We start from the raw sequence: 57,671 nt of genomic DNA, 5'->3' as shown, positions 1-57,671 counted from the left end.
CATGTTCTCCACCGATGTAATTGAAGTTCATCGGGGCGATGGTGGCAGGTATAGTCACTCCCTTGTAGTCAGGATATATTTCCGGGCATTTGTTCGTCTTCTCAGGGTTGCTTACCGAATGGCTGCATGCCGTCAGCAGCCATACCGATAATAGGCAAATCAAATAATTCTTCATTTTCTTCTCTTATTTTCTAACTAACAGGTAGTGCCAGAAGGTATCTTTGTACCGGGTTTGCAATAGTTGCCGTCTGTTAGGCTGTGAGGTATAAATCTGCATGAACTCTTGGGCACCCTGTATGACTTGCGGAGACAATTCGTAGGGCATGTCCCGGAAATCCTTGTGCATCTGTCCCCATACGTATGCCAACGCTTCCTGATGGCTGCGTGGGATAGGGTTGCGGCCGGTGTCTGCGTCCTAGGAATAGTACTTCATGAACCCTTGCAAGTCGCGTTGTTGCAAGGTGCATGCCAGCAGATACTCGAAAGCCATCCGGTTCTTTTGGTTTTGCTCATACAGACGTGCCAGCAGGAAGCCGGCATCGTGGCTTTCGGACAGGAAATTCTCTGTGTATCTCATTTGCCGCAACTGCCCCCATTCCGAATGGGCATTGATTTTGTTTTCATCATAGAGGTAAGTCATGGTCTCTTCTGCCCATTCCTTATAGAACAATGTCTTGCTTAACAAGCGCAGGTATTTGGCTGCCACCTCATACTGACCGTTAATCAGATTGGTTTCACTCAGCCGCTTGAAGCAACGTCCGCTTTTGCGGAAATTAGGTATGGCTTCCATGGCTTCAAAGGTAAAGCGTTGCGCGTCGTTGATCATCCCCAAATGGTATAAAACCTCGCTTGTGGGAAGCGGAGTGACAAAGTTGCGCTGGAATTTTGCCATTAGACCTTCTGTTCCATTCTGGTAGAATTCGAACATCCTACCCAGTTCTCCGGTCTTGCCCAAGGCTAAATTCAGACACGTCACACTGAGGGGAGAGACGGGAGATTTGGCTTCCGCCTTTTGTATGATCCGGTGCCATTGTTGGTTTCTCGCCAGTTGGTCGTATTCCATAATCTCTTCCTTGTCAAGATTGCATCCGGAAAGGATATAGGGATAACTTATGACTGCCAATGCTATAGTTTGCAAGCCCATGCAGATGGCTGCATGTTTATGTATTTGGGGCAGTCTTGCCAACAGGTAGGGGAGGAGGATGAAGAGAAGGATGATTGTCATCTCCATAGGGGGGATCACTGCCGGGAAGCGGTAGTACCCCAGAAAACCGCTTAACTGGTAGACCGGATTTTGTATTTGCATGCTTATCAGCAGCGTACAACCTGCCTTCAAGGCCAACATGCCTATCGTGATACCGATTCCCCGAAGGTATTTCTTTTGCTTGATGCAAGTATGCAGTTCGTTGATGATAACCCAGCCCATGAAGACGAGATGCGCCGCTCCTGCCATCCAGAGAAGTATTGGGAAGCCTATCAGGACGTACGCTGCGCGTTTCCATCCGGTGTGTAGGAGAGTATAGAGATGGTTGAAGACCAAGGTCATCAGCAGGGCAACCGTAAACGACAACATAGCATTCTCATCGCACATAAAGTGCCATACGGCTATTACCGGCAAAAAACTCAACGGATAATAGGTTTCCGATGCTTTCAGCCTTTTCGCTAAAGTCCATGTCAGAAGTTGCAGACCGATGAACAGGAGTGCCAAAATCGTGGCTCCCATCCATGTATGGTAATAAAACTGCACCAGAAATTCGCCCATATAGTCGGCCACCCCGCCCGGAATGGCGATTCTCTCCTTAAAGTATTCCATGTCGAACAGGAAAAGCTGGTACTGTTCGTGATAATGGAGATGGGCAGGATAGACCATCTTCCAGAAGAGCCATACGGCTGTACTGAAGAATAAGGATAAGCCTGTTTCCCAAACTTTCAGGGACGATGGCTTCGTATGGATGCGTGTGTGGTTTTTCATAAATCTGTTTTTTTATTCTTGCTTGCCGAGTGTATTCTGATACTCTTTGGGCAGTTTGCCGAATTTGGCTTTGAAGCATTTGGCGAAATAGGAGGGGGCTATGAATCCTACGCGCAACATCACTTCATTGATGCGCATGTTTTGGGCAAGCAGTTCGGCAGCCTGGTTGAGCCTAAAGTTCTTGATATAGACGTTGGGAGCCATTCCGGTCAGTGTTTTCACCTTCCGGTAGAAGTTGGTGCGGCTCATGTTCATGGCGTCCGCCAGATGGTCTACGGAGAAACTTTCTTCATCCAGATTCTTTGTAAGGGTCGCATCGACCTCTTTCATAAAGTTGATATCACATTCAGAGAGGATGTATTCGGAAAGGGGAGGCTGGTGTGCGGTTCCGGCAGACTGGAGCATCAAGTCATGGAATGCCATACGCAACTTCAGCAGATTTTCTATCTGGCTATGCAGTTGCCTGATGCTGAACGGCTTCTCCATATATACCTCTGCTCCGTTCTCCATACCTTCCGTTTTCGATTCCAGATTGGTCTTGGCAGTCAGCAGAATGACGGGGATGTGCGAGTAGGCAAGATTGGTCTTGATGTGGCGGCACATCTCTATGCCATCCATTTCGGGCATCATGACATCACTGACGATGACATCCGTGGTATCGTTCATTTCAAGCTTCTCGAGTGCTTCCTTTCCGTTGTTGGCGGTATACACTTTGTACCATTGTCCCAGTGCTTCGCGTATCTCATTTTGCAGTTCGATATTGTCCTCTACAATCAGCACCGTTTGTCGTTTCTCTTCCGGCAGGTTCATGTCCGCTACACTCTCTTCCTTTTCCATGAATGCCTGTTCGACAGTTTCTGTTGTGCTTTTCTCTAATGGCAACGAAAGAGTGAATGAACATCCGCCCGTCGGCAGGTTCTGTGCGGACAGAGTGCCTTGATGGGTTTTCGCCAGCGATTTGGAGAAAGCGAGTCCGATGCCTGTTCCCGGCATTTGTTTCTTGTGGTCTGGCAGTTGATAGAATATCTGGAATATCTTTTCTTCCTGTCCTTCGGGTATTTCCGGACCATCATTGTCTACATGGATTGTAATCTGTCCGGGCGTTTCCTCTAAGGTCAGTTCGATGGTCGATGTCGCATATTTCAGGGCATTGCTCATCAGGTTGACGATGATCTTGCGGACAATGTCACTGTCAATCATGCCTTCCACATCGTGTGCAGGCAGGTTAACGATAAGTTTGAGGTTCTTGAGTGATGCCGCATCTTTGAATTGTTCGGCAAGGTCGTTTATGATTGTTTTGACATTGTGCCTTTTCAGGTTGAGTTTCATCTGCTTGTTTTCTATTTTCTGGAAATCGAGCAACTGGTTGGTGATTTCAAGCAGATAGTTGACGTTTTTTTCAATCAGAGACAGATGTCTGCCATGGTCTTCTGTCTTTTCATCGCGCAGTTTCTCTAAAGGCAGGCATATCAGGCTGAGTGGTGTACGTATCTCGTGCACCAGATTGATGAAGAAGTTTATTTTCTGTTTATAAATCTCTTTCTCTTGTGTGGTGCGGAACTCTTCCATCATCTGGTTGTATTTGCGCTTGATGTGCAATCGCCAGCGGTAGGTGACATAGCCGATGATGAGCAAGAATAGCAACACATAGGCAATGTAGGCAGGAGTGCTCAGCCAATACGGGGGAGTGATGACGATGCGGAGCGAAGTGGTCTGTTCGTTCCATACGCCATCGTTGTTGGCTCCTTTTACTTGGAATTCATATTCTCCCGGCGGTAGGTGGGTGTAGGATGCCAAATGGTTGGAATTGTTTGTAATCCATTTCTTGTCTACACCTTTCAGTCGGTAACTATATTGATTGTTGGAAGGGTCTTCATAGCTGAGTGCCGCAAATCGTAGGGAGAAGGTGTTATATTCGTAGGGCAACCGTATCTCTTTCTGTGTATAGAGTGCCTTACCGATGTTATCGTTCCGCTCTTGGCTGTTTATATGCGGAAAGTCTATCTCCATGATATATACGGGAGGGATGTGCGGATTGTTCTTTATGTCTTCGGGGGTCAGGATATTGAACCCGTTGATGCCGCCGAAATAGAGCTTATGGTCCGAAGAGAGCAAAGAAGCTTTGGGTAGAAACTGGTTGCTTTGCAGTCCATCGTTTATGGTGAATTGTCTGATTCTCTTTTGGTTATTTGGGGAAACCCTGTAGATGCCGTTATTGCTTGAAATCCATAAGTCTCCATATCGGTCTTGTCGGATGGCACATGCCATGTTTCCGTTCAATGGAGTACTGTTGTCGGGCAAGAGATCAGAAAAGTGCCCGTTTGCTTCGGAAAAGTGGCATATACCCGATTCATTGGTTCCGAACCATATCTGATTATTTTTGTCTTCAAATAAGTTTGTGATGGAATTGCTGATAATGCTGGTAGAGTCCTGGTTGACTTTCTTATAATGCTTCCATATAGTGCCACCCGTTTTCGGGGTAGTCATTCTGAAAACCCCGCTGTTCGAGGTGGCTATCCAAAGATGTTGTTGCGAATCTTCCAGGATGTCTGTCACGGCTGTCATGGCTCCCACCTGTATGATGGGCAGGAAGTTGTCGGTTTCTGCGCGGTAGCGGCACAGACCGATGCTGGTACCTACGTATATGGTACCGTTATGTCCTTGATAGAGACTCAATACATCATTGCTGGGTATGGTATGGGGCATTTGTTGTGAATAGCGGTAGTTTTTCCATTTTCCGGTATGTATATTCAGTCTGTAGATACCCTCTTTGTAAGTGCCTATCCATAGTTCCTCTTTGTTGGGCAATAGGCTACAGATATCCAATCGGTGTTTTGGCATGTTCTCGAAGGGGTATTCGCTGAACTTCTTGGTTGCAGGGTCGAATATCCACAGACCTTCGGAAGTCCCCAGCCATATATTTTTCTGTGGGTCTTCGTAGAAGGCTCTCACTTCTTTCCTGTCGGCTTCCGTGTGTGTGTTTGTGGCAGGGATAGAATAAGCTTCAAAGCGTTTCAGTTGGTTGTTGATGATTTCCACTCCATTGTAGTTGGTCATTATCCAGATGTTGCCTTCGTTGTCGCACATCAAGTCATTGATATGCGGTTGCTTGATATTCAGGAAACCGGTGGGCAGATTGATTTCCTCGAAGGTGCTTTGTGGCAGTTGCAAGGCAAAGATTCCTTTATCCGTACCGACCAGTAGGCTCTTTTCCCTGTATTTGACGAGGCATAGGATGGTGCCTAACCGTTTTTCGCTTGTTCCATATACTTCTGTGTTTCCCAACAACTTCTGGTAGCAGAACAACTTATTGCCTTGATTGAACCAAAGATTTCCGCCGATACATTGCAGGAAGTTTATTCCGCTCCCTTCGGTAAATTCGGTTAAGGAAGGATCGGCGGGTTTTCGGTTTCCCTCTTCATCGTATATCATGAGTCCCTTCTGGCGTGAAAGAACGTAGATGCGGCCATCTTCGTCCTCGCAGATGTCGTTGATGAAAGAGTTCCGCACGCAATCTTGCTTCATGGTTCCTGTTTGGGGGTTATAGATGAAAAGACCTTGGCCGATGGTGGCTATCCACATCAAGCCGTTGCGGGTCTTGACTATCTTCCGTATCTCGCTGCTGATGATGACGCCGAATTGCGTAGGGACGTCGAAGTGTGAGAAGTCATCCGAAGTATGGCGGTAGATATAGATACCGTTTTCAGTTCCTATCCACAACTCTTGGTTTAGCTCTGCCAATGTCTTGATGTGGCTGTTGCCCAAGGAGTATTTGTGATTGCTGTTGCTGCGATATATCCGGTTGTTGTATCCGTCGTAACGGTTCAGTCCGTTCTCGGTTCCGATCCAGATAAAGCCGTAGCTGTCTTGCAGGCAGCAGGTAGCCGTGTTGTAGGAAAGACCGTTTCCCACATTGAGCCTTCTTACCGATAATATTTCGGAGGCGATGGCCGGATAAACGGACATCCCGATAAAGAGGCACAATATGAGACACAGTCTTTTCATCGCGGCGAATGTAGGATTTATTTCAGAGAATTGCAAATATCCAGATTGATTTCCCTGATGCGCTGTTCGTTTACTTTGATCACTTTGCGGTCGTATGTCATCAGGCCGTTCACTTCGATTTCCACATCCGAAGTCTGGGTATATACCGCGCCGGTAAAGCCTTTCAGGACTAACTTTTTCAACTCCTTGGCATATTTCACATACTCGTCAGTGACTTCTTCCGACGTGTTGAACCGGATATATCCCCAGTTGCGGTCGGCTTCCCACACATGATCTTCCACGACATAACCTATACCCCCGTATTCGCCTATCACATTGACGCGCTGGGCGTCGTAGAGAAAGGGCTCAGGTCCCGGGTAGCTATGAATGTCCAGCATGTCACCGCAGGGATAGTGATTGCCGCCACTGGCAGCATTAACCAGTCGGGTGCTGTCGTATTGTTTGGTCCATTGAGCTGTTTCTTCTGTCTTGAACTGGCCCCATCCTTCGTTGAAGGGAACCCACACACCGATACAGGGAGAGGAGTAGAGATAGTCCATAATCTCTTTCCATTCCTTGCGGTAGATGGCTTCCGATTGCGGAGTACGCGTCAGGTCGGCACCGGTAAAGTAGTCACGCTGATTCCATTCGTGCATCTTGTCACCATTCGGCATGTCCTGCCATACGATGATGCCCATACGGTCGCAGTGCGTGTACCAGCGTGCAGGTTCTACTTTCACGTGTTTGCGGATCATGTTGAAGCCGAAGTCTTTGGTTTTCTGTATGTCGTAGATCAGTGCCTCATCCGTGGGGGCGGTATAGAGGCCATCGGGCCACCAGCCTTGGTCCAACGGACCGAACTGGAACAAATTTTTGTTGTTTAGCTGCATCCTTACGGCACCGTCCGCATCACGTTTGTAGGAGAACTTCCGCATGGCAGCATAGCTATTCACTACGTCTGTTTCTACGCCGTTTCGTTTCAGACGCACTTTCAGCGTATATAAGAAAGGTGTATCGGGCGACCATAATTTCATGTTCTCAGGCATGCAGATGTCTATAGCCTCTCCACGGATGGCTGCTCCCGTAGCTACCAGTTTGCCGTCGTCGTATACTTCCGCTTCGATGCGGCATCCTTTCCATTCGTTCTCGCCGGTCCGGGGTTCGATTCGCAACCGTCTGAGGTCGATGTCGGGCGTGATTCTCAAGGAAGCAATGTAAATATCGTTCACCGGTTCGAGCCATACAGTCTGCCAGATACCCGATACGGCTGTGTACCAGATTCCTTTCGGCTGGTTAGCCTGTTTTCCTACGGGCTGTGGTCCCTCGTTGGTTGGGTCCCATACGCGTATGCTCAGTTTGTTGCTCCCTTTTTGCAGGGCATCGGTCACGTCGAAACAGAAAGGGGTATACCCGCCTTCGTGCCTGCCCACACTGATATTGTTGACCCATACATCTGCTCTCCAGTCCACAGCACCGAAATGCAGCAATACCCTTTTGCCTTTCCAGCCGGAAGGTATTTCAAATTGCCGGGTGTACCACAATTCTTGGCTTCCTTCCAGGTGCTTTCCTACTCCTGACAGCGATGATTCTATGGCGAAAGGTACTAATATCTTGCCGTCGTAGGCTTTCGGTTCCGCTTCTCCACAGGAACGGATAGCGTAGTCCCACAGACCATTCAGGTTTTTCCATTCTTTACGTTCCATCATGGGGCGCGGATATTCCGGCAGGACATTGTCCGGATTCAGTTTCTCTCCCCATTCCGTTTTTATTCTGTTGCCTGCCGGTTTCCATTGGGCGAGGGAAGGAACTTGCAGACCCAACGTTAAGGCGCATGCTAACATCAATCTTTTCATTTTCATATCATCTGTTGTTTATAAATTAAAGTTGTTTCCGGTTGTCGTGCGGAATCAGGGCAAAGGTGCTCCAATTTGTCCTTATGAGAGGATAAAAACTGACCAAAAAAGGCGAATCTTGTTGCAAGTGCTTTTTCTTAAGAATAAAATACATTACTTTGCGGACGTTTTGAGAATGTCGGAAAGAAACCGGAATAGAAAAGGATACGGTTATTTGACGGATATTCCGGATTTGTTTATCCCTTAAATAATTGCTGTATAATGAGATTTAATTGTATTTTTCTTTGTTTGCTCGTGTGGTGTTGCTTCTCTTGTTGTTCCGGGAAGCGTGCCGACCATGCTGCCGGAATCGATTCCTTGCAGTATTATGTCAACCCTATATCCGCCACTTCTTTGGGGCATCACGTCCTGTTTCATCGCGGTATGTATTATGGTATTTTTGGAGGACTGTCGAACATCTATTTGCGTGCAGCGGAAGATGTTACGCTGCTGAAGGATAAAGAACTCAAGAATATATGGAATTCCACCGATTCTTCTGTCAGAAACATTGATGATGCCGAATTACACTACATTGATTCAAAGTGGTATGTCTATTTCACGGGGAATGACAATAACCTGGATGACCGCTGTATCTATGTGCTGGAGAATGATTCGCCGGATCCGATGCAGGGCACATTCAAACTGAAAGGGCGTATTGAGACGGACAGGGAGAAGTCTGTGGCCATGTTCTCCACGGTGTTCCAGCAGGACGGCCGTTTGTATCTGGTGTGGTGCGGCTGGCCTTCCCGCAGGGTTTATGAGGAAAACCAGTGCATCTATATTGCCGAGATGGAGAACCCCTGGACCTTGTCTTCGGAGCGTGTGCTGATATCGAAACCGGAATATGAGTGGGAGTGCCAGTGGGTAGGTATCGACGGCAATCGCACCGCCTATCCTATTTATGTGAATGAGTGTCCGCAAGTGTTCAGGTCGCTCCGGCAGGACAAAATCCTGATTTATTATGCTGCCAGTGGCCGCTGGACGCCTTATTATTGCGAAGGCATGTTGCAGGCAGATGCTTCTGCCGACCTGCTCAACTCCGCTTCATGGAAGAAGTGTCCTGTTCCGGTGTTCGACCAGAATACGTCTGATAAACTTTATGGACCCAGTATCGTCTGCTTCATCCCTTCGCCCGACGAGACGGAATATTACTACCTTTATAATGTGCGCAAGGATCTGGAAGACATGTTTATCTCTCTTGACAAATACGAGGTCTGTATGCAGAAAGTGGAGTGGGACAAAGACGGCATTCCGGTATTGGGTTGTCCGTTGAGGCAGGACACCTTGCTGCGTAAACCCTCGGGGACACGGCGGACGACCGATTGAAATAGGGCAAAAGTCTCTCTTCGGATGCGGTAATTCGCTTTTTTCGGTCAGAAATTCTCCTTTTTCTCAGAAGAAATGTTCTTATTTTGCATCTGACAGTTGTGTATATCTCAGCTGTGAGTATGAATCTTTAAAATTTTATGGTATTGATGAAAAACATTTTATTGCTTTGGAGCCTGTTGCTCCTTTGTTCGTGGGCGGAAGCTGTTGCGCAAGATTTTCACCTTCAGCCCACTCCGCAGAGCTATGTGGGTAGTGAGGACTCTGTTTCGGTTCCTGCAAAGTATAGTTTACAGGTAGGAGCCGCTTTGCAGGAAAGTGCGGCGGAACAATTGCTGTGCAGCCTCTTTCCGGATGCAGTGGCATCTTCCGGCTTTTCTGTTTGTATCGGTGTGAAAGGCGACAAGTCCGTAAGGAAATACGCCGCACGCATCCCGAAGAAGCCCGAAGGCTATTATCTGAAGATAGACAAGGAAGGGATTGTGGTTGCCGGTGCCGACCGTAGAGGAGCCTTTTATGGAGTACAGACATTGGCGCAACTGCTTTCATTGCCCAAGTTGCCGTTGGCAGAGGTGACGGACTATCCCGATGTCCCTTATCGGGGTGTGGTAGAGGGGTTCTATGGGATTCCTTGGAGTCGGGAGGCACGTCTGTCCCAGCTCGACTTCTATGGGCGCAACAAGATGAATATCTATATTTACGGTCCTAAGGACGATCCCTATCACAGCTCGCCCAATTGGCGCAAACCCTATCCGGCACAGGAAGCCGAACAGTTGAAAGAACTGGTGGAACGTGCGCGGCAGAACGAAGTGCTTTTCTATTGGGCGATCCATCCGGGAAAGGATATCCGTTGGAATACGGAAGACCGTGAATTGCTGATGGAAAAGTTTGAAAGCATGTATCGTTTGGGAATAAGGGCCTTTGCCGTTTTCTTTGATGATATTTCCGGCGAAGGCACATCTGCCGAAAAGCAGGTGGAACTGTTGAACTACCTCCATCACAACTTTGTCAAGGCAAAGGGCGATGTGGCTCCATTGCTGATGTGTCCTACGGAGTACAATCGCCTGTGGACGAAACTGGAAGGCGGCTATCTCACGACCTTAGGCAACAAACTCCATTCGGACATCGGCATCTTGTGGACGGGCGACAAGGTAGTGGCGTGTATAGACAAGCCGACCATGCAATTCATCAACCCGTTGCTGAAACGCAAGGCATTCATCTGGTGGAACTTCCCTGTGTCCGACTACGTGCGCGACCGCCTTCTGCTGGGTGCTGTCTATGGCAACGGAACAGATATCAAGGACGATATCAGTGCGTTTATCTCCAACCCTATGGAACATGCCGAGGCGTCGAAGATTGCCCTTTTCAGTATAGCCGACTATGTCTGGAACATGAAAGCCTACGATAGCGACGCTTCGTGGCGAAGGGCTATTCGCGACCTGATGCCTCGTCATGCTGCCGCTCTTCAGACTTTTGCTTCACACAATTCCGATCTGGGCAAGAACGAACATGACTTCCGCCGCGAAGAGTCGGAACAGCTCCGTCCGGCCCTGAAGAACTTGCAGGATGCCTATTGCCGTGAAGGGAAGCTGGATGCTGCCGCGGCATCGGCTGTGAACGAAGAGTGCGAACACATGATTGCCGCCGCCAACCAGCTGCTTGCTGCCGATGAAAATCCGGCATTCATCCGGGAGATAACCCCTTGGCTGATGCAGTTCAAGCTACAGGGTGAATATGGCAGGGAAGTGTTGCGCATGCTGGCAGCGCAGTGCAGTGGAGACAAAACGAAATTCAAGAATGCTGCATCCCACGCCAAAGCCCTGCAGGTGTTGATGACGAAAATAGATACGACTTATAACCAAAACGGATACCAGCCGGGAGTGAAGACCGGAAGCTACTGTCTGCAACCGGCTTTCGACCTCTTGTATCAGGAGGCTGTCCGGCGGGATAGTGGGCGATAGCTCTTTCTGACGTCTGATTGCCCTGGGCTTTGTGTCCGATTCCCCTGGGGTTTTCCGGAACGTTGCCCCGCATTTGTCCGGAAAACCCCAGGGGATGTGGCAACAAATGCGGCGGCTTTTTATACATACTCCGGCTCTACGGTGTTGCAAACGGTGTCTCCGCAGGTTTCAGTTCTTTCAGTTATTCGCTAATAATCTGGTTTATAGAGCATTGTCCTGAAACTAAAGAATCTGAAAGAGGATTAAAGTTTCAGCCTTGTTTTGGTTTTTTTAGTTTCAGTCCAATGTTTTATTAATCAAATGATTAGACTAATCTTGAAAGACCTGAAAAGTGAAAAAGTAGTATGCGGGAATAGCAAGTGTTATGTATCCGGAAATTTGGAGTGGTTAAAGTTTACGTTTGTGTCGCTAAACCTTAGCTTTGTCATGCCAGACCTTAGCTTTGTCATGCTAAACCTTAGCTTTAATCAAGTTCTTCTACTACTACAAGATGTTTCACCATAAATATTTGCGTATTATACGATTAACGGATGGGTGAAAGATGTGAGGGATGAAATAGGGTATTTATCTTTTATTGTTATTTTAGTTCGGAGGAATGCATCATACCACATAAAGAAGTTATGAAAGGCTTCATTACATTACTTGTTATCCCTCATTACATTACTTGTTATCCCTCATTACATTACTTGTTATCCCTCATTACATTATTTGTTATCTCTCATTACATTACTTGTTATCTCTCATTACATTACTTGTTATCTCTCATTACATTATTTGTTATCTCTCATTACATTACTTGTTATGAATCGCTTCCCCTTGTAGCTTCGTTAACTTGTATACTGACACCTTATCAAAAATATGAGAGACTTGAGTTTTTGAATATAAACTATCCAAAACGTATAAATGGGCAGTTATTTGCCTTTTTTGAAGAGTATTTATCCTTTTTAGAATATTTTTGCAGGTAAGTTTGCAGCAAATAAATTTATGACGGTGTCGGGGAAAGATCCTCTTGCCTCGCATCTTTTTTAATTAAATTCTTAAATGTATTTGTATTATGAAAAAGCATGAAGCGCTTTTAGTAAGCACAATTCTGAACGGAAGATATCGCAGCAGGCGTTTTCTTCAGATGGTGGGAATAGTAGGACTGTTCTCATTCGGTTCGGTTCAGGGCTTACAGGCAGAAGCTGTAAATCCTCCGGTGAATGGAGTGGAAGTTGTACAACAGAAGAAGAATGTGACCGGATTGGTGAAAGACAAGACCGGCGAACCGGTCATTGGTGCCAATGTCATAGTGAAAGGTACTACGTCGGGGGTGATAACGGATATGGACGGACGGTTTACTATTCCTGCCAGTGCAGGACAGGTGATAGAAGTGTCGTTTATCGGTTTCAAAACCTATGCTTTTCCGGTAGACTCAAAATCGGATTACAACATCGTTTTGCAGGATGATGCCGAGTTGCTGGAAGAAGTGGTGGTTGTGGGATATGGTTCGCAGTTGAAGCGTTCGGTGACCGGTGCCATTTCTTCTGTGAAGTCCGAAGATCTTGAAGCGCCCAATGCGGTGAGTGCCGACAATCTGCTGCAAGGTAAGGTGGCTGGTCTTACCATTACGCAGAACTCTGCACAGCCCGGTTCGGGAATGAGTGTGAACATTCGTGGAAAACTTTCGCCCAATGGCTCCAACTCCCCGCTTTACGTTATCGATGGTGTGGTGATAAGTAGCACCGGTAACAAAGCTTCCAGCGGAGGTCCAAATTTGCCGAGCCTACATGACGGTTCCGACCGAAGCCCACTTGCTACGCTAAACCCTAATGACATTCTTTCCATCGACGTGATGAAAGATGCCAGTGCCGCTGCCATTTACGGTTCGTCTGCCGCTAATGGTGTGATTTTGATTACAACTAAGAAAGGACAAACTGGAAAGCCTCGTATTTCGTACAATGGTTCTTTTTCCGTACAAGGTATCAATAAATATTATGATGTGCTTGATGCTCAGGAATATATGACTAATGTCAATCTTTCCAGAATGGAGAATTTCCTTTATCGGGGCAATTTCTTTCCTTACGGAACAACGCCTGCTCCTACATCGGGATGGGCAGAAGCATTTACCGCTGAGGAGATACGTAATGCAAAGACTTACGATCATGTAGACGAGATTACGCGTACCGGTTTTATTCATAATCATAATGTGGCTATTAATGCCGGTTCGGAGAAGTTCAAGTTTTATGCTTCGTTTAACTATTACGACCAGAATTCTATTCTGAAAATAAGCGATTTACAACGTTTTAGTGGCCGTTTTAATTTTGAAGCCAGTTTTAATAAGTACGTTACTTTGAATGTGGCAAGTATGTATTCGCATTTGTCCTCAAACAATCCGTCATCAGGACATACACGAATGAACCGTAATGAAGCGGTACAGACCAATGCTGCCATTTTCTTTCCATCAAATATGCCACTATATGATGAGGAGGGAAAGTTGACTACTTCTATTTCTCCCCTGACACCGAACCCGGCTACTTGGTTTCATATCAAGAACCAGACGGTGACAAAACGTTTGATGTTTTCGCCCAATCTGGAAGTAAAATTCCTGCCGTGGCTCAAAGCAAATGTGCAATTGAGTGTGGACAAGACGGACGAGAATCGTGAGATTTTCGGTTCTACCAAGGGCAAACTGCCTGCACAGGTAGAAGATAACTATGGTGGTTTTTCCAATGCATTCAACGATAACTATGGTATTGAAGAGTATCTGACCTTCGACAAGGATATCGCTAACGGTCATCACTTGAATGCAGTTGTGGGTACGGGATATTACGTTACTACATCCAGATCTCACAACGTGATGGGATACAATTTTCCTACAGACGTGTATGAGAATAACAACATTGGTTCTACATCCGATCTTGAAAGAACCAATTTGGGCTCATGGAAGACCTGGCGTAACAAACTTTCTTTCTTCGGCCGTTTGAATTATACTTTCAAGAACCGCTATATCTTGGGAGTTACGCTCCGTAACGATGGTTCTTCCGTATTTGCCGACAATCACAAGTGGGGATGGTTCCCCGGTGCCTCTGCCGCATGGGTTATCTCTGAAGAGAAATTCATGAAAGACTTTGATGTCTTGAGTTTCCTGAAGTTGAGAGCCGGTTACGGTACATCGGGTAATGAAAGCATCTTGACCGGTGGTACTTATCCGCTGACTACGTATGGTAACGCATGGTCGGGAGATTATTACTATTTCGGTGGAGTTTATCATAAAGGTATTATTCAGAAAGAGCAGGGTAATCCTGATTTGAAGTGGGAAACGGACATTACGGTGAATGCCGGTATCGATTTTGGATTTTTCGATGACCGTCTGACCGGTAGTGTAGATTACTATGTGCGTACAGCCAAAGATTTGCTTAATTTTACTCCACTTCCTGTAACCGGTATGGTGGGTAATATAGCCAAAAATGTAGGTTCTACCCGAAGCAAGGGTATCGAAGTGGCATTGAAAGGTACTATCGTAGATAAAAAGGACTGGACATTGACAGCTTATGCCAACGTATCTCACAATCGTTCCAAATGGGTGGAACGTAATCCGGAAGTCGCCATCAGCCCTTGGTTGAAGGAGAAAGACGACCTGAGCCCGATTTATGGCTGGAAGACGAACGGTATCTTCCATTCTTTGGAAGAGGTACAAGCCTATACTTCTAATGGCAAAGTGCTTCAGCCAGATGCTAAACCTGGTAACTTGAGATATGTAGATATCAATGGTGACGGTGTGATGGATGACGGTGATATCGTGAAATTGGGTACTTGGGACCCGAAAGCCAACTTCGGTTTGGGTGCCAGTCTACGTTTCAGAAACTGGATGCTGGATATTGATACGTATGGCGTGTTGGGTAAAAAAGCATATGATTCTTGGAACTTTAGAGGCATTGGAGACGATAATACCAGTGTACGTGTGAAAGACGTATGGACTTCCTATAACCCTACCGGTTGGTATCCGGGTATTGCTGCAGATGTGACTGGCGGAAACAACAAGACCGGTACGCATGACTTTACACTAAAGAACGTACATTTCTGGCGTTTCAAGGATATCAAGCTGACTTATATGTTGCCTGAGAAATTCCTGAAGAGAAATAAGATTGCTTCGGATGCTTCTGTATTTGTAGATTTACAGAATACGCTGATGTTGACCAATTACGAGGGTCTAGACCCGGAAATGGAAATCAACTGTGCACCATTCCCCATTCCGTTTACGGTCGTATTGGGTGTTAACATTAATTTCTAAATTTAAATTTCAAGAAGAGATGAAAATGAAAAAAATAATCAGTTGGGCAGTCGCTTTATGCATGGGTGTGATATTTTACTCATGTGATTTGGACCAGAAGGTATTTTCGAGCCTGACAAATTCAAACTTCCCACAGACGGTGGAAGATATAGATGCATTAGTAATAGGTATGTATGCCAATTTCAAGGCTAATTCCGGTGGTGTGTATGATGGCTCTAACGATGGTTGGACCATGCCTATCTACGCATCTGGTGATGGTTGGTGGGCCTACTCAGAATTCACTTCGGATGAATTGGTGCACCAGAGTAACCAGATTTATAAATTCAATTGGTCCGGTGCATGGAATACTTACGGAACATACTCCATTAGCCGTAATATTACCCGTTGTACATTCATTCTAGATCAGCTGGAGAAAGTCGGCGGTTTGCCGGAAGCGGCAAAAGCACAGAAGATTGCCGAGGTAAAGACTTTGCGTGCTTGGTTGATGTTCTGCTTTTATGATTTGTATGGACCGGTATCGTGTGTACTTGAACCGGAGGGATTGAGCAACATTGTTTATACGCCGCGTCCTACGAAAGAAGTCTATTTCAATCGCATGGTAAGCGACTTGCAGGAGGCATTACCGTATCTTTATGACAAAACGAATGGTACGGAAAATTGGGGTCGCGTGAATAAAGGGATTGCCACTATGCTGCTGATGAAAGCATATATGAACGACCACCAGTATGACAAGGCGTTGCCTTATGCCGAGAGTATGAAGACGATGGGGTATACGCTTTCTGAAGACTATAAGGATGTTTTCTCCGATGAAATGAATGATGAAACAGTATGGGCTGTTCCGGGTGGAGAGCTTGCCGGAAATGAGTATGCTTATTATCTTTTCCCACCCAATTGCATCACTTTCGGCAAGAATTTCGAGCACAAAGCTTGTCCGACTCATCGTTGGGGAGGCTATCTGATGCCATGGGATTTCTATGACACGTATGACAAGGCGGATGCCCGTTTGGAAGTGATTGCTGATTCTTACAAGGATGCGAACGGTACACTTTATACTCGTCCCGGAGGAGGTGGTGCAAGTGATGACCGTATTCAGCAGGGCGCCATTCCGGTGAAATATTTGATGGCTCCGGAGAAGTATGCCAGTGGTAATATGCACATCGTGGCTTTCCGCTATGCGGACGTGCTTCTCTCCCTTGCCGAGATAGAGAACGAGCTGAACGGACCTACGGACAAGGCGTTGAACTACCTGAAACAGATTACCGACCGTGTAGGCGTTACACACACCATTCCGGCAGATATACAGACCAGCAAGGAGAAGTTCAGAGAATTCCTGTTGATGGAGAGAGGACGCGAACTCTTCATGGAAGGCTGGCGCCGTCAGGACCTGATACGTTTCGGCAAGTATATCGAGTTTGCCAAGAAGCGCGGATGTACGGCAGCCAAGGACCACATGGTCTTGTTCCCCATTCCGCCGAAGGTGATTACCGAATCGGATGGTGTGATCGAGCAGAATCCCGGATATTGATGAAACCAGATGATGACAGAGGATAAATAGCAAGTATCTCCTTCCGTATTCTGTTCTTTGAGAAAAGACGACGGAAGGAGGTCTGCTTTTTATATGCACTCTGTTTGGGGAAGATAAGGTAAAAAGTTTACAGTACGGATTCACTTGTTTGTTTTTTTATGGATATTATTAAAATATGGATATTAGATGGATTTTAGAATATTATTTTTAGGACTGTGTGCCTGGAGTGCTTTACCGGCTTTGGGTCAGAAGAGCAAGGTAGAGGAGATCCGCATCGGTGGCTACGTGGGCGGGCGTATCCATACGTGTATTGAGCATCGGGTGAAGTCGCAGGATGTGGAGCACTTGGTGGAACCTTTCCGACATCGTGAGGAGACAAGCCTCTGGCAGTCGGAGTTCTTTGGCAAATGGCTGTTGGGTGCCATCTCCTCTTATGAGTATTGCAAGGACCCGGCGCTGCTGGAACAGATAAAGAGCGGTGTACAGAGTTTCATGCAGACCCAGACTCCGGACGGCTACATCGGTAACTACAAGCCCGAAGCCCGGCTGACCAACTGGGACATCTGGGGCAGGAAATACTCGGCACTCGCCTTGGTGGCATACTATCGCCTGACTGGCGACCGGGCAGCCTTGAACGCCGCCATGCGTTCGGTGGATTACTTGATGGAACAGTTGCATGAACAGAATCTGGACATAGCCCGTACGGGCAACTACTTCGGTATGGCAAGCTGTTCCATACTGGAGCCGGTGGTCTATCTGTACGACATCACTCGTGAACAACGCTATCTCGACTTTGCCAAGGAGATCGTGACGGGCATCGAGCAGGAAGGCAGTTCGCAACTCATCACCAAAGCACTGCGAGACGTTCCTGTTTTCCAACGTTCGGCATATCCGGCTTCGTGGTGGTCGTTCGAGAACGGACAGAAAGCCTACGAGATGATGTCCTGCTACGAAGGGTTGGTGGAGCTGGGTCGCGTGCTGGACGATCCTCTTTATAAGGAAGCTGCCGAACGTACGGCTGAGAGCATCCGGCGAGACGAGATAAACATTGCCGGTTCGGGCGCAGCCTTCGAGTGTTGGTATGGCGGCAAGGAGAAGCAGACTCTTCCTGCCTATCATACGATGGAGACTTGCGTAACCTTCACCTACATGCAGTTCTGTAACCGCCTGTGGCGCGATACGGGCAATGCGCTTTACGTCGAGGAGTTTGAGCGGACGATGTACAACGCCTTGTTTGCCTCGATGAAGCACGATGGCGGACAGATTTCCAAATACAGCCCGCTGGAAGGACGCCGACAGCCGGGCGAGGAGCAATGCGGCATGCACATCAACTGCTGCAACGCCAATGGTCCCCGTGGGTTTGCCCTGATCCCGAAGATGGCGGTGGCTACGAGGGAAGACGGCATATTCCTCAACCTCTATGTGCCGATGGAAGTGCAGGTGAAGACGGGCAAGAAGAATACGGTAGCCCTGAAAGTAGAGACCGACTATCCCGTAAATGGAAAAGTGAACATCGGGGTGAATCCTCAGAAGGAGGAACGCTTCAAGCTGGCGCTACGCATACCCTCCTGCATAAACGGTGTGAGCGCCACTGTCAACGGACAAGTGCAGGAAGTGTTGCATCAGGGCGGTTACCTCTGTCTGGACCGCACGTGGAAGCATGGAGATGAAGTAGTGCTGGAATTCGGCATTCAGACTCAAGTGGTGAAAGACCACAACCATCAGGCTGTGGTGCGCGGACCGCTGGTGTTTGCCCGTGACAGCCGTTTCGGTGATGGCGATGTGGATGAGTGTGCCGTCATTCAGAGTGACGGGCAAGGCGTGGTGCAGGCTACGGTGCGAGAGAACGTACCCGGTTCCTTTGCCTGGATAACGCTGGAAGTCCCCACTGTGTTGGGTACCGATCTGGAAGATCCTGTTAACAAGACGGCGAAGCCCATCCGCTTCTGTGACTTTGCCTCTTCGGGTAATGACTGGGCACGGACAGGACGTTATCGGGTATGGATTCCGCAGACGCTGCATGTGATGACAGAACCCTACCGGAAGTATTGACAAAACCTTATGGAAGTATTGACAAAACCTTATGGAAGTATTGACAGAACTTTACCGGGAGTATTGACGAATAATTTATTATCTAATAAAGACCAAAGAGATGAATGACAATAAAATAAGCCTATATATCATGGTTCTGCTGGCTGCTCTCCTGACAGCATGTAGCGGAACCCCAAAAGAGATGAAGACAACTGATCCTCACATGTCGGTAAGTGAATATGCCATGTTGCATGAAGTGGTGAAGATAGGATTGGAAAACGTGGCTTCGGACGAGGAGGTGACCATAGACTTCGGAGACGGAATCGTGGAGACAGGCCGGAACAAAGTGTTCTTTACGCACGCTTATGCCCACGAAGGTGACTACACCCTCAAGGCACAGACGGCAACCGGAATCTCTCTGACAGCCGACATACACATCTGCAGCCTGCCGGCACTCAGCGTGGCGATGCAGCAGTTCAAGGATCCCTCTTACCGGAAAGTGTGGGTCATGGCACATCGGGCACATACGCACGACAAGACCATCCCCGAGAACTCTTTGCCTGCCATTGAGGCTGCCGTGGCTACCGGTGCCGAAATATTGGAGTGCGATGTCAGGCAGACCAAGGACGGCGTTCTCGTGATATGCCACGACGAGACCATCGACGCCACCACCACCGGACAGGGACGGATTGCCGACATGACCTACGACGAAATCTTGCAGTACAACCTGAAAGACCGTGCCGGAAACCCTACTGACGAGAAAATGCCTACGCTGGAAGCCTATCTGGTTGCTGTGCGCGGACGCGCCTATGTGGATATTGACAAGTGCACCGGACAAGGCATCTTCAAGGAAGTGGTGGACGTGGTACGCCGGACGGGTATGATGGAAGCCGTCTTTTTCTACAGCGGTGTGGAAGAAGGTACCCGCGAAGTGCTTGGTGTGACAGAAGATGCCAACATTTATCCTTGGGTAGGGGGGCACAAGTTGCTGGAGGAATTGCCGCGCACCTTCTTCGTACAGACAGCCTACTTCACCGAAGGCAGAAGTCCTTCTTTGGGCGATGCGGTGGAGATGGGAATGATTCCCTCCGTCTGCCTGTTGTGGGTGCTCGACCAGACTATACCTGAGTATGCGCTGGATGACAAGCAACTTGACGAGCTGTTTAATATATTCCCTACTACGCGGATGATTCAGACCGACGTGCCTGCCGAACTGATTGCCGCCTTGCAGAAGAAGGGATTGAGATAAATAACTCAAGTTTCGCAAGTTCAACTTGTCAACTACCCCCTTGTAGACTTGTCAACTGAACTCTTGTCAACTTGTCTACTGCCCCCTTATCAACTAAAAAGTTGAGCTTGCGAAACTCAAATAAAGATATATATGAAGAAAATACTGTTTGTATGTCTCGGATTTCTGTTCAGTGCTTCACTGGCGGCGCAAATGCCCGAAAGGAATGCCGAGAACCTGAAGAAATACAAAGAGATATGCAGGCAGCATATCTACAAGAACATGAAGGGCATGTACCGACAACCGGTCGGTGCACTGAAATATCCTTTTCTGGTGCCCGGTAGCGGACAGTACGCCAACCAGCTATGGGATTGGGATTCTTGGCTGAGCGACATCGCCCTGCGGCAGATTATTGTGGAACACGGCACCGATGCCGACCGCAAAGAATTGATCACTTACGAGAAAGGCTGTATCCTCAACTTCCTCAATTATGGTGGCGGTGACGGATGGATTCCCATCTGCATCTTCGACAACACGGAAGAGCGCTGGCAGTTACTACAGAAAATCAACCCCTGGAAGACGAACATGCACAAGCCCGTGTTGGCGCAGCATGCCGCCTTCGTAGTGAAGCAGACGGGCGGTGATGCCGAATGGTTGCGTGAAGGATTCTATAACTTGCAGACCTTCGTGGGAAAGTACCTCAACTACCATCGGCACAAAGCCACCGGGCTGCTCTATTGGGAGAACGATGAAATGATTGGGGTGGACAATGACCCCAGTACCTTCTACCGCCCTCAGGAAAGCTCAGGTTCCATCTTCCTCAATGCGTTGATGTACAGGGAACTGCTTGCCATGGCCTACCTGGCAACACAACTCCGCATGCCCGACCTGGAAAAACGCTTCACCCGTGAGGCTGAAGAGCTACAGGAGGCTATCCGCAAGCATTGCTGGGACCCTCGCGATGGTTTCTACTATAGTGTCGACCTCAACCTCCTTCCGGTAGAAAAGCCTGCTACACCGGGCTTCCATTATCACACCGGGCAGCCCCGTACCTATGACTGCCTGATACAGCGTTTTAGCGTATGGAGCGGCTTCATGGCGTTGTGGGCAGGAATTGCCACTTCCGACCAAGCACGCGAAATTGTGGAACGGCAATATCGTGATCCCCGTCTGTTCAATGCTGCGGCAGGCGTACGCTCGCTTTCTCCATTGGAGAAGATGTATGATGTGCGTGCCAGCGGCAATCCCTCTTCTTGGCAGGGACCGGTGTGGATATGCGTCAACTACTTCGTTTTCCGTGGACTGCTCCGCTACGGCTATACGGAGGATGCCCGGGAACTGGCAGAGAAGACCGTGTTGCTGCTGGGGCGCGACTATGAGCGCTTTGGTGCGCTGCACGAATACTACATGCCCGACAATGGCGAGCCTATCCTCAACAAGGGTTTCCAGAATTGGAACTTGCTGGTGCTGAACATGGCTGCCTGGCTGGATGGCAAAGAAACAGTGAATGAATTTTAATCTTTATAATAAGTATATGAAAAATCTATTACTCGCCTGCATCATGGCGGTCATTTCTCTTCCGGTTGCGGGAGGAAACAATAGGAAATCCCATTCGGGCACTGCTCCTCTGAAAGTGCTTTGCTTGGGAAACTCCATCACAAGGCATGAATATAAGGCCGATATTGAATGGTTCTCGGAGTGGGGCATGGCAGCTTCGAAAGAGGAGAACGACTATTGCCACCAGTTGCAGAAACTGCTTTGCACAACGCATCCCGGCACAGTGGTCACTCCGCTCAACATCGCTTACTGGGAGCGTAATCTGACGTGTGATATAGACTCGTTGATAGGCTCTGCCGTGCGTGGAAAGGACTTGGTTGTAATTCGTCTGGGTGAGAATGTACAGGATAAGGAAGCATTCCGAACGGGCATTCTTCGGTTGGTGGATTATTGTAAACAACGGGTAGGCAGGGTAGTCATTACCGGCTGTTTCTGGGAAGATGCCGAGAAAGAGCGTGCCCTCATTCAGGCGGCCCGTACCTACGACATCTCCTTCATCCCGCTCGATTGGATAGACCGTTTGTACGATTCGCGTCCCAAGGTGGGCGATACCCTCTATGATGTGAAGGGGAAACCCTACACCGTGACCAAAGAGTTTATTATTGCCCATCCCGACGACTGGGGCATGAGAAAGATAGCCGAGGCGATTTTCGATACCTTGCGTTGATGTTGCTCCTCTTTTTAAAGCTGATGTTTCCTCTTTTTTAAACTGATGTTTCCCCTTTTAAAATATGAATTTAGGATGAAGAATTTGAAAAATATATTGTGGCTCTGCCTGTTAGGGCTGTTGCTTGCCGCATTGCCCGCCACGGCCGGGCAGGTGGTGGTGTCCACCCCTTCCTTCTCTTTGGTGCTGGATGCTCCGGTGGGTGGCGAGTTGAAGTATTTGTATTACGGTAACAAGTTGTCGGCTGCTGATTTGCTGCAGATGGACGTGGCAAGCACCTGCCATCATGTCGCTTACCCTTCTTACGGAATCGGATGGCCCGGTGAGCCGGCTCTTCGGGTCAAGCATGCCGATGGAGTGATAGCCACCCGGCTTCATGTACAGGAGGTGGAGGTGCGGCAAGAACAGGATGCCGTGCTCACCCAGGTGAAACTGAAGGACCGTGTTTATCCTTTCTATGTCAATCTCTGCTACAAGGCGTATCGGGAGGTGGATGTGATTGAAACGTGGACTGAACTCAGTCATACGGAGAAGGCTCCGGTAATGTTGCTGCAATTTGCTTCGTCCTATCTCCCTCTCCGCAGGGGCGATGTATGGCTCTCCAGTCTCTATGGCGGTTGGGGAAACGAGGCACGATTGCTTCAAGAGCCCTTGAAGCCCGGCATCCGGTTGATAAAGAATACCGACGGGGTGCGTAATTCGCATACAGCCCATGCCGAAGTCATGTTCTCGCTGGACGGGAAACCTCAGGAGAACAATGGACGTACCATCGGTGCCGCTCTCTGCTATACCGGCGACTATAAGCTGAAAATCAATACGGACGATGGCGATTTTCACCACTTCTATGCCGGTATAGATGAGGAATGTGCTTCCTACAAGCTGAAAAAGGGCGAAGTATTCTGTACTCCCCCGTTGGCATTGACCTATTCGGAAGAGGGATTGGGCGGTGCCAGCCGCAATTTTCATAAATGGGGACGGAACTACAAGTTGGCAAATGGCAACAAACTTCGCAAGATATTGCTGAACAGTTGGGAAGGCGTCTACTTCGATATCAACCAAAAAGACATGGAGCAGATGATGGCGGACATCGCCTCGATGGGCGGCGAACTTTTCGTGATGGATGACGGATGGTTTGGCGACAAGCATCCGCGCGACATAGACAACGCCGGACTGGGCGACTGGGTGGTGAATCCAAAGAAACTGCCTGACGGTATTGCCGGATTGCTGCGAGATGCCGCCAAGCACCATATCGGCTTTGGTATCTGGATTGAACCCGAAATGACGAATACACGCAGCGAACTGTATGAGAAGCATCCCGACTGGGTGATGAAGGTGCCCAGACAGGACTTTATCACAGCACGTGGCGGTACGCAGGCGGTGCTCGACCTGACTAATCCCGCCGTGCAGGATTTCATTTTCTATACGGTAGATACCTTGCTGACCCGTTATCCGGCGATAGAATATATCAAATGGGATGCCAATATGCCGGTGCTGAATCACGGTTCTGTCCATTTGGGCAAGGACGAACAGAGCCATTTGAGCATTCTCTACCATCGGGGATTCGAAGAGGTGTGCCGACGCATCCGCGACAAATATCCTGACGTGACGATTCAGGCATGTGCTAGTGGAGGCGGCCGCGTCAATTACGGCTATTTGCCTTACTTCGATGAGTTCTGGACCAGCGACAACACAGATGCCCTGCAGCGTGTGTATATCCAGTGGGGGACTTCTTACTTCTTCCCTGCCATTGCTATGGGAGCGCATATCAGTGCCGCGCCCAACCATCAGACCCATCGTAGTGTGCCGCTGAAATATCGTATCGATGTGGCCATGAGCGGAAGGCTCGGCATGGAGATACAGCCCCGGAATATGTCGGACGAAGAGAAGGAACTTTGCCGCAAGGCGATTGCCGCTTACAAAGAGATCCGTCCGGTGGTGCAGTTCGGTGAACTCTATCGGTTGCTGTCGCCCTATGACGGCCAGGGAGTGGCTTCGCTGTTGTATGCCAGTGAGGATAAGTCGAAAGCGGTCTTCTACTGGTGGAAGCTGGAACAGTTTGTCAACCGGCAATTGCCGCGTGTCAGGATGGCAGGATTGGATGCCGGAAAGCAATATCGCATTCGTGAGTTGAATCGCATAGACAATGTTCCTCTCTCCTTTGAAGGAAAGGTGCTGAGCGGTTCTTTCCTGATGAGCCACGGGCTGGAGATTCCTGCGGAACATCGGGTGGATGCCGATAAAATGAATGATTATGCCAGTCGGATATTGTATTTAGAAGAGGTGAAACCTTAAAATTTAGAAATATGAAAGTAAAATATTGTGTAGTTATACTGCTTGTGTGCCTTCTGCAAGGCTGTTCTTCTGCAGGGAATGACAATAGAGAGATGGACCGTTTCGTCACCGGACTGATGGATCGTATGACGGTTCGGGAGAAACTGGGTCAGCTGAACCTGCCTTCCGGAGGAGACTTAGTGACGGGTACGGTGATGAACGGTGAACTGTCCGAGATGATACGGAAACAGGAAATTACAGGCTTCTTCAATGTGAAGGGAATACAGAAAATCAGAGAAATGCAACGCATTGCCGTAGAAGAGACCTGCTTGAAGATTCCCTTGATTGTAGGAGCTGATGTCATACATGGGTACGAGACCATATTCCCCATACCGCTTGCCATGTCGTGCAGCTGGGATACGGTTGCCATCCGGCGGATGGCGCGTGTGGCAGCTACCGAGGCGAGTGCCGATGGAATCTGCTGGAATTTCAGTCCGATGGTGGACATTTGTCGGGATGCCCGTTGGGGACGTATTGCCGAGGGCAATGGGGAAGACCCCTATCTGGGTGCTTTAATGACCAAGGCATACGTGCATGGCTACCAAGGCGATGCCATGAAGGCAAATAACGAAATACTTGCCTGCGTCAAGCACTTTGCACTGTATGGCGCCTCTGAGGCAGGACGTGACTATAACACAGTGGACATGAGCCGGCTGACCATGTACAACTACTACCTGGCTCCCTATAAGGCTGCCGTTGAGGCAGGCGTGGGAAGCGTGATGAGTTCATTCAACCTGGTAGATGGCATTCCGGCTACTGCCAACAAGTGGCTGTTGACCGATCTGCTGCGCAAGGAGTGGGGATTTGGTGGCATGGTGGTTACTGACTATTATTCCATCGGTGAGATGAAGACTTACGGTGTGGCAGACAAGAAGGAGGCTTCCGTGCTTGCACTGAAGGCGGGAACGGACATGGATATGGTTACTGCCGGTTTTCTGGATACTTTGGAATCGGCATTGGAGGAAGGACTTATTACAGAGGCCGATATAGACCGTGCCTGTCGCAGGGTACTTGAGACCAAATATAAGATGGGACTTTTTGACGATCCTTACAAATATTGCGACACGACACGTGCAGCCAAGGAAATCTTCACGCCCGAACACCGCAAGGAGGCGCGCGAGGTGGCTTCCGAGACCTTTGTGCTGATGAAGAACGAAGGAAACCTTCTTCCCCTCTCTACGGATAGCAAGAAGATTGCCCTCATAGGACCGATGGCAGATGCCCGTAACAACATGTGCGGCATGTGGAGCCTGACTTGTACGCCTTCCAACCACCGTTCCTTGCTCGACGGAATGCGTGACGCGATGGAGGGCAGGGGAGAGCTTCTTCATGCCAAAGGCAGCAACATCTATTATGATGAGGCTACGGAGAAAGGTGCTGTCGGCTTCCGTCCTTTGGAACGTGGTGACAACGAAAGGCTGCTGAGGGAAGCGCTGCAAGTGGCTGCCCGTGCCGATGTGATAGTGGCTGCGTTGGGTGAATGTGCGGATATGTCGGGTGAGTCGGCTTCGCGTACGGAACTGGAACTGCCGGATGCACAGCAAGCATTACTGAAAGAACTGGTGAAGACGGGAAAACCGGTCGTACTGTTGCTGTTTACGGGACGTCCGTTGGTACTGAATTGGGAAACGGCGCACGTTCCTGCCATACTGAATGTCTGGTTTGCAGGCAGCGAGGCGGGTGATGCCATTGCTGACGCCCTGTTTGGAAAGGTCGTGCCTTCCGGAAAGCTGACGACCAGTTTCCCCCGTGCCGTAGGACAGATGCCTTTGTACTATAACCATTTGAGTGCCAGCCGTCCTGACCCACAAGATGGAGTATTCAACCGTTACCAGAGCAACTACATAGACCAAAGCAACGAACCGCTCTATCCCTTCGGCTTTGGGTTGAGTTATACAACGTTTGAGTATGGCGACATACGGATTAGTTCGGAATGTCTTCCTAAAAACGGGGAGTTGACGGTAGCTGTAGAGGTCACCAACTCCGGTGCTTATGATGGTACGGAGATCGTGCAACTCTATCTGCATGACGTGATGGCGGAAGTGGCACGTCCTGTCAAGGAACTGAAAGCCTTCCGGCGCCTCTTCTTGAAGAAAGGGGAAAAGCAGGAAGTAGTGTTTACCTTGACAGAAGAGGATTTGAAATACTACCATTCGGATTTGCAATACGGGTATGATCCGGGTGAGTTTCAAGTGATGGTCGGTCCTAACAGCCGTGATGTGCAGATGGGGACGTTCAAAGCAGAATAGTTTTTTTAATTTGAAGATTATGTTTATATGAAGATGATAACTTTTTTCATTGCGCTGCTGTTGTCAGTGGCTATGCTATGTAGTAGTTGTTCCGTTACCGAAAACAAAGAAAAGACATCATTGGGCAATCCAGTTGTCAAGGTACCTACATTGCTTGATCAGACAAACTGGACAACGGACACGATTGCCAACGGAATCATTTACTACAATTTTGAGGCAAAAGATGAAGTATCAGATGCCTGCCAGATCGTGAATGTATTGGAACTTGATTTGACAAATCCTGACTATACGCTTGCCTTGCGCTATGTTCCGGAGTGTTCTACATTGTCCGAACTTGCCAAGTCCGCCGGGGCCATAGCCGGAATGAATGCAGGGTATGAGCAGGAAGCCATCTACTTGAAGGTGGACAATGCTGTGTTTTCGGAGGTGACATTGGCTCCTGACCATCTCCGTTTCTGGAAGCATGAGGGTGCTGTCTGTTGGAGCAACAATGAAGACATCGGAATATGGTTTGCCGGTAAAGACGGAGCGGACGCCATTGCATGTTATAAGGCGGATATACATCGGAATCTTATAGCCAGTGCCCCAATGTTGGTTGATAATTACGTGCCTTGCGGTGCCTCTTTTGTGGATGCCGCATATACTCCGGAACTACTGAACGAACTGGATTATGAAGATAAGAACCGCCATCAGGGAGTCAGACATCCCCGTACCGCCATTGCTTTGACGGAAGATCGAGATTTGTTGCTCATTACTGTCGACGGGCGCCGATTCGGTCAGGCGGAAGGCATGAACGCCAAAGAGTTGACCGGCTTTATCATGAAATACTTCCGTCCGCAATATGCGTTGAATATGGATGGCGGAGGTTCCACGACCATGTATGTCAAAGGAAGAGGGGATAGCGTTACGAATGTCGTGAATTATCCTACCGATAACGGAACCTTTGACCATCGTGGAGAGCGAAAAGTTTCTACCCATTTTCTGGTGATGCGAAAATAAGTATAGTAGTACTATTTGACGAACAGGACAATGAAAGAAAAGAAATATAGTTGGATCATTCTTTGTAGTTTTTGGGTATGCTTTTGTTTTCTCCAGCCCCTTCGGGCAGAGAAGCGTGTGAAACAGGGCGATGACATCGTTTCTGTCATTAGGCATGGTGTTCGGAACGACGGTTCTGTGATAGGCACTGAACTGAATGAGCTTGTCGTGAAAAGTTATGGGAAGACGTTGTATTTTCCTGCCGGTACTTATAACCTGTCGGAACCTATCGTCTTGCCCTATGACTATACGAAGAATGTAAATATTGTTTTTGACAAGAATGCATTGATAAAGACCGATTTGCCTCTGGAAGCATTGCTGAAGATCGGCTATTCGGAGATGTCGACGCCTGATGTTACCCATCGTCGTTTCTCTTATATTGAGGGAGGGATGTTCGACTGCTATAATGTGGAGAACGGAATCATGGTCAACGGATTGAAACAGCTGGTTTCCCTGAAAAGCATCAGTTTGTTTAAGGGGCGCAATACGCATATCCGTATCAGTGTTACGGATGATTTCAGAGGAACCGGTAGCAGTGACACCAAGATAGACAATGTGACCATACAGGGCATTTCGTCCAACGAAGAGGTGTATGGTATCTATATTGATGCAGCCTGCTGTGATTGCAAGATTTCCAATACCTTTATATATAGTACGAAGTATGGGCTTGTAACAAAGTCGGCAGGACATATCTTGAACAATCTACACATCCTTTCCATGCATACTACCGGTGGTCTGGACTTGGGAGTAAACGGTTTTCGCTCTACGGAAGGCATACGGGTAGAGGCAGATGGCTTTTTTATTTTCAACGAGGTGTATTACGACACGGTGGACCGTGGTATTGTCGTTGCCGCCGACAAGAATCCTACGCTGATATTGGACAAGAATATCTTCTATTCCTATTTACCGAATTTTGGGACTTCTTTCCTTTATCGGGATCATGAAGCGACGACTCCCTTTCAAGTGAAGATGTCAGGCTGCATCATAGAAGTCGCAAAGCAAGGCTATAGAATATTTGATGTCAGTCCCGAAGCCATACGGAAAGATGTGGAGGGGGATTTCTCGTTTATGAACTGTGGCGCGCGCAATGCTCACTTGCTGAGTCCTTTCGATTTTTCCTTGATGCAACGTATGAAGGGGAAAAAGGGAGATGTATTGTTGGTGCCGAAGCAGGACATGGCAGATTCACAGAGTATGGATAGTTCTCAATGGCATGTCTTGGGAGCTGTACTGGCTTCTCCATATCGAATCTGTTAAGGTTGGATTTGGCAAAGGATTGTATACTGGAACTGGATTTGTCATTTGCAGGCTCCGAACCGGAAATAAACAGCAAGATGATTAAGGGAGAGGATCAGTCATCTTTTCAGATAGGTTATGTGATTAAGGGGGAATATTGCATTCTCTTGTTGAGAACCTGTCATGGGATGCTTTCTCCTGTTGTCGGTGATGTGTTGGGAAGTAGTTATTTTTTATCGACTCCTTCTAAAGACAGATGTTATGGACCGGAAGATTATGGAATAGACCAAGAACAGATTGTTTTACTTTAATAGGTGTTATAGGAGGTATAAACGATAGGTAGCTTTAATATCTATCCGGTATTCTACTCATTTAATCAACGGAAAGAATTTTATATTCATACAAAGAATAACAGTGCGGAAAATTTCTATATTTGCTTCATGAAACTGAACGGTGAAGAATTACGGGAACCTAAATTCTCTCATTCCGATCAGGAAAAAGGTAGTAAACTTACATTGGAAATGGAAAAATAGAAATGATTATGAGAAAAAGAATCGCATTGTGTATCGCTGTGCTCCTGAGTGCCGGTGCGTATGCAGAAAAAAACGTCCGACATATATAAGAAAGGCTGGATAGACTTTAATAAGAACGGGGTGATGGACGTCTACGAAGACCCTTCGGCACCTTTGGAGGCAAGAGTGCAAGACCTGTTGTCGCAGATGACCATGGAAGAGAAGACTTGTCAGATGGCTACATTGTATGGTTCGGGGCGTGTACTGAAAGATTCCCTGCCTACCGCACAATGGAAGAATGAAATTTGGAAAGATGGTATCGCGAATATAGACGAGCAGGCAAACGGTTTGGGCAAATTCGGTTCTTCCTTGTCTTATCCTTACGTGAACAGCGTAGAGAACCGACAGACTATTCAGCGCTGGTTTGTCGAACAGACCCGCCTGGGCATACCGGTCGACTTTACGAACGAGGGTATCCGAGGGCTTTGCCATGATCGGGCTACGATGTTTCCTGCACAGTGCGGACAGGGAGCTACCTGGGATAAGAATCTGATCAGCGAAATAGCAAAGGTCACTGCCGAAGAGGCGAAAGCGTTGGGTTATACCAACATCTATTCTCCGATCTTGGACATAGCGCAAGATCCCCGTTGGGGGCGCGTAGTGGAGTGCTACGGTGAAGATCCTTTCCTGGTGGGAGAGCTGGGCAAGCAGATGATCAAGGGGCTACAGGCAGAAGGGCTTGTTGCCACTCCCAAACATTTTGCAGTCTATAGTATCCCGGTGGGAGGGCGTGATGCCGGTACCCGCACCGATCCCCATGTCGCACCGCGTGAGATGAGGACACTCTATCTGGAAACTTTTCGCAAAGCCTTCTGCGAAGCAGGGGCTTTGGGCGTCATGAGTTCGTACAATGATTATGATGGCGAGCCGATAACCGGAAGCTATCATTTCCTGACGGAGATCCTTTGTCACGAGTGGGGATTCAAAGGATATGTGGTTTCGGATAGTGAAGCTGTGGAGTTCCTCTATTCCAAACATCGTGTGACGGAGGATGCAGTGGACGGTGCCGCACAAGTGGTGAATGCTGGATTGAACGTACGTACTCACTTTACCTTGCCTGAAAAGTTTATTCTTCCGCTTCGCCAGGCAATCAACGAAGGAAAGGTTTCCGAACAAACCATCAACAGCCGTGTAGCGGATGTATTGCGTGTCAAGTTCATGATGGGCTTGTTCGATAATCCCTATAAAGGCGATGCGAAGAAGCCGGAAAAGGTGGTGCACAGCCAGGAGCATCAGGCGGTATCCATGAAAGCAGCGTTAGAGTCTATCGTCTTGCTGAAGAATGAGAATAACATCTTGCCGCTTTCCAAGAATACGAAGCGGATAGCCGTAATAGGTCCGAATGCGGCCGAGGTGGATAATCTGATTTGCCGTTATGGTCCTGCCCACGCTCCGATCAAGACGGTCTATCAGGGCATCAAGGAGTACCTGCCCGATGCGGATGTGCGCTATGCAAAAGGAGCTGACATTATAGACAAGTACTTCCCGGAAAGCGAACTCTACGACGTGCCTTTGGACAAGGACGAACAGGCAATGATAGATGAGGCGGTTGCCTTGGCCAAGGAATCGGATGTGGCCATTCTGGTGTTGGGAGGTAACGAGAAGACAGTGCGCGAGGAGTATTCCCGTACTAGTCTGGACCTGTGCGGCAGGCAGGAGAAATTGTTGCAGGCTGTCTATGCCACAGGGAAGCCCGTTGTCCTGGTGATGGTGGATGGACGTGCGGCTACGATCAATTGGGCCGAACGTTACATTCCGGGTATTGTGCATGCCTGGTTCCCAGGTGAATTTATGGGCGATGCAGTGGCAAAGGTTCTTTTCGGCGATTATAATCCGGGTGGAAAGCTTGCCGTGACTTTCCCTCGTTCGGTGAGACAGATTCCCTTTGCCTTCCCTTTCAAACCGGGATCTGACTCTAAGGGTCGTGTCCGTGTGACAGGAACCCTGTATCCTTTTGGCTATGGCTTGAGTTATACCACTTTTGCTTAAGCGACTTGAAGATAGATAATCCGGTGATTGGCGTGCAAGGTTCTGTGAAACTGAACTGCAAAGTAAAGAACACCGGTAAGGTGGCAGGTGATGAAGTGGTTCAACTGTATTTACACGACGAAGTAAGCTCCGTGACTACGTATGTGAAAGTGTTGCGTGGCTTCGAACGCGTACATCTGGAACCGGGAGAAGAAAAAACGGTTGATTTCACTCTTACCCCGCAGGAATTGGGCCTATGGAATAAAGACAATCATTTTGTGGTAGAACCGGGAATGTTTACTGTGATGGTGGGAAGTTCCTCACAGGATATCCGGCTGCAAGGAAAGTTTGAAGTGAAATAAGGTTGACTCCATCGGATAGCGAATAGGGAGTGTCAAAATCTGCATGGTTAATGGCAGGTTATGACACTCTTTGTTTGTTTCCGGACCGTTTGGGCAGCTTGGGGAAGAGCTTCCTGAAACGCACCATGTATGTGGTGAGATTGTTTCCGGTAATGATGAATGTAACGGCCATGATAATCAATATGATTCCGCAGATTAACCGTGGCGTCAGGCTCTCTCCGAAGATGGTTACTCCGAAGAACACGGCTGTCACGGGCTCCAGCGCACCGAGGATGGCTACCGGTGTAGCCCCGATGTATTGGATCGCCTGATTGGTGCAGAGAAAGGATATAGCAGTCGGAAAGATAGCCAATGCGACAAGGCTCCCCCATAAATACCATTTGTCGACCACATGCAGGTTCTGCCCGAAGTCCACACGAACCAGAAACAGAGACAGGCCGAAGAGCAGGACATAGAAAGTCACTTTGAGGGTTGCCACGTCTTTCAGTGCCGGTCGGTTGACGCCTACGATATAGATGGCATAAGAGAGTGCCGATGTCATGACCAGCCCTATCCCAGTCAGGCTAAGCGTAGCTCCATTGCTGCCATTATAGAGCATACCAATGCCGCTTAATGCCAGGAATATGCAAAACACAGTCTGTCGTGTGAGCTTCTCCTTGAATACGACAGCCATAATCAGCGCCACCAGAATGGGGTAGACAAACAGCAGGGTAGAAGCGATGCCTGCTTCCATATAGTTATAGCTCTGGAACAGGGCGAGGGAAGACAAGGCAACCAGCCATCCGAAAAGGATGAGCGGAACTATCTCTTTCCTGTTCAACTTGAAGTTCCTGCCCCGTGCTTTAAGCATGATACCCAGTATGGGGATGGCAAACAGGTATCTGAAGAATAGGACAGAGTCCGGATCCATGCCTTCTTTGTACAGCGGGAGAGTGAAAAGCGGATTCATGCCGTATGTGGCGGCGGCAATGGCTCCTAATGTATATCCTTTGACCTTTGCATTCATAAAATAGATAGATATTGACCTTTAAGTCTGTTTTTTTGTTGTTGGTGTGCAAAGGTAAACCTTCCTTTTGTATCTGCAATGTCCTGAATGGATATTTCTCGGCTTTACCATAGGAATCGTACGAAGCGGAATATAAATCATCAATTGATTATATGAATAATCTTGATTGATACTAATTCGAACTGCGGGGTGAGCCGTTTCGTGTTCGTATCTCTCCGATGATGACGTATCTCTTGAAGTATTGTATGAACACTTAATTTTTTTTAAATTATCTCTGATAGGATTGTTTTTCTCGTGTGAGTTGATATATTTGTGATATCAAAACGATATTAATTAAATCTATTGAAAATGGAAACTAAAGAGAAGAAATTCAGTGGTTTTAAGATGAACGGCTTCTTATGCTTGTTTATTCATCTGGTTGTATTGCCTACACTTATTTATTGTGGGGCTGTCACTTGTACGCCGACGGCAGTTTTGGCCGGTTTGCTTTGTCTTGTTTGGCTGGCTATGTTTGCCGGATATATACAGTTGGAGCCTAATGAGGCCCGCGCTATGGTCTTCTTCGGCAAGTATAAGGGGACGTTTAAGGAGACGGGATTCTTTTGGGTGAATCCTTTTCTGGACAAGAAGAAGCTCTCTTTGCGTGCACGCAACCTGGATGTGGAGCCCATCAAGGTGAACGATAAGATAGGAAATCCGATTCTGATCGGTCTGGTACTGGTCTGGAAACTGAAGGATACGTATAAGGCGATGTTTGAGATCGATTCGCAGACGATGGCTTCTTCGGCAAGTACTACGGGAAATTCCAATCAGCTCAACATTGGCAATGCCGTCGCCAGCCGGATGAATGCGTTTGAGAACTTTGTGAAGATACAGAGTGATGCGGCGCTGCGACAGGTGGCAGGTCAGTATGCTTATGACGACAATGAAGCGGATATTCACGAGCTGACCCTTCGTTCCGGTGGCGATGAAATCAATGAACAACTGGAGCAGAAGTTGAATGAACGCCTGGCTATGGCGGGCATGGAGGTAGTGGAGGCACGTATCAACTACCTGGCTTATGCGCCGGAAATCGCGGCGGTGATGTTGCGTCGCCAGCAGGCATCCGCTATTATCACTGCCCGTGAGAAAATAGTGGAAGGTGCGGTCTCTATGGTGAAGATGGCTTTACACAAGCTTTCCGAAGAGGAGATCGTCGAGTTGGACGAGGAGAAGAAAGCAGCTATGGTCAGCAATTTGCTGGTGGTGCTTTGTGCCGACGAAGCGGCACAGCCGGTTGTCAATACAGGTACGTTGAATCATTAAACGGGAGGATATGAACGTTTCTTTTCTATATAAATGGGCCTTGGTGCTTGGCTTGTTGCTGGGGCATGTGCTGGCAGTGTTTGCACAAGACACAAATATGGATCGTGCCAAGCATGTCTACGAGTTGTTCATCACGGATCAGGCGGACAGCATCCACGCATTGCTGTCTGAGGAGTTGCAGAAGCAACTGTCGCCGGAAGTGTTTAGGGGCATGCTCAGGCAGACAGAACGTCAATTCGGTAAACTTCTCTCCCAAGGGGAGTGGCAGAAAGAGAGCGCGCAGGGCATCACACTCTATTATTCCGACTTGCAGTTTGAGCGATACAGCCTCCGTTTTCTGTTGTCGTTCGATGCCGATGGCAAGATGAATACTATCCGTCTGGTACCCGTACCTGCTACCTCTACAGCGCAACCGTTGGCATACGACAAAGAAAAGATGCTTGAGCGGAGCGTGACGGTTGGCGCGGCAGGATTCAGGCTGCCCGGGACGTTGACGTTGCCCGCCTGTGAGGGAAAACACCCTTTGGTGATTCTCGTGCATGGCTCCGGTCCGCAGGATCGCGACGAAACCATCGGTCCCAACAAGCCTTTCCGTGACTTGGCATGGGGGCTGGCTGCGCGTGGCATTGCAACGTTGCGTTACGAGAAACGTACGAAAGTATATGGCGCCGCTTGTGTGCCCGAAGGCAGGGAGATGGACTATGATACCGAGTGCGTGGATGATGTTGTGGAGACTGTTCGCTGGGCAAAGGCGCAGCCGGACGTTGCCGCTGACAGCGTTTATGTGCTGGGGCATAGTCTGGGGGCTACGCTTGCTCCGCGCATAGCGAAACGGGCCGACGGTGTGGCAGGCATTGTGCTGGTGGCGGCTTTGGCTCGTCCGTTAGAAGATGCTGTCGTCGAACAGACGGCATACGTCTCTTCTTTGACAGATGCTTCGGGCGTTGCCGGACAGCAGATTGAGGATATCAAGCGGCAGGCGGATAATATCAAGAAACTGGGTACGCCGGAATTTGACGACAAGATACCTTTGTTGCTGGGTATTCCTCGTTCTTATTGGGCATTTGCCAATGTTTATAAGCCGGTGGAAGTGGCTGCCGGGCTTGCCCTGCCCATGCTGATCCTGCAAGGTGAGCGTGATTATCAGGTCACGATGGAGGATTTCGGGCTTTGGCGCTTGGGGTTGCTGCGTAATAAGAACGCTTTCTTCAAGTCTTATCCCAAACTCAACCATCTGCTGCAGGAGGGGAGTGGCAAAGCTACTCCGTTTGAGTATTATCGCGAATCGCCTGTGGCTGGCTATGTGATAGAGGATATCGCCTCGTTTATCCGTAACGGAAGCCTGTTGTGATATGGATTCAGACTAAGTTTAAACTAAATTTATAATCGTCAGATAGAATCGTGGCTAAAAAAGATACTTCGACCAAGAGCTTTGTTTTGCGCATAGATGCGGCGACAATGGATGCCATTGAGAAATGGGCAGCCGATGAATTTCGCAGCACAAATGGGCAACTTCAGTGGATCATCGCCGAAGCGTTGAGGAAAAGCGGGCGGATGAAGAAGAGTAAAAATCCTCCTTCTGATTCCTGATGACCTTTAAAGGAGAGGTGCAAAATTCTGTTTGCTATCATAAGGGATGGCATTTCTCTTTATAAATTCCAGTGTAGTAAGCATGTCCTGTTCGATAAATACCTAATTGTGACTATAAAAGGTTTTCATTATACCTTGTTTTAGGGATTGCGCAATTTCTGCAAATGCCCTACTTTTGCATCATCAGATTTTAATGAATTAGTTAGTCATAATTACGTAACCACTTTTATGAAAGAAAAAACACTCCCGCCTTTCCCGATGTGATATCGGGGAAGTACGGGAGTTCTTTTATGGGTAATCTTTTATGGAGCATGCAAGATGTTTCTTATCTGCTCCTCCGAATATGGGATAGTTTGGATTGTCCGTTTCAGGAAATGGGAGATATTCAGGAAATAGGAGATAACTTCTCCTTGATGTCTTTCAGTTCCACCAGTTTGTTGACGATGGCGTAAATGGTGAGACCTGCCGGCGAATGTATTTGCAGCTTGCGCGCAATGTTACGTCGGTGGGTGATGACGGTGTGGATGGAAAGATAGAGCTGTTCGGCTATTGCCTTGTTCGTCATGCCCTTCACTACGCAGGTGATGATTTCCTTCTCGCGTTGGCTGAGTGTCTCCTGCTCATTGTCTTTCTCTTCTTCATTTCCGGTGTGGAGCAGTCGGTTCAGTTTGGCGGCTATCGTCTCTATGTCATCGCAGATGGAGAGATGTTCGTCATACTCTTTGAGTGTATTGCTGTCGATCACCGAACATATCAGTGCCAGGTATTTGATCTCCGCCTTGGCATTTTCAGCCTTGAATGTGGCAATGTCAAACCATCCTCCGAAGTTGGGATTGATGATCAGAATGTCTGGTGCATTCAGATGGATGTAGTTTTGGAGGAATTCCGGTGAAGAGATCTCAATGGGATGCACGTTCAGATTGGGCAGTCGTTTCAACACAGTTGCCAGCCCGCTTCGGATAATGACCGAACTCTCTGCCACCGCAATCTTTATGGAAGAGGTGTTATTGCTCATTTTTCAATCTCCTTTCCAGTTGTGACACTGCCGGAACAAACATGTAGTCTTCCACCTGACAGTGTGAAGCAAGATCATGTTCGCAATTGAAGATGTCGAACAGGACATCGTTGAGCTGGTTGTTGCTCTCTTTTTCAGGATAATATTTGATGATGATGTTTTTCAGTTCAGTCAATTTGGTTTCTATTTGATTGTGCTTGCTGGCAAAAGTGGCGATGTTGTAATTTGGGGTCAGTTTACCTTCCAGCAGTTTCTCTACGTAGGTGAATACCGCTTCGTTTTCATACTCCATGTGTCGGCGTACTTCCTTGGCATATTCATCAAAGAATTTCAGGATGAGATAGGCTATATTGTCGGTTCCCGAACAGTCGATGGCTTCGATGAGTTTGCGGCGGATGACGGGCAGCTTGAAATCGAGGAAATAGGTATGTGCCTGTTTCAGATACTCCATCAGTGCGGGGATGGAAAAGGCATCTTCATTATAGGTGTGTGCATACTGTTCTTCGCTGATGAAGTTGGCTACGGCAAGGAAAGTGCGGTAGTCTACATTCTGTGCTTCACAGACATCTTTCACACTCTTGTCTCCGAAGCCTAACGAAAGTCCGAAGCGGCTCATGACCATCAGCAGGGAGTAGTTGTCGCAGATGAGGTCGCTCATTTTGTCTGTAGCGTTGTACTTATGCGGTTCGTTCATTACAAATGTTCCTTTCTTTTTTAGTTATTCGTGCGCAAAGAAACAGTTTTTCTTCGAAACACACAATCGCTATTTATAGGTATTTTTTTAAGGTGGAGAGTACTTTTGTATGAGCCGCAATAACCCAAGATGAGGCTTGCTTTAGCGTACAGTTTGTCAACACTCATTTCATTGCTTCTCCGAACGCTTTTGGCAGGGTATACGTATACTATATGCTGAAGTCTCATAATGTAGTGGCTAAAGTTCACGTTTGTGTCGCTAAACCTTAGCTTTGTCATGCTAAACCTTAGCTTTGACCAAAGTAATTGAAAGGTATCATTGCATGCAAACTAAAAGCTTTAGTTTCTTTTAACGATAAAAAATAGTTTAGTAACTAAATAATTTAGTTCTTTGCGAAAACAAATGAAGAAACAATGAAAGGATTGACTGCTAAAGAAGAAGAAATCATGGGATTTTTCTGGGAGAAAGGTCCGCTGTTTGTGAAAGAGATGCTGGCATTTTATGAAGAACCGAAGCCGCATTTCAATACATTGTCTACGATTGTGAGAGGTCTGGAAGATAAAGGGTTTCTGTCTCATAAAGTGTATGGCAATACATATCAGTATTATGCAGTGGTGGATAAGGAAGATTTCAGTAAGAAGACCTTGAAGGGGGTGATCTGCAAGTACTTTAATAATTCTTATCTCAGTGCTGTCTCTTCGCTGGTGAAGGAGGAAGACATTTCGCTGGATGAGCTGAAACAACTGATAGCCGAAGTGGAAAAAGGTACAAAATAAAAGCGGGAATAGATATGGGAATTTTCTTTGTCTATATACTGAAATCATCAGTTTGCCTGGCGGTGTTTTATCTGTTCTACCGCCTGTTGTTGAGCCGCGAAACGTTTCATCGTTTCAACCGGATGGCGTTGCTGGGCATACTGTTGCTCTCGTGCCTTTTGCCGCTGGTGGAGGTGACTGTGGAGAAGCAGACGGAGGTGCATCAGACGATGATGAACTTGGAGCAATGGCTTATGCTGGTGGACGGGCTGGATGCGGCAACTGCTTCAGGTGAACCGGTGAAGGAAGTGACGGTGACATGGATACAGGTGGCATTGCTGATATATTGGGCAGGCATTCTGTTTTTTGTTTTCCGAAATATGTGTTCTTTGATGAAGTTGCTTGCCACGTTAAGAGCGGGTAGGAAAGAAGACCTTGGAAAGTATATGGATGGCAAAGAGAAGGTGACTCTGATTGTACACGGTCAGGATATGGCTCCGTTCAGTTGGATGAAGTATATCGTTATCTCTCGGAAGGATCTGGATGAGAATGGGCGGGAGATACTGATCCACGAACTGGCGCATGTGCAGAACCGGCATTCGTGGGACTTGCTGGTGACGGACATCTGCATCTTTTTCCAGTGGTTCAATCCGGCTTCGTGGTTATTGAAGCAGGAGTTGCAGAACATTCATGAGTATGAGGCGGATGAAACGGTGATCGAAAAAGGCGTTGATGCGAAACAATATCAATTATTATTAATAAAAAAAGCTGTCGGCACAAGGCTCTACTCTATGGCCAACAGCTTTAATCACAGTAAACTTAAAAAACGTATCACTATGATGTTAAAAGAAAAATCAAGTCCGTGGGCTAAGTTGAAGTATTTGTATATGCTTCCTGTAGCCGCTGTTGCAGTCACTGCGTTTGCTCGTCCGGAAATCTCTGAGACGACCGAAGAGATTGCAGGTGTCAAAGTTAATGATTTAACGGCAATTGTGAAAACAAAAATCACAAAAACTGAAGAAGAGGTTCTGCCGGCAAATACAGAGCGAATGAATACTACCATATTGAAGGATACGGTAGAGCCTGTAAAGGTGATGTACATTCCGTCAGAAGTGGAAGAAGAGTTGAAAGGTACTCCGGTGGCAGTCACTGAGAGGACTACACGGATGCCTGAATTTCCAGGTGGAGGGATGACGGCTGCACTGGAGTATATTCAGAAGAATATGCGTTATCCGGAATCTGCAAAAAGCAAAGGTATAGAAGGGCGTGTGATGGTGCATTTTGTTGTTGACAAGGATGGAAATGTGACAGACCCTAAAGTGCTCCGCGGAGTAGATGCAGACCTGAATGCCGAAGCCATCCGTTTGGTAAAGTCGATGCCCAAGTGGAATCCTGGTATGGAGAAGGGACAGGCAGTAGCGGTGAAATATACATTGCCTATACTCTTTAACTTGGGAGAGGAACAGAAGACAAATACTCTGGTCGTAAAGGGAGTGGATTCAGACAATCTGTTGACTCGGACTGAAAACCCGCCTTTGTTGATAGTGGATGACAAAGAGGTTACTCCGTCGATAATGTCTGCTTTGGATCCCAATAAAATAGTAGGCATGACTGTGCTGAAAAACGAGGATGCCAATAATTTGTATGGCGCTAAGGGAAAGAATGGCGTCATTCTGATTGACCTGGAAGGAGGCAAGAGGTCTGTCGCTTTATTAAACAAGAGTTCGGTAGTTAGTGTACCGGGTGTAGGTGCTGTCCAATTGGCCAATAGGCAGGCAGAATGGACGGATGTGGATGTCTTTGTTGATGGCGAGAAGATTGATTTGGATGGTAAGGCATTGGATGAAGTCGTATCTCCCGGCAAAATAAAGAGCATCAGTGTGGAAAAAGGGGTAGAAGATACGGATAAAAAGAAGAGTTATAAGGGGAAGATTTACATCACAACCCAAGGAAACAGGCCGGCTATTGCCGAAGATGAAATATGGGTTGAAGGAATTGTACAGGATAAGGAGGGGGAACCTGTCATTGGGGCTACCGTCTTAATTGAAGGAACAAGCAGAGGAACAGTTACCGACAGGGATGGACGTTTTGTTATCCCTGCTGAAAAAAAGGCTAAGTTGGTTGTTTCTTATGTGAACATGAAGAGTGCCAAGGTGAAAGTGGCACCGAAGATGACAATTGCTTTACAAGACGAATAATAGTTTGTTTTCTCTAACGGAAATGAGGGTGTGTCATAATGCCCAAATTGAAAGAATCCCCCTGCCACAGCTATTTGTAGCAGGGGGATTTTCTCAAAAAAAGGAGTTCTGACACATCCTCGTTTTTTTTTATGCTTGAGTCATTACCTGTTATTTCTCATTCCAAAGTGGCAGAATGGAGGTATGCCAATATCTCCGCCTCTTGTTCCGGATGGAACCATCGGAGTTCTTCATCCCGTTTGAACCATGTCATCTGCTTGCGCGAGTAGATGCGGGAGTTCTGCTTGATCTTCTCAATGGCAAACGGCAATGTCCATTCACCGTCCAGATACTTGAATATCTCTTTATAACCGACCGTATTCAGCGAGTTAAGGTGCTTGTGTGGATAGACACTGCGTGCCTCTTCCACCAGTCCGTCTTCTATCATCTGGTCCACCCGGCTGTTGATGCGTTCGTAGAGTTCTTCCCGGTCACGTGTCAATCCGATCTTGATGATGCGGAAAGGACGTTCTTTTTTTTGCTGGGTACGAAAAGAGGTATAGGCCTTTCCTGTCATATAACATATCTCCAAGGCATGGATCACACGCTTGGGATTTTTCAGATCTACAATCTTATAATATTCAGGATCCAGCAATTTGAGTTCGGCACAGAGGCTTTCCAAGCCTTCCGTTTCATATTTGTGTAGCATCAGCTGGCGCGTATCGGTGTCCACGGTAGGGATGTCGTCAATACCTTTACATACGGCATCTACATACATCATCGAACCGCCTGTCAGCAGTACGGTGTCGTGTTCGGCGAACAACTTTTCGAGGAGTTGCATCACTTCCGATTCATATTGGGCGGCACTGTAATAGTCGGTCAGTCTCAGTGTGCCTACGCAGTGGTGCTGCACACGTTGCAATTGTGCGGGGGTAGGAGCTGCTGTACCTATCTTCAAATCGGCATAAAGCTGACGTGAGTCGGCTGAGACAATACATGTGTGAAATTGTTCCGCCAAGCGGAGGCTTAATTCTGTTTTGCCTACTCCGGTAGGGCCGATAAGTACGATGAGCGTGTGCATGGGATAGTTTTTGAGTTGATAAGTTTATGAGTTGATGAGTTTAACTTGTAACTCGTAACTTGTAACTCGTAACTCGTACTTGTAAACTCATCAACTCAAACTTTAATATCTGTCTTCGTCGTAAGGATTGCCTCCGGCACCCTCGTCCAGACCTCCGAAACCGTCTCTGTCGAAGTCTTCCATATCGAAATCCTGGTCGCCGTAGAAGTTCTCGTCCAAGTCGAGCGAACTGCTGCCTGCGGCCATCTCTTCAAAGTCGATCACTTGTTTGGGAGCGTCGCCTTCTTTCTTGGTACACTTGGCATTTTTGATTTCTTTTCCGGTGATGATTTCCGACAATTCGATGAAGAAGCAACGCTCTGTCATGTAGTCGAATACGTAGAGCAACTTCTGCTTCTCGTCTTCCACCAGTTCGCTGAGGCGGGTCTCTTTCATTATCCAGCTGTCCATTTCCGGATTGTCATCCATCTCCTCCAAGGTGATCTCTTTTTCTTTTTCCCAGTCATCATCGCAGATGAAGAAAGAAGTCATCTGGTCGTTCGTGTATCCTGTTGATTTCAGAATAGCTTCGTGGAAATCGTAAAATGTAGCTTCCGGGTCTATCTGTATTTCTCTGACAAAGTCGTCCACTTCATCAGAGATGATTGTAAATCTGTAGATCATAAGGATTTATGAATTATGAATTATAAATTATGAATTATGGATTATGAATTGTGGTTTTGATTCAGCTGATAGGCAATAAATCATAAAACACAATTCATAAATCTTCTCATTTTCCCGCGGGGATGATACCTCGTGCCGATTCGCGTATAAAGTTTACAATATAGCTTATTTCAGGAGTCATTTCCATCTCCTCCTCAATTCTCTTCAAAGCATCGGTGGTGTTCAGTCCGCTTTGATAGATGACGCGGTAGGCATTATGGATTTGCTCGATGGTTTCGTTGGAGAAACCACGGCGACGTAATCCTACGATGTTGATTCCGGCATAGCAGATGGGTTCACGCCCGGCAATGATATACGGGGGAACGTCTTTGCTGAACCGGCACCCACCTTGTATCATGCCATATCCGCCTACACGGCAGAACTGGTGCATCAAGACGCCGGCACTGATGATGGAATTGTCGTCGATGATAATTTCACCTGCCATTTTGGTGGAATTGCCGATGATACATCCGTTGCCTACAATGGCATCATGCGCTACGTGCACGCCTTCCATCAGCAGGTTGTTGTTGCCGACCACGGTTTTGCCCTTGGCGGCTGTACCCCGGTTGATGGTTACGTTTTCACGTATCGTGTTGTTATCGCCTATTTCAGCGGTGGTTTCTTCTCCTCTGAATTTCAGGTCCTGAGGAATGGCACCGATGACTGCTCCGGGAAAGATGGTGTTTCCATTGCCGATACGTGCGCCATACAGAATGTTGGCGTTTGCCATAATCTTGTTGTTATCGCCGATTACCACATTCTTGTCGATGAAAACAAAAGGAGCAATCTCTACGTTTTCCCCGATTTTTGCTTCGGGATGAATATACGCTAAGGGACTTATCATGTTGTTCAATTTTGAATTATGAATGGTTAATTATGAATTATGAATTTTGAATTCAAAATTCATAATTAACTTACTTATTCTTCACTATTTGTGCCATGAACTCGGCTTCGCAAACTACCTTTTCGCCTACGAATACGTAGCCTTTCATGGTAGATACGCCGCGACGTATGGGAGCCATCAGCTCTACGCGGAAGATCAGCGTATCGCCCGGCACGACTTTCTGGCGGAACTTCACACCATCTATTTTCAAGAAGTAGGTGGAGTAGCGTTCCGGTTCGTCCACGGAGTTCAGTACGAGCAATCCGCCGGTCTGTGCCATGGCCTCTACTTGCAGCACACCGGGCATTACGGGCTCCTGCGGGAAGTGGCCTTGGAAGAAAGGCTCGTTGGCGGTGACGTTCTTCACACCTACGATGTAGTTGGCACCGATTTCGATGACCTTGTCCACTAACTGGAACGGATAACGGTGGGGCAGGAGTTCGCGGATGCGGTTGACGTCCATGATGGGTTCGCGGCTACAGTCGTAGGTAGGAGCCTGAATCTCGTGCAGACGGATCTCCTTGCGCATCTGGCGGGCGAACTTGTTGTTGATGGTATGTCCCGGACGGGTGGCGATGATGCGTCCTTTAATGGGTTTGCCTATCAATGCCAAGTCACCGATGATGTCAAGTAGCTTGTGGCGTGCACATTCGTTGGGCCATACCAGCGGTTTGTGGTTGATGTAGCCCAGTTGTTTGGCATCCATGTGGGGTACTCCCATCACATCGGCGAGCTTGTCGTAGTTCTCCTGCGACATTTCGCGTTCGTAGATGACGATGGCGTTGTCTAGGTCACCGCCTTTGATGAGACCTGCCTGTAGCAGCGGCTCTATCTCGCGTACGAATACGAAGGTGCGGCTGGCGGCGATCTCGTCTTTGAACTTCGTCATGTCCTCCAGCGTGGCAAACTGGTTGGGGAGGATGTCCGAGTCGTAGGAAATCAGCACATTCAGGCTGAAGCTCTCGTCGGGCAACACAATGATGGAAGAGCCGGTGGCTTCGTCGCGGAACTCGATTTTAGACTTGATGATATAGAAATCCTTCACGGCACTCTGTTCGACGGTGCCTACGCGTTCTATCTCGTTGACATAGTACTGGGCACTTCCGTCCAGAATCGGAAATTCCGGTCCGTTTACTTGTATCAAGCAGTTGTCAATACCCAATGCATAGAGGGCTGCCATGCCATGCTCTACGGTGCTTACCTTTACTCCGTTTTTGGAGAGCACGGTGCCGCGGGTGGTCTCGGTTACGTTGTCTGCAACGGCATCAATCGTAGGTTGTCCTTCCAAGTCCATGCGTTGAATCTTGTATCCGTGATTGTCCGGAGCAGGATTGAAAGTAACGGTCAGGTTAAGTCCCGTATGAAGACCTTTCCCACTGAGTGAAAAGCTGTCTTTTAGAGTCTTTTGTTTCAACATTGGTTACTTATTTAATTGTTGTTTTAGTTCATTCAGTTCTTTGCGGAGGGCATTCAGCTCCATGTACATGTCCGGCAACTTGCGGAAGACTGCCTGCGACTTGAAGTAGGGCTTCATCTCCATGGGGGGCGTGCCGATCAGCTGGCTACCATCCTTCAGGCTGCCCGGTACGCCGGACTGTGCGCCGAGGTTCACCTTGTTGCCGATGTGGATATGTCCGGCGATGCCTACCTGTCCGCCAAACATGCACCATTCGCCCACCTTGGTGGAACCGGCAATGCCTACTTGGGCGGCCATCACGGTGTGCGAGCCGATTTCGTCGTTGTGTGCCACTTGCACCAGGTTGTCCAGCTTCACGCCACTATGTACGATGGTGGCTCCCATTGTGGCGCGGTCTACGCAGGTGTTCGCACCGATCTCCACGTTGTCTTCCAGAATGGTGATGCCTATTTGGGGGATTTTCTCATATCCTTCGGGGGTGGGGGCGAAGCCGAAGCCGTCGGCGCCGATGACGCAGCCGGCATGCAGAATGCAACGGTTTCCTACACGGCAGTCGTGATAGATGGTGGCGTTGGCGTAAATAATACAGTCACTGCCAACTTTTGCGCCGCTTCCGATGGTGGCGTGCGGATGTATCACTGTGTTGTCGCCCACTTCTGCGTGGTCGCCAACGCAGGCGAAGGGCGCGATGTAAACATCTTTGCCGATTTTTGCAGTCTCGGCAACAAATGCCAGCGGGTCGATTCCTACCCGTTTGGGTTTGCTTTGCTCATAAAGATTCAGCAATTTGGCAAGACTTTCGTAGGCGTTTTCAACTTTTATCAGAGTAGTTTTTACTTCTTGTTCCGGGACAAAGTCTTTGTTTACCAGGACAATACTGGACTGGGTCTCGTACAGGTAGGGGGTATATTTCGGATTGGACAAGAAGGAGATGGCTCCCGGTATTCCTTCTTCGATCTTGGCGAAGGTGTGTACGGTAGCGTTTTCATCTCCAACAATTTCTCCTTGGATAAATGTTGCAATTTGTTTAGCAGAGAACTCCATATGTTATTCTTGTTAGATGGTTTCAAAACACAAATAACGGACTTTTTTTTTATATTTCCTTATTCTGAGGTGAATATTTTATACTTACTTGTGTATGCGTTGGTAGCATAAGTAGTACTTTTTTACTTTCTTGGACAGGAGCGATATGTTGAGCATGTCCGATGCTTGGGCGATGTTCTTGATGCTGCCGTCGTTGAAGAGGATGTCGATGCTGTCGTCAGCTTCGTCGTACATGTTCTTCTCGATGCTGGGGGTAGAGATGAAGTAGCCGGCTTCGGGGAGGGAGATGTCCAGTTGCTTGCTGATTTGCAGGGTCAGTTCCTGTTTCCGTTCTTCGCGGATGGGTTCGGTGGATATCTCTACTTTGAAGAGATTTCGGTTGATCATGCCGGTGCTCAGGGTGGAGAGTACCTTGTCCGGGTGGCGGCTCCAGACTTTGAGGGCGGTCCAGATGTCGTTGTCGTCCAGTTGGATGAAGTTTTCCAGTGACTCGGGATTGTTGTAGAAGGCTTCGCGGTTGATGTCGTTGTAGAGGAAGTACTTCAGTGCGGGCGAGGCGAACAGTTCCATGCCTTGTCCGGCGAGTTCTTTGGCGCGGAGCAGGGCGTTGATCAGCATTCTTTCGTAGGCTACGGATGTCTTGTGCAGGTAGACTTGCCAGTACATCAGGCGGCGGGCGGTGAGGAAGTTTTCGATGGAGTAGATGCCTTTGGCTTCGACTACGAGGTGGTCGTCTTTCACGTCGAGCATCTTGATGATGCGGGCGGAGCCGATGTTTCCTTCGCTCACGCCGGTGTAGAAGCTGTCTCGGCGCAGGTAGTCGAGTCGGTCCATGTCCAGCTGTCCGCTGACGAGTTGGTGGAGGAAGCGTTTCGGGTATTCGTCTTTGAAGATCCGGATGGCGAGGGTGAGTTGGTTGTTCATCTCTTTGTTGATGCGTTCCATCAGCATCAGTGAGATGTCTTCGTGTGATACGCCGCGCACGATGGTGTTTTCCAGTACGTGTGAGCAGGGTCCGTGTCCGATGTCGTGCATCAGGATGGCGGCTTCGACGGCTTCGGCTTCGCTGTCGAAGATGAAGTTTCCCTTGGCGGTGAGGTGCTGGATGGCTTCGCTCATCAGGTAGAAGGCGCCCAGGGAGTGCTGGAATCGGGTGTGTTGGGCGCCGGGGTAGACGACGGAGGAGAGTCCGAGCTGCCTGATGCGGTTCAGGCGTTGCAGGAGGGGATGCCGCAGGATGTCGTATAGCAGTCCTTTGGGGATGTTGATGAACCCGAAAACGGGGTCGTTGATGATTTTTCGTTCGTAAGACATGGCTAAGTGTTTGTCTGCAAAGGTAATGTTTAAAATAGAATTTTTCTTATTAATGGGGGAAGTTTTCGGTTTTTGTCACGGCTCTTTCTTTTTTATGGGGTGCGGGGGCGGCGGGTTGTAAATGGTGAGGGGACGTGTTGCATATTGCGGGGCGGCGGGTTGTAGGTTTGGTGTGGGCATACGAACCTAACAATGCAAGTATAACGGGGCGGAAAACGGCGGATTAACATCCGGTAACACACTGGCGCCACAGTGTGTTAATGTTACAGCTCCGTTTTAACTCCGTTCTCTAAGAACGAAGGTGCGACGAAGGTACGACGAAGGTAGAACGAAGGCAGAGTGGCGGAAGAAGGGTGGAAAACGGGTGGAAAAAGGGCGAAAAAAGGGTAAATGGATTAATTTAATTTAACTGGTTTTCGTGAACCGTTCTTCCGGACGGAGGTCGCGGAAGTATAGTGGGAGGTTATAATCTCTGTTATGTGCCGTGGTCGGCTAACTTCTTGTTGTGTTATGGTTTCAAATGACGAACCCGTGATATGATCCGTAAACCGCATCACATCACGGGCATTATCTGTCAGTTTATTCTTTTTTATCTGCCAGTTTCTTTTTTCTTTTCTGTCAGTTTAATCTTTCTTCTCTTCTGTCGTTGCCGGGCGTGCGATGCCATCTTCTTCGCAGCGTTTCTGCATGTGTGCGATGCGTTTCTGCGTTTCAGGATGCGAAGAGAACATCTTTTGGATGTAGCTCTGTTTGTTGCCGGAGCCGCCTTCCAAGTTCATCAGCTTTTCGAAGGACATGACGATACCCCACGGGTTTCTTCCTTTTGCCACCAGGAAGTCATATCCGCAGTCGTCTGCCTCGTTCTCCTGTTTCTGCGAGAACTTGGCGTTCATGAGTGATTGGCCCAATGTACCGAGTTGAGATTCTGTAAGGGCTGCCACTTTGCCTCCCGTAGAGGCTATTGCATCCTTGAGGGCACCTGTGAGAAGCTCGTTCTTGAAAGCATTCTTGGAGTGGCGTTTGAGTACGTGGCCGATTTCGTGGCCGATCACTCCCATCAGTTCGTCATCATTCATGATGTCCATGAGTGAGGAGAATACGCGTACGCTTCCGTCCGGACATGCAAAGGCGTTGACGTCGATGACGTCGTACACCTTGAAGTTCAAAGGTATGCCGTCGGCGTCGGTAATGCCTTCGGTGAGTTTTCTAAGACGCTGTGTGTAAGGGTTATCCTCGGGAGGTACGGGATTATGTTCATCCATCCAATCCACAGATTCTTTGACGTAAGCCGCCATCTGTTCGTCTGTAAGGGTAAATGCCTGTACGGCTTTGGCTGCTCCGCCTATTGCTTTCTTTATGTTGAACTGTGCATAGGCCGGACTGACGAAGGCAACGAATGCCATAGCCATGAAAGTTTTAGAAATCATTTTTTTCATATCGTTTATAATATTATATTGATAACGGCTGCAAAAGTACAAAATAATAGTAGAAATGAGAATAGAATGCCTCATTTATATCGATAATAAGGTATGATCTTCGTCTTGTTCCATATATCTTTAGTTGTATGTTTGGTGCGGCTACTCCAAGGGGCGTACTACGCGGCACGGATTGCCCAAGGCAAGCACGCGGGGCGGGATGTCTTTCGTCACCACGCTGCCTGCACCGATAACGGCTCCTTCGCCAATCGTCACCCCGGGCAGTACGACCACGTTGGAGGCTATCCATACATTGTTGCCGATGTTGATGGGGAGGGCACGCATGATGCCCGCGTTGCGCTGCTCGGCATCGAAGGCATGGACGATGGTGCACAGGCTGGTGTTGGGACCAATGAAAACGTGGTTGCCGATGCGCACTTCTGCTTCGTCCAAGATGGTCAGGTGGAAGTTGCCCACAAAGTGGTCGCCTATGTGGATGTTTGTGCCGAAGTCGCAGTGGAAAGGGCTATGGACGATGGGCGTCTGGCCGACATGTCCGAACAGTGTCCGGATGATCTGTTCCCGTTCGGCGCGTCGGGAGGGAGGCAGTGAGTTCAGTTCGAAGCATTTCTCTTCGCAACGGGTCAGTGCCTGGAGGATGTCGTCAGTGAAGCCGTTCATCCATTCGCCCGAATGTAGCAGGGCGAAGTGGTCTGTTGTTTGTTTCTCCATGTTATTGTTCGGGGGACATTATAAAAAGGAGTTATCGGAAGTTCACGAGGAATGACAACTCCTTCTTTTAATCAATATTAGAGCCTGTTTAAATTTTCTTCAAAAAGTTTTTTATTCAGCTTCTTTAGAGTTTCTTTTCGGTCTGTTTTTCTGTTTTTATTCGTCACATAGCCCGCTATGCTCCTCATAAAAACAGAAAAACATCCTCAAAAAGAACTCTCAAAAGAAGGCTGAACAAAATTTAAACAGGCTCTTAAAGTATTGCCTTCAGCTGTTCTGCCATTTGTGCCTGCACCTCTTGGGCTGCTTTCCGGCTGGCGGCGGCGAAGTTTTCTGTCTTATCCACATAGATGATGCCGCGGCTGGAGTTTACGATCAGACCGCATTCCTTCGTCATGCCATACTTGCAGACCTCTTCCAATGAGCCGCCTTGTGCACCTACGCCGGGCACGAGCAGGAAGTGGTGGGGAACAATCTTGCGGATGTCTTCGAAGGCGCGGCCCTGCGTGGCACCTACCACGTACATCATCTGTCCGTCGTTGGCCCACTTCTGGCTCTTGCGCAACACCTTCTCGAAGAGGCGTTCGCCCTGCGGGTCTTCCGTCAGCTGGAAGTCGTGCGAACCCTTGTTGCTGGTCAGGGCAAGCAGGATGACCCATTTGCCTTCGTAGTTGAGGAAGGGCGTGACGCTGTCCTCGCCCATGTAGGGGGCAACGGTGACGGAGTCGATGTTCAGTTCCTCGAAGAACGTGCGTGCATACATGGCAGAGGTGTTGCCGATGTCGCCGCGTTTGGCATCGGCGATGATGAACTGGTCGGGGTAGTTCTGCTTGATGTAGTTCACGGTCTTCTCGAAAGCGATCCAGCCTTTCACGCCCATGCTCTCATAGAAGGCGAGGTTGGGCTTGTAGGCGATGCAGAGGTCTGCCGTGGCATCGATGATGGCTTTGTTGAAGGCGAAGATGGGGTCTTCTTCCTTCAGCAGGTGTTCGGGAATCTTCTTGATGTCGGTGTCCAGACCTACGCAGAGAAAAGATTTCTTGCGCTTGATGTTTTCAAATAATTCTTGTTTGTTCATAAGGATATATATTTTTGTTTGTTTAATGGTTATTTCTTGAGGTGCATGCCGGAGAAAGTCAGTCTCATAAATTGTTCTCCGGTAGTGTCGTCCGTATATGAGTTCAGGTAGAAGTAGGTCAGCATGAACTTGTCTCCTACGCGGTTGCAGCGGAGGGGCTGCGGCGACAGGTTGTACAGCTTGTCCCATTTGCGCAGGTCCTGAAGGGATACGTAGGCAGTGTCTGCGCTGGCTTCGCCGATCTCTTCGGTCTCTTCGCAGGTCGCTTTGCTGGTTTCGTCGCTCTTTTCGGTCGTCTCGTCGTCATAGGTACGCAGGGCGAAAGCAAGCGTGTCCGACTTCAATGCCCGCAGGTGGATCGTATCTTTGGCGTTGTCGTACAGTACAAGCTTCGTATATCCTTCGGAAATGTCCAACGGATTCATTGTCTTGCTGAGTCTGTTGCTGTAGCTATAATACCTGCCCTTCGAACCGATAAACTCTTTCTCTCCATCTTCTCCTTCTACAGCTATCTCATGCATGACGATGGTGTCTTCCTTTATGTACTCTTCTGCTGCCCAATAACGGATGTCCTTGCTTACCAGTCGGTGAATGTTCCGGTCGCGGTAGAAGTCATCCAGTTCTCTTAACCGGCTGTTCAGTGCCAGCGCCTCCTCCTTGGGCAATGTCTTCAGCCAGTCGAGGTATTGCTCGTCGTTCATGGGTAGCGTGCCTGGGTAGTCACGCTCCATTTTGCCCTCTACTGCTTTCAGCAGATAGTTGTGTGAGAGGCTTGCATAGTTCACAGGCAGTGCGGACGTCAGTATGAAGAGCCCGGCAAACGAGAGGGGTATCCAGTGGATGCGGCGTGCCTTGCTGGCAAGCAGCCCAATGCAGATCACGTAGAACCAACCGTTCAACGTGACAAGATAAAGCCGGTTGAGTGTAAGGCCGTAATCGTTGAAGCGGCGTGCGATACCTACGGTCATCAGCAGGAGCAGCGGAAGGATGAACAGCGGTAACTTGCGTGCCACCCATTGGTCGAACGGACGGTTCTCTTTCAGCCGGACGGAGTAAAGCCCAAACTCTATGGCAATGAGCAATACCATCAGTGCCGTCACCAGTTTCGATACCCATCCATTGGGCAGTTCCCACAGGAAGAGGATGCGGGCGATGTAGGCATATAGCACGGCAAGATAACTCATCGTGAGCGGCAGGAAGATGTAACGCAACGCCTTGTTCCAGAATGAGGAGGGGTTGGGAGTGCGGTCATGTTTCCGTTCGCCTTGCGGCAGTAACCCGAGAAAGAGCAACGGGGCGAGCAGTACACAACATAAGTAACCGATGTAGGCGTAACATTTATAACTGACAGGGATGCCGAAGAATGCCTCCAGCGAAGCAAGCAGCAGGCTGATGCCGCCCCAAAGTAGCAGTCCCACAAACTGGGTGATGAAGAAAGTGTTGATAAGCCATTGGGCAAACTTGTTGCTTGCCACGTCGTTCTTCTCCCGCCAGAACGGGAGGTAGAAGAGGGCAACGGTCAATGCCAGCAGCAGGGAGGCGTGGGTAAGTCCTTTCTCTACGAAGAACGTCTGTGTATGGATAAGGTGGTAGATGTAGGCGGCATCGGCAAACAATAGGGCATGCATTATGCTTTGCACGCTCAGTTTCAAGCGTTGGCTCTTTACTTCCTCGCTCCACAGGTGCAGCGTGAGCGAAAGCAGTGCGCCTACAGAGAAATAGTAGGTGAGTGTGCCTTGCATGGCTTGGCTTCCTTTCCATTCGTTGGCGGTGCAATAAATGAGGTAGACAGTGAGGGAGAAAAGGAAACATACGGTGACCGGGAAGCGTTTCCAACAGGTACGGAAGGCTTCGGAAGCACTCTTCAAGAGTTGTGCTGTTTTGGCTTGCAATGGTTTCATGACGCGTATTTTTTTAGTTTCTAAAAGTTCTATTTGAAGAGCTAACTCCTTAATTCTTCAAATAGAACATACTTTAAATCCTTCCTATAATTCGCTTTCCTTCAGCCTTTCCGCATTCTCTGCCACGGTCAGGTGGTCGATGCAGTCCTGAATATCTCCGTCCATGAAGGCGGCGAGGTTGTAGATGGTATAGTTGATGCGATGGTCGGTGATGCGTCCTTGCGGGTAGTTGTAGGTACGTATCTTTGCCGAACGGTCGCCGGTAGAGACCATGGTCTTGCGTTTGGAGGCGATGTCGTCGATGTACTTCTGGTGCTCCTTGTCGTAGATAAAGGTGCGCAGGCGCGAGAGGGCACGCTCCTTGTTCTTGGGTTGGTCGCGCGTTTCGGTACATTCGATGAGGATTTCTTCGACCACGCCTGTGAGCGGGTTCTTCCAGTTGTAGCGCAGGCGCACGCCCGATTCCACTTTGTTCACGTTCTGTCCGCCGGCACCGCCGCTTCGGAAGGTATCCCATTTTATCTCACCTTCGTTGATGACTACGTCGAACTCTTCGGCTTCGGGAAGCACAGCCACGGAAGCGGCAGAGGTATGCACGCGTCCTTGGGTCTCGGTGGCAGGCACCCGTTGCACGCGGTGTACGCCCGATTCATATTTCAGTGTACCATACACATTATCCCCCGTCACAGAGCAGACGATTTCCTTGAAACCGCCGGCGGAACCTTCGTTGGCGCTCGATACTTCCAGGTGCCAGCCCTTGATGTCGCAGTACTTGCTGTACATGCGGAACAGGTCTCCGGCAAAGATGGCAGCCTCGTCGCCTCCCGTTCCGCCACGTATTTCAAGGATGGCATTGCGGCTGTCTTGCGGATCGGCGGGGACAAGCAGCAACTTGATCTGCTCTTCCAGTTCCGGTTGGCGTGTCTGGCAGGCATCCAGTTCTTCGCGTGCCATCTCGCGCATCTCTTGGTCGGTTTCGTTGGCGATGATCTCTTTTGCCTCTTCGATGCCGTTCAGCACTTGAATGTACTCTTTGCGTGCTTCCATCAGGTCGCCCAGTTCTTTGTACTCTTTGGTGAGCTTGACGTAACGTTTTTGATCGGCAATGACTGCCGGGTCTGTAATCAGAGTGGAGACTTCCTCGAAGCGTGCTACAAGTCCGTCCAGCTTTTCTAATATTGTATTGTTTTCTGCCATATTTATTCAGCCAATCTTCTTATCCATTTATATTTTAAGGTCGCCATCCGGTAGGTAATCACTACCCATCCCATCAGGGCAAGTACGCCGACGCCCTTGCGCAGGAAGTTTCTTTCTCCCCAAGTGTCCATCAGAAAGGTGAATATGCCAAGCAGGCAAGACATGCTTACCAGTACGCAAAGGCTGACGATGATTTTCTTTTTCATGCTTATTCGCTTTAGTATTCTTGTTATTATAGACCTTGGATCTGATTCGTCATGAGGGGCACTGAATGTGAGGATTACCACAATCTGCCTTCCAGCCACCACGCCAACAGTGCCGCCAATGCCAGATAGGCGATGACGAGCCATATCCACGTTTTACGGGAGAAGCGGTTCTTCTCCCGTTTTTCTGCGGGGCAGAAGTAGATACTGCCAACGTAGGATGCCGTCAGTCCAGGGAACAGATAGCTGGCGAACTTGAGGAAAGGGAAATCCAGCCAATAGGCTATAACGAGGAGTGCCCCGTAGATCCCCACGATGCCTATAAGTATCAGGCAACCTTCATGGTCTCTTTCCTTCATGTTCTCTTTTCGTATCAGGCGATTAGTAACGGAATTCTCCGAACTCGCTCTTGATAATCAGTTCTTTCTTGTCGTTCTCTTCGATGCGGCCGATGATCTGTGCGTCGATGTTGAAGCTCTTGCTGATGGCAATCACCTCTTCGGCATGTTCGGGAGAGAGGTACACTTCCAGACGGTGACCCATATTGAATACCTTGTACATTTCGCTCCAATCCGTGTCGCTCTGCTCCTTGATGGCCTTGAACAAGGGAGGTACGGGGAAGAGGTTGTCTTTGATGACGCGGCAGTTGTCGCCCACGAAGTGCAACACCTTGGTCTGTGCGCCGCCGGAGCAGTGCACCATTCCATGAATCTCAGGACGAAGGGCATCGAGCAGCTTCTTCACTACCGGAGCGTATGTGCGGGTGGGGGAGAGAACCAGCTTTCCGGCATCCAGCGGACTGCCCTCTACGCTATCTGTCAGTTTCAGTCCGCCGCTGTAGACCAGCTCTTCGGGTACGGCCTTGTCATAGCTTTCGGGGTATTTCTCGGCGAGGTACTTGGCAAATACGTCGTGGCGTGCCGAAGTCAGTCCGTTGCTGCCCATGCCGCCGTTGTACTCTTTCTCGTAAGTGGCCTGTCCGTATGAAGCCAAGCCGACAATCACGTCACCCGGACGGATGTTGGCATTGTTGATGACATCACTCCGTTTCATGCGGCAAGTAACGGTGGAATCTACGATGATGGTACGTACCAAGTCGCCTACATCGGCTGTCTCACCGCCGGTGGCATATACGCCTACGCCCATTTCGCGCAGTTCGGCAAGCAGTTCGTCTGTGCCGTTGATGATGGCAGAGATTACTTCGCCGGGCACGAGCAACTTGTTACGTCCGATGGTGGAGGAGACCAGGATGTTGTCTACGGCACCTACGCAGAGCAGGTCGTCAATGTTCATGATCAATGCATCTTGTGCGATGCCTTTCCAAACACTCAGGTCGCCTGTCTCTTTCCAGTACATGTAAGCCAGGCTCGACTTGGTGCCTGCACCGTCGGCGTGCATGATGTTGCAATATTCTGGGTCGCCGCCCAAAATGTCGGGGATAATTTTGCAGAATGCTTGTGGGAAAATACCCTTGTCGATATTCTTGATGGCGTTGTGCACATCTTCTTTAGACGCGCTGACACCGCGCATCATGTATCTTTGGTTACTCATGAGTTGATATGTTTTTTCAATTGAATGCGCAAAAATAGTGATTATTTTGCTTACTGCCTTGAGTTTGCATAAGAATTTGCCGAATTGACACGGCTCTTCTGTCTATCTCTTGTGTACCTAAATGCTCTGTGTTCAGGTAAGTCACATCCTTCACCGTCTGTTCGCCTTGCAGCAGGGCATTGAGGAAACTGATGAGCAGTTCCTTGTTCAGTTCTGTCCCGAACAGTTTTTTAAAGCCGAAATCGGTGTAGGGGTTAATATAGCGTTCCTGTAATCCTTCACTTCCCATAATGCTTGCTTTAAGTATTGTGATGGCAAATGTTGAGAAAAACAATGAGATAACCGCCTTATTTACTGAAGAAAAGTCGATTTTTGGGTGGAAACAAGGCGGTGGTGTGGTGAGTTTGCTTGTTAGCAAAAGGCGGGAGGTTATTCTCGCACGCGTACGCGAGCGCAGGCGCGTATTTTCTTAATTTTTTCTTAAGGCTTGTTACACACACATTTTATAATAATAGGAGGGTAGCCCCCCTACCTATAACTACATTTGTGTGTAACACATAAATAAAAAAATATAAGAAAACAGATATCATCAATCAGATGATTAACTTCCACTCCATATTCCTGCAACTGCAATTATGAAGTAGTCTATGCATAGGCATACGTGCTGTTGAAGGAAGGATACAAGTACTGGCACAAGGGGAGGAAATTAGGGAGATGAATAGGCTGACTACGCAGATATTGGTATTGTCTTTGAAGAAATACGGGTTCAAGACAAGAAGGGACAGATAGGGAAGCGTGGAGTATCAAGTCGTGGACCGGATGGAGGGAGAGATTCAGAGAGAATGGAAAATGGAAAGGGGAAAATGAAGAGTTGAGCTTACGAAATTTGAGCTATAGAATAACAATATATGTAACGGGTGATAAGAATATATGTAATGCGGCATTACATATATTCTTATCACCCGTTACATATATTGGCATTTTCTTTACAAACTTAAGAACTTATCAATTTGAAAAATGTAAACTCAAAACTCATTCGTAAAGACTATACCATCATTCTTTAGGGTCGTAATTTGTTCTTCGAACGAAATCTGGGGTTGGTTGTACTGGATTGCTGTTGCCATAAAACAAAACACTCACCCTGAGCGTGCTGTCTTTATCTCAATTTTACTATTTACCTATAATTTCCCAATGACCACCTTTATTAGGTCCAACTCGTTTAACAACACCTGTATCTTGAAGATGTTTCATATTAGAAGCAACCCAACGGCGAGATACGCCATTTTTTTCAGCTATCTCAGAAAGGGTTGCATTAGGATTATTCCTAATTTCATTGATGATTTGTAGTGCAGTTTCTGGTGCACTTTGTAGTGCAGTTTTTAGTGAACCTCGTTTAGAAGCTTTTAGTGTACCATCTTTGTGTGCTATGTCTGCGATAATATTTCCAGCAGCTTCATGGCAAGGAATGGTTATTCTAAAGAAGGTTCGTTCCTCATCTGTAACTACAGCAGCTCGGGGTGAGCCATTATTCTCCAAAACATTCTGAATGGTAGGGATACCTGTACTGCGACCCTCTGTCAAATCCAATTCTTTCAGATATTCGCCAAGTCTACGATTACGATAACGTTTAGATACTAAGATTTCACATCTTGAAATATCAGCAGCAGATATGCTTCTATCAGGACCACCAACATTTTGTATAGTGATTCCTTGAGGTTCTATAGTAATAACCACTGGTTCCCATTCACGATAATCTCTATGATAGAGTGAGTTTGTTACACTCTCCTCCAATGCTTGATATGGATAAGTGACAAACTATTGACTCCTACTACTATCCTTGGGCTTTATCACCGTCTGCATAACAAGCATACGATTCAGGTATTCCAGTGTTCTGTCAATTATCTGAGTGATGGAACCCTTAATTACAGGACCTTCGTATAAGTTGTTGGGATTATTTAATCGTCCTTCTGGGAAATATACAACTTCAACTTGTGTACGTTTAAATAATTTGCTTGGGTCTTCACAGAACATCATAGCTGTTACATTTCTAAGCATACGATTTTCCTTAGGACCAACATACAAATCCATTTGCTCCAATATATTTTCGAGAGGTTTTGTATATAGTTCATTGGCAAGTTTGCTACCTACCTTCACCAAATATTCTCGTAACAACAGCGTTGAAATATCCTCTATCTTAATATTTGGATTTCCACGTTCGTCAAATGGTACGCGACTTGCTAATTTTATTGTCGGTCGGTAAGTCGAAAAATAATTAAGTTGCCGATATGGAATGTGGTTCTTATTTAAAGGAACGGTATTCATATTAACCATTCCCAAACATGTATTTTAGAGGTCAAACGAACAATTTATTTAGTAAATCATCACTAAGTACATGACAAAAATTTGAAAACATCGAATTTTGGGGTATAAGTCGGACGC

General features: G+C 48.1%; 39 protein-coding genes and 4 pseudogenes (1 of these 43 running past the window's edge). 19 read left to right on the top strand and 24 right to left on the bottom strand.

Features of this window, described 5'->3' with window-relative positions; translation table 11 throughout:
- The 4 genes and pseudogenes from QZ323_RS05990 to QZ323_RS05975 all read right to left on the bottom strand — a co-directional run.
- A pseudogene (locus QZ323_RS05990) lies at nucleotides 1–175 on the bottom strand (hypothetical protein) (it extends 1,307 nt beyond the left edge of the window).
- 9 nt (nucleotides 176–184) lie between these two features.
- Nucleotides 185–1,972: pseudogene (locus QZ323_RS05985) on the bottom strand (DUF6057 family protein).
- 12 nt (nucleotides 1,973–1,984) lie between these two features.
- Nucleotides 1,985–5,977, bottom strand: coding sequence for a hybrid sensor histidine kinase/response regulator transcription factor (locus QZ323_RS05980; RefSeq protein WP_294633641.1), 3,993 nt, complete (start codon nucleotides 5,975–5,977; stop codon nucleotides 1,985–1,987).
- 17 nt (nucleotides 5,978–5,994) lie between these two features.
- On the bottom strand, nucleotides 5,995–7,809 hold the full coding sequence (locus tag QZ323_RS05975; protein ID WP_294633663.1) for a sugar-binding domain-containing protein: 1,815 nt from the start codon (nucleotides 7,807–7,809) through the stop codon (nucleotides 5,995–5,997).
- A gap of 261 nt (nucleotides 7,810–8,070) precedes the next feature.
- Here QZ323_RS05975 and QZ323_RS05970 point away from each other — a divergent pair, with 261 nt between their 5' ends.
- The 14 genes and pseudogenes from QZ323_RS05970 to QZ323_RS05905 all read left to right on the top strand — a co-directional run bounded on the left by QZ323_RS05970 (nucleotide 8,071) and on the right by QZ323_RS05905 (nucleotide 32,172).
- Nucleotides 8,071–9,174 (top strand): glycoside hydrolase family 43 protein, encoded by a 1,104-nt coding sequence (locus QZ323_RS05970; protein ID WP_294633639.1) that lies wholly within the window; start codon nucleotides 8,071–8,073, stop codon nucleotides 9,172–9,174.
- Between the two features lie 149 nt (nucleotides 9,175–9,323).
- Nucleotides 9,324–11,135 carry a beta-N-acetylglucosaminidase domain-containing protein gene (locus tag QZ323_RS05965; protein ID WP_294633637.1) on the top strand — a complete coding sequence of 604 codons (1,812 nt, stop codon included), beginning with the start codon at nucleotides 9,324–9,326 and terminating at the stop codon, nucleotides 11,133–11,135.
- Nucleotides 11,136–12,189: 1,054 nt separating this feature from the next.
- Nucleotides 12,190–15,408 carry a TonB-dependent receptor gene (locus QZ323_RS05960; RefSeq protein WP_294633635.1) on the top strand — a complete coding sequence of 1,073 codons (3,219 nt, stop codon included), beginning with the start codon at nucleotides 12,190–12,192 and terminating at the stop codon, nucleotides 15,406–15,408.
- Between the two features lie 25 nt (nucleotides 15,409–15,433).
- Nucleotides 15,434–16,933, top strand: a complete 1,500-nt coding sequence (locus QZ323_RS05955) for a RagB/SusD family nutrient uptake outer membrane protein (protein ID WP_294633633.1) — start codon at nucleotides 15,434–15,436, stop codon at nucleotides 16,931–16,933.
- A gap of 186 nt (nucleotides 16,934–17,119) precedes the next feature.
- Nucleotides 17,120–18,985, top strand: coding sequence for a beta-L-arabinofuranosidase domain-containing protein (locus QZ323_RS05950; protein WP_294633631.1), 1,866 nt, complete (start codon nucleotides 17,120–17,122; stop codon nucleotides 18,983–18,985).
- Nucleotides 18,986–19,085: 100 nt separating this feature from the next.
- Nucleotides 19,086–20,213 carry a glycerophosphodiester phosphodiesterase family protein gene (locus QZ323_RS05945; RefSeq protein ID WP_294633629.1) on the top strand — a complete coding sequence of 376 codons (1,128 nt, stop codon included), beginning with the start codon at nucleotides 19,086–19,088 and terminating at the stop codon, nucleotides 20,211–20,213.
- Nucleotides 20,214–20,345: 132 nt separating this feature from the next.
- Nucleotides 20,346–21,710 carry a trehalase family glycosidase gene (locus QZ323_RS05940; protein ID WP_294633628.1) on the top strand — a complete coding sequence of 455 codons (1,365 nt, stop codon included), beginning with the start codon at nucleotides 20,346–20,348 and terminating at the stop codon, nucleotides 21,708–21,710.
- 16 nt (nucleotides 21,711–21,726) lie between these two features.
- Nucleotides 21,727–22,416 (top strand): SGNH/GDSL hydrolase family protein, encoded by a 690-nt coding sequence (locus tag QZ323_RS05935; RefSeq protein ID WP_294633625.1) that lies wholly within the window; start codon nucleotides 21,727–21,729, stop codon nucleotides 22,414–22,416.
- 75 nt (nucleotides 22,417–22,491) lie between these two features.
- Nucleotides 22,492–24,708: an alpha-galactosidase gene (locus tag QZ323_RS05930; protein WP_294633624.1), complete on the top strand. Its 2,217-nt coding sequence runs from the start codon at nucleotides 22,492–22,494 to the stop codon at nucleotides 24,706–24,708.
- Nucleotides 24,709–24,719: 11 nt separating this feature from the next.
- Nucleotides 24,720–26,996, top strand: a complete 2,277-nt coding sequence (bglX, locus tag QZ323_RS05925; protein WP_294633622.1) for a beta-glucosidase BglX — start codon at nucleotides 24,720–24,722, stop codon at nucleotides 26,994–26,996.
- A 27-nt stretch (nucleotides 26,997–27,023) separates the two neighbouring features.
- On the top strand, nucleotides 27,024–27,995 hold the full coding sequence (locus QZ323_RS05920) for a phosphodiester glycosidase family protein (RefSeq protein WP_294633619.1): 972 nt from the start codon (nucleotides 27,024–27,026) through the stop codon (nucleotides 27,993–27,995).
- A gap of 30 nt (nucleotides 27,996–28,025) precedes the next feature.
- The gene (locus tag QZ323_RS05915) at nucleotides 28,026–29,291 is read left to right on the top strand and encodes a right-handed parallel beta-helix repeat-containing protein (protein ID WP_294633616.1); all 1,266 of its coding nucleotides are present in this window, start codon (nucleotides 28,026–28,028) and stop codon (nucleotides 29,289–29,291) included.
- Nucleotides 29,292–29,605: 314 nt separating this feature from the next.
- On the top strand, nucleotides 29,606–29,803 hold the full coding sequence (locus tag QZ323_RS14445) for a glycoside hydrolase domain-containing protein (RefSeq protein WP_363174847.1): 198 nt from the start codon (nucleotides 29,606–29,608) through the stop codon (nucleotides 29,801–29,803).
- Between the two features lie 8 nt (nucleotides 29,804–29,811).
- Nucleotides 29,812–32,172 (top strand): annotated as a pseudogene (locus tag QZ323_RS05905) (glycoside hydrolase family 3 N-terminal domain-containing protein).
- A gap of 58 nt (nucleotides 32,173–32,230) precedes the next feature.
- Here the strand turns inward: QZ323_RS05905 and QZ323_RS05900 are convergent.
- Nucleotides 32,231–33,178, bottom strand: coding sequence for a DMT family transporter (locus QZ323_RS05900; protein ID WP_294633614.1), 948 nt, complete (start codon nucleotides 33,176–33,178; stop codon nucleotides 32,231–32,233).
- Between the two features lie 348 nt (nucleotides 33,179–33,526).
- Between QZ323_RS05900 and QZ323_RS05895 the strand changes: the two genes are divergently transcribed.
- The 3 genes from QZ323_RS05895 to QZ323_RS05885 are packed head-to-tail and all read left to right on the top strand — an operon-like array spanning nucleotide 33,527 to nucleotide 36,073.
- The gene (locus QZ323_RS05895) at nucleotides 33,527–34,483 is read left to right on the top strand and encodes an SPFH domain-containing protein (protein WP_294633612.1); all 957 of its coding nucleotides are present in this window, start codon (nucleotides 33,527–33,529) and stop codon (nucleotides 34,481–34,483) included.
- Nucleotides 34,484–34,493: 10 nt separating this feature from the next.
- Nucleotides 34,494–35,834 (top strand): alpha/beta fold hydrolase, encoded by a 1,341-nt coding sequence (locus tag QZ323_RS05890; protein WP_294633610.1) that lies wholly within the window; start codon nucleotides 34,494–34,496, stop codon nucleotides 35,832–35,834.
- Between the two features lie 50 nt (nucleotides 35,835–35,884).
- A complete protein-coding gene (locus tag QZ323_RS05885; RefSeq protein ID WP_294633608.1) occupies nucleotides 35,885–36,073 on the top strand; it encodes a DNA-binding protein in 189 nt (62 codons plus the stop codon).
- A gap of 385 nt (nucleotides 36,074–36,458) precedes the next feature.
- Here QZ323_RS05885 and QZ323_RS05880 read toward each other — a convergent pair whose 3' ends face one another.
- Both QZ323_RS05880 and QZ323_RS05875 read right to left on the bottom strand, forming a co-directional pair.
- Complete coding sequence (locus tag QZ323_RS05880) at nucleotides 36,459–37,088, bottom strand: response regulator transcription factor (RefSeq protein ID WP_294633607.1); 630 nt, start codon at nucleotides 37,086–37,088, stop codon at nucleotides 36,459–36,461.
- Entirely contained in the window at nucleotides 37,078–37,782 is a 705-nt protein-coding gene (locus QZ323_RS05875) for a hemerythrin domain-containing protein (protein WP_294633605.1), read from the bottom strand. Before QZ323_RS05875 ends, QZ323_RS05880 begins: the two co-directional genes overlap by 11 nt.
- A gap of 413 nt (nucleotides 37,783–38,195) precedes the next feature.
- On the opposite strand from QZ323_RS05875, the gene QZ323_RS05870 reads away from it, so the two are divergent.
- Both QZ323_RS05870 and QZ323_RS05865 read left to right on the top strand, forming a co-directional pair.
- Complete coding sequence (locus QZ323_RS05870) at nucleotides 38,196–38,558, top strand: BlaI/MecI/CopY family transcriptional regulator (protein ID WP_294633603.1); 363 nt, start codon at nucleotides 38,196–38,198, stop codon at nucleotides 38,556–38,558.
- Nucleotides 38,559–38,572: 14 nt separating this feature from the next.
- Entirely contained in the window at nucleotides 38,573–40,735 is a 2,163-nt protein-coding gene (locus tag QZ323_RS05865) for a TonB family protein (RefSeq protein WP_294633601.1), read from the top strand.
- 157 nt (nucleotides 40,736–40,892) lie between these two features.
- On the opposite strand, the gene miaA is transcribed toward QZ323_RS05865, so the two are convergent.
- From miaA to QZ323_RS05780, 17 genes and pseudogenes are all read right to left on the bottom strand, one after another.
- Nucleotides 40,893–41,795 carry a tRNA (adenosine(37)-N6)-dimethylallyltransferase MiaA gene (miaA, locus tag QZ323_RS05860; RefSeq protein WP_294633599.1) on the bottom strand — a complete coding sequence of 301 codons (903 nt, stop codon included), beginning with the start codon at nucleotides 41,793–41,795 and terminating at the stop codon, nucleotides 40,893–40,895.
- A gap of 102 nt (nucleotides 41,796–41,897) precedes the next feature.
- A complete protein-coding gene (locus tag QZ323_RS05855) occupies nucleotides 41,898–42,458 on the bottom strand; it encodes a hypothetical protein (RefSeq protein ID WP_294633598.1) in 561 nt (186 codons plus the stop codon).
- Between the two features lie 106 nt (nucleotides 42,459–42,564).
- On the bottom strand, nucleotides 42,565–43,341 hold the full coding sequence (gene lpxA / locus QZ323_RS05850) for an acyl-ACP--UDP-N-acetylglucosamine O-acyltransferase (protein WP_294633596.1): 777 nt from the start codon (nucleotides 43,339–43,341) through the stop codon (nucleotides 42,565–42,567).
- 70 nt (nucleotides 43,342–43,411) lie between these two features.
- Entirely contained in the window at nucleotides 43,412–44,797 is a 1,386-nt protein-coding gene (locus tag QZ323_RS05845) for a bifunctional UDP-3-O-[3-hydroxymyristoyl] N-acetylglucosamine deacetylase/3-hydroxyacyl-ACP dehydratase (RefSeq protein ID WP_294633594.1), read from the bottom strand.
- Between the two features lie 3 nt (nucleotides 44,798–44,800).
- On the bottom strand, nucleotides 44,801–45,841 hold the full coding sequence (lpxD, locus tag QZ323_RS05840; protein WP_294633592.1) for a UDP-3-O-(3-hydroxymyristoyl)glucosamine N-acyltransferase: 1,041 nt from the start codon (nucleotides 45,839–45,841) through the stop codon (nucleotides 44,801–44,803).
- Nucleotides 45,842–45,925: 84 nt separating this feature from the next.
- Nucleotides 45,926–47,155, bottom strand: a complete 1,230-nt coding sequence (locus QZ323_RS05835) for an HD domain-containing protein (protein ID WP_294633590.1) — start codon at nucleotides 47,153–47,155, stop codon at nucleotides 45,926–45,928.
- Between the two features lie 623 nt (nucleotides 47,156–47,778).
- Nucleotides 47,779–48,591, bottom strand: a complete 813-nt coding sequence (locus QZ323_RS05830; protein ID WP_294633589.1) for a M48 family metallopeptidase — start codon at nucleotides 48,589–48,591, stop codon at nucleotides 47,779–47,781.
- 141 nt (nucleotides 48,592–48,732) lie between these two features.
- The gene (locus QZ323_RS05825; RefSeq protein ID WP_363174846.1) at nucleotides 48,733–49,302 is read right to left on the bottom strand and encodes a sugar O-acetyltransferase; all 570 of its coding nucleotides are present in this window, start codon (nucleotides 49,300–49,302) and stop codon (nucleotides 48,733–48,735) included.
- Nucleotides 49,303–49,555: 253 nt separating this feature from the next.
- The gene (gene pyrF / locus QZ323_RS05820; RefSeq protein ID WP_294633587.1) at nucleotides 49,556–50,380 is read right to left on the bottom strand and encodes an orotidine-5'-phosphate decarboxylase; all 825 of its coding nucleotides are present in this window, start codon (nucleotides 50,378–50,380) and stop codon (nucleotides 49,556–49,558) included.
- A gap of 29 nt (nucleotides 50,381–50,409) precedes the next feature.
- Nucleotides 50,410–52,281, bottom strand: coding sequence for a DUF4153 domain-containing protein (locus QZ323_RS05815; protein WP_294633586.1), 1,872 nt, complete (start codon nucleotides 52,279–52,281; stop codon nucleotides 50,410–50,412).
- 84 nt (nucleotides 52,282–52,365) lie between these two features.
- On the bottom strand, nucleotides 52,366–53,478 hold the full coding sequence (gene prfA, locus QZ323_RS05810) for a peptide chain release factor 1 (RefSeq protein WP_294633584.1): 1,113 nt from the start codon (nucleotides 53,476–53,478) through the stop codon (nucleotides 52,366–52,368).
- A gap of 2 nt (nucleotides 53,479–53,480) precedes the next feature.
- On the bottom strand, nucleotides 53,481–53,684 hold the full coding sequence (locus QZ323_RS05805) for a hypothetical protein (RefSeq protein WP_294633583.1): 204 nt from the start codon (nucleotides 53,682–53,684) through the stop codon (nucleotides 53,481–53,483).
- Between the two features lie 74 nt (nucleotides 53,685–53,758).
- Nucleotides 53,759–54,040, bottom strand: a complete 282-nt coding sequence (locus tag QZ323_RS05800; RefSeq protein WP_294633581.1) for a hypothetical protein — start codon at nucleotides 54,038–54,040, stop codon at nucleotides 53,759–53,761.
- A gap of 22 nt (nucleotides 54,041–54,062) precedes the next feature.
- Nucleotides 54,063–55,232, bottom strand: coding sequence for an AIR synthase-related protein (locus QZ323_RS05795; RefSeq protein WP_294633580.1), 1,170 nt, complete (start codon nucleotides 55,230–55,232; stop codon nucleotides 54,063–54,065).
- Between the two features lie 88 nt (nucleotides 55,233–55,320).
- Nucleotides 55,321–55,521: pseudogene (locus QZ323_RS05790) on the bottom strand (PD-(D/E)XK nuclease family transposase); the annotation flags it as partial.
- Between the two features lie 881 nt (nucleotides 55,522–56,402).
- Nucleotides 56,403–57,023, bottom strand: coding sequence for an ATP-binding protein (locus tag QZ323_RS05785; RefSeq protein ID WP_294633578.1), 621 nt, complete (start codon nucleotides 57,021–57,023; stop codon nucleotides 56,403–56,405).
- Nucleotides 57,024–57,047: 24 nt separating this feature from the next.
- The gene (locus QZ323_RS05780) at nucleotides 57,048–57,563 is read right to left on the bottom strand and encodes a hypothetical protein (protein WP_294633577.1); all 516 of its coding nucleotides are present in this window, start codon (nucleotides 57,561–57,563) and stop codon (nucleotides 57,048–57,050) included.
- Between the last annotated feature and the right edge of the window lie 108 nt (nucleotides 57,564–57,671).

It is taken from the genome of uncultured Bacteroides sp. (assembly GCF_910585845.1).
GTDB lineage: Bacteria > Bacteroidota > Bacteroidia > Bacteroidales > Bacteroidaceae > Bacteroides.
This window is presented reverse-complemented; position numbering and strand designations above follow the sequence as displayed.

Coding starts and splice junctions, on each gene's coding strand:
- QZ323_RS05795 (WP_294633580.1), bottom strand. CDS start 55,232: ATGAGTAACCAAAGATACATGATGCGCGGTGTCAGCGCGTCTAAAGAA.
- QZ323_RS05940 (WP_294633628.1), top strand. CDS start 20,346: ATGAAGAAAATACTGTTTGTATGTCTCGGATTTCTGTTCAGTGCTTCA.
- QZ323_RS05825 (WP_363174846.1), bottom strand. CDS start 49,302: ATGGAGAAACAAACAACAGACCACTTCGCCCTGCTACATTCGGGCGAA.
- QZ323_RS05815 (WP_294633586.1), bottom strand. CDS start 52,281: ATGAAACCATTGCAAGCCAAAACAGCACAACTCTTGAAGAGTGCTTCC.
- QZ323_RS05805 (WP_294633583.1), bottom strand. CDS start 53,684: ATGAAAAAGAAAATCATCGTCAGCCTTTGCGTACTGGTAAGCATGTCT.
- QZ323_RS05960 (WP_294633635.1), top strand. CDS start 12,190: ATGAAAAAGCATGAAGCGCTTTTAGTAAGCACAATTCTGAACGGAAGA.
- QZ323_RS05835 (WP_294633590.1), bottom strand. CDS start 47,155: ATGTCTTACGAACGAAAAATCATCAACGACCCCGTTTTCGGGTTCATC.
- lpxD (WP_294633592.1), bottom strand. CDS start 45,841: ATGGAGTTCTCTGCTAAACAAATTGCAACATTTATCCAAGGAGAAATT.
- QZ323_RS05865 (WP_294633601.1), top strand. CDS start 38,573: ATGGGAATTTTCTTTGTCTATATACTGAAATCATCAGTTTGCCTGGCG.
- QZ323_RS05800 (WP_294633581.1), bottom strand. CDS start 54,040: ATGAAGGAAAGAGACCATGAAGGTTGCCTGATACTTATAGGCATCGTG.
- QZ323_RS05880 (WP_294633607.1), bottom strand. CDS start 37,088: ATGAGCAATAACACCTCTTCCATAAAGATTGCGGTGGCAGAGAGTTCG.
- QZ323_RS05895 (WP_294633612.1), top strand. CDS start 33,527: ATGGAAACTAAAGAGAAGAAATTCAGTGGTTTTAAGATGAACGGCTTC.
- QZ323_RS05965 (WP_294633637.1), top strand. CDS start 9,324: ATGAAAAACATTTTATTGCTTTGGAGCCTGTTGCTCCTTTGTTCGTGG.
- QZ323_RS05955 (WP_294633633.1), top strand. CDS start 15,434: ATGAAAAAAATAATCAGTTGGGCAGTCGCTTTATGCATGGGTGTGATA.
- QZ323_RS05830 (WP_294633589.1), bottom strand. CDS start 48,591: ATGAAAAAAATGATTTCTAAAACTTTCATGGCTATGGCATTCGTTGCC.
- miaA (WP_294633599.1), bottom strand. CDS start 41,795: ATGCACACGCTCATCGTACTTATCGGCCCTACCGGAGTAGGCAAAACA.
- lpxA (WP_294633596.1), bottom strand. CDS start 43,341: ATGATAAGTCCCTTAGCGTATATTCATCCCGAAGCAAAAATCGGGGAA.
- prfA (WP_294633584.1), bottom strand. CDS start 53,478: ATGGCAGAAAACAATACAATATTAGAAAAGCTGGACGGACTTGTAGCA.
- QZ323_RS05935 (WP_294633625.1), top strand. CDS start 21,727: ATGAAAAATCTATTACTCGCCTGCATCATGGCGGTCATTTCTCTTCCG.
- QZ323_RS05875 (WP_294633605.1), bottom strand. CDS start 37,782: ATGAACGAACCGCATAAGTACAACGCTACAGACAAAATGAGCGACCTC.
- QZ323_RS05945 (WP_294633629.1), top strand. CDS start 19,086: ATGAATGACAATAAAATAAGCCTATATATCATGGTTCTGCTGGCTGCT.
- QZ323_RS05975 (WP_294633663.1), bottom strand. CDS start 7,809: ATGAAAAGATTGATGTTAGCATGCGCCTTAACGTTGGGTCTGCAAGTT.
- bglX (WP_294633622.1), top strand. CDS start 24,720: ATGAAAGTAAAATATTGTGTAGTTATACTGCTTGTGTGCCTTCTGCAA.
- QZ323_RS05915 (WP_294633616.1), top strand. CDS start 28,026: ATGAAAGAAAAGAAATATAGTTGGATCATTCTTTGTAGTTTTTGGGTA.
- QZ323_RS05870 (WP_294633603.1), top strand. CDS start 38,196: ATGAAAGGATTGACTGCTAAAGAAGAAGAAATCATGGGATTTTTCTGG.
- QZ323_RS05930 (WP_294633624.1), top strand. CDS start 22,492: ATGAAGAATTTGAAAAATATATTGTGGCTCTGCCTGTTAGGGCTGTTG.
- QZ323_RS05890 (WP_294633610.1), top strand. CDS start 34,494: ATGAACGTTTCTTTTCTATATAAATGGGCCTTGGTGCTTGGCTTGTTG.
- QZ323_RS05900 (WP_294633614.1), bottom strand. CDS start 33,178: ATGAATGCAAAGGTCAAAGGATATACATTAGGAGCCATTGCCGCCGCC.
- QZ323_RS05920 (WP_294633619.1), top strand. CDS start 27,024: ATGAAGATGATAACTTTTTTCATTGCGCTGCTGTTGTCAGTGGCTATG.
- QZ323_RS05950 (WP_294633631.1), top strand. CDS start 17,120: ATGGATTTTAGAATATTATTTTTAGGACTGTGTGCCTGGAGTGCTTTA.
- pyrF (WP_294633587.1), bottom strand. CDS start 50,380: ATGAACAAACAAGAATTATTTGAAAACATCAAGCGCAAGAAATCTTTT.
- QZ323_RS05845 (WP_294633594.1), bottom strand. CDS start 44,797: ATGTTGAAACAAAAGACTCTAAAAGACAGCTTTTCACTCAGTGGGAAA.
- QZ323_RS05780 (WP_294633577.1), bottom strand. CDS start 57,563: ATGGTTAATATGAATACCGTTCCTTTAAATAAGAACCACATTCCATAT.
- QZ323_RS05980 (WP_294633641.1), bottom strand. CDS start 5,977: ATGAAAAGACTGTGTCTCATATTGTGCCTCTTTATCGGGATGTCCGTT.
- QZ323_RS05970 (WP_294633639.1), top strand. CDS start 8,071: ATGAGATTTAATTGTATTTTTCTTTGTTTGCTCGTGTGGTGTTGCTTC.
- QZ323_RS05855 (WP_294633598.1), bottom strand. CDS start 42,458: ATGATCTACAGATTTACAATCATCTCTGATGAAGTGGACGACTTTGTC.